This window comes from Kitasatospora sp. NPDC059747 (genome assembly GCF_042732955.1).
Classification (GTDB): domain Bacteria; phylum Actinomycetota; class Actinomycetes; order Streptomycetales; family Streptomycetaceae; genus Kitasatospora.
In genome coordinates, this window is sequence record NZ_JBHWGV010000005.1 from 7,025 (window position 1) to 57,001 (window position 49,977).

40 protein-coding genes are annotated in these 49,977 nt (G+C 75.3%); 20 read left to right on the forward strand and 20 right to left on the reverse strand.

From position 1 onward, the window contains the following. Positions 1-143 precede the first annotated feature (143 nt). Positions 144-1,481 carry a carbohydrate-binding protein gene (locus ACFV4G_RS03525; protein WP_380435999.1) on the reverse strand — a complete coding sequence of 446 codons (1,338 nt, stop codon included), beginning with the start codon at positions 1,479-1,481 and terminating at the stop codon, positions 144-146. 203 nt (positions 1,482-1,684) lie between these two features. On the opposite strand from ACFV4G_RS03525, the gene ACFV4G_RS03530 reads away from it, so the two are divergent. After that, positions 1,685-3,808, forward strand: a complete 2,124-nt coding sequence (locus ACFV4G_RS03530; RefSeq protein ID WP_380436001.1) for an NB-ARC domain-containing protein — start codon at positions 1,685-1,687, stop codon at positions 3,806-3,808. Here the strand turns inward: ACFV4G_RS03530 and ACFV4G_RS03535 are convergent. The 4 genes from ACFV4G_RS03535 to ACFV4G_RS03550 all read right to left on the reverse strand — a co-directional run bounded on the left by ACFV4G_RS03535 (position 3,796) and on the right by ACFV4G_RS03550 (position 9,361). Continuing rightward, complete coding sequence (locus ACFV4G_RS03535; RefSeq protein WP_380436003.1) at positions 3,796-5,484, reverse strand: translation initiation factor 2; 1,689 nt, start codon at positions 5,482-5,484, stop codon at positions 3,796-3,798. The genes ACFV4G_RS03530 and ACFV4G_RS03535 overlap by 13 nt on opposite strands. 209 nt (positions 5,485-5,693) lie before the next feature. Further along, a complete protein-coding gene (locus tag ACFV4G_RS03540; RefSeq protein ID WP_380436005.1) occupies positions 5,694-6,689 on the reverse strand; it encodes an Lrp/AsnC family transcriptional regulator in 996 nt (331 codons plus the stop codon). After that, a complete protein-coding gene (locus ACFV4G_RS03545; RefSeq protein WP_380436007.1) occupies positions 6,679-8,232 on the reverse strand; it encodes an MFS transporter in 1,554 nt (517 codons plus the stop codon). The genes ACFV4G_RS03540 and ACFV4G_RS03545 overlap by 11 nt, the downstream gene beginning before the upstream one ends. 187 nt (positions 8,233-8,419) lie before the next feature. Further along, positions 8,420-9,361 (reverse strand): LysR family transcriptional regulator, encoded by a 942-nt coding sequence (locus ACFV4G_RS03550; RefSeq protein WP_380436009.1) that lies wholly within the window; start codon positions 9,359-9,361, stop codon positions 8,420-8,422. A 163-nt stretch (positions 9,362-9,524) separates the two neighbouring features. Between ACFV4G_RS03550 and ACFV4G_RS03555 the strand changes: the two genes are divergently transcribed. The 7 genes from ACFV4G_RS03555 to ACFV4G_RS03585 all read left to right on the forward strand — a co-directional run bounded on the left by ACFV4G_RS03555 (position 9,525) and on the right by ACFV4G_RS03585 (position 17,218). Then, a complete protein-coding gene (locus ACFV4G_RS03555) occupies positions 9,525-10,472 on the forward strand; it encodes a DMT family transporter (protein ID WP_380436011.1) in 948 nt (315 codons plus the stop codon). A gap of 157 nt (positions 10,473-10,629) precedes the next feature. Next, entirely contained in the window at positions 10,630-11,535 is a 906-nt protein-coding gene (locus tag ACFV4G_RS03560; RefSeq protein WP_380436013.1) for a GNAT family N-acetyltransferase, read from the forward strand. 97 nt (positions 11,536-11,632) lie between these two features. Beyond that, positions 11,633-12,424: an aminotransferase class IV gene (locus tag ACFV4G_RS03565; protein ID WP_380436015.1), complete on the forward strand. Its 792-nt coding sequence runs from the start codon at positions 11,633-11,635 to the stop codon at positions 12,422-12,424. 181 nt (positions 12,425-12,605) lie between these two features. Next, positions 12,606-13,079 (forward strand): hypothetical protein, encoded by a 474-nt coding sequence (locus ACFV4G_RS03570; RefSeq protein ID WP_380436017.1) that lies wholly within the window; start codon positions 12,606-12,608, stop codon positions 13,077-13,079. Beyond that, the gene (locus ACFV4G_RS03575; protein ID WP_380436019.1) at positions 13,076-14,644 is read left to right on the forward strand and encodes a multicopper oxidase family protein; all 1,569 of its coding nucleotides are present in this window, start codon (positions 13,076-13,078) and stop codon (positions 14,642-14,644) included. Before ACFV4G_RS03570 ends, ACFV4G_RS03575 begins: the two co-directional genes overlap by 4 nt. 219 nt (positions 14,645-14,863) lie before the next feature. Continuing rightward, the gene (locus ACFV4G_RS03580; RefSeq protein ID WP_380436021.1) at positions 14,864-16,222 is read left to right on the forward strand and encodes a DUF2252 domain-containing protein; all 1,359 of its coding nucleotides are present in this window, start codon (positions 14,864-14,866) and stop codon (positions 16,220-16,222) included. A 75-nt stretch (positions 16,223-16,297) separates the two neighbouring features. Continuing rightward, positions 16,298-17,218 (forward strand): DUF6891 domain-containing protein, encoded by a 921-nt coding sequence (locus ACFV4G_RS03585; protein WP_380436023.1) that lies wholly within the window; start codon positions 16,298-16,300, stop codon positions 17,216-17,218. 160 nt (positions 17,219-17,378) lie between these two features. On the opposite strand, the gene ACFV4G_RS03590 is transcribed toward ACFV4G_RS03585, so the two are convergent. Next, positions 17,379-18,284, reverse strand: a complete 906-nt coding sequence (locus tag ACFV4G_RS03590; RefSeq protein ID WP_380436025.1) for a diacylglycerol kinase — start codon at positions 18,282-18,284, stop codon at positions 17,379-17,381. Next, positions 18,281-19,903 (reverse strand): FAD-binding oxidoreductase, encoded by a 1,623-nt coding sequence (locus tag ACFV4G_RS03595; RefSeq protein ID WP_380436027.1) that lies wholly within the window; start codon positions 19,901-19,903, stop codon positions 18,281-18,283. Before ACFV4G_RS03595 ends, ACFV4G_RS03590 begins: the two co-directional genes overlap by 4 nt. A gap of 20 nt (positions 19,904-19,923) precedes the next feature. Here ACFV4G_RS03595 and ACFV4G_RS03600 point away from each other — a divergent pair, with 20 nt between their 5' ends. After that, a complete protein-coding gene (locus ACFV4G_RS03600; RefSeq protein ID WP_380436029.1) occupies positions 19,924-20,535 on the forward strand; it encodes a TetR/AcrR family transcriptional regulator in 612 nt (203 codons plus the stop codon). Further along, entirely contained in the window at positions 20,532-22,109 is a 1,578-nt protein-coding gene (locus tag ACFV4G_RS03605) for a glycerol-3-phosphate dehydrogenase/oxidase (protein ID WP_380436031.1), read from the forward strand. Before ACFV4G_RS03600 ends, ACFV4G_RS03605 begins: the two co-directional genes overlap by 4 nt. A 7-nt stretch (positions 22,110-22,116) precedes the next feature. Here ACFV4G_RS03605 and ACFV4G_RS03610 read toward each other — a convergent pair whose 3' ends face one another. From ACFV4G_RS03610 to ACFV4G_RS03620, 3 genes are read right to left on the reverse strand one after another with little or no spacing between them, the layout of a single operon-like run. After that, positions 22,117-22,596, reverse strand: coding sequence for a hypothetical protein (locus tag ACFV4G_RS03610; RefSeq protein WP_380436033.1), 480 nt, complete (start codon positions 22,594-22,596; stop codon positions 22,117-22,119). Next, positions 22,593-23,096 (reverse strand): MarR family winged helix-turn-helix transcriptional regulator, encoded by a 504-nt coding sequence (locus ACFV4G_RS03615; protein WP_380436035.1) that lies wholly within the window; start codon positions 23,094-23,096, stop codon positions 22,593-22,595. Before ACFV4G_RS03615 ends, ACFV4G_RS03610 begins: the two co-directional genes overlap by 4 nt. A 51-nt stretch (positions 23,097-23,147) precedes the next feature. Further along, entirely contained in the window at positions 23,148-23,441 is a 294-nt protein-coding gene (locus ACFV4G_RS03620) for a hypothetical protein (RefSeq protein WP_329930833.1), read from the reverse strand. A 299-nt stretch (positions 23,442-23,740) separates the two neighbouring features. On the opposite strand from ACFV4G_RS03620, the gene ACFV4G_RS03625 reads away from it, so the two are divergent. Continuing rightward, the gene (locus tag ACFV4G_RS03625; RefSeq protein WP_329930832.1) at positions 23,741-24,316 is read left to right on the forward strand and encodes a TerD family protein; all 576 of its coding nucleotides are present in this window, start codon (positions 23,741-23,743) and stop codon (positions 24,314-24,316) included. Positions 24,317-24,396: 80 nt separating this feature from the next. Here the strand turns inward: ACFV4G_RS03625 and ACFV4G_RS03630 are convergent, their stop codons facing one another. Beyond that, a complete protein-coding gene (locus tag ACFV4G_RS03630; protein ID WP_380436037.1) occupies positions 24,397-25,641 on the reverse strand; it encodes a monooxygenase in 1,245 nt (414 codons plus the stop codon). 172 nt (positions 25,642-25,813) lie between these two features. Here ACFV4G_RS03630 and ACFV4G_RS03635 point away from each other — a divergent pair, with 172 nt between their 5' ends. The 3 genes from ACFV4G_RS03635 to ACFV4G_RS03645 all read left to right on the forward strand — a co-directional run bounded on the left by ACFV4G_RS03635 (position 25,814) and on the right by ACFV4G_RS03645 (position 29,416). Next, positions 25,814-28,006, forward strand: coding sequence for an FAD-dependent oxidoreductase (locus ACFV4G_RS03635; RefSeq protein ID WP_380436039.1), 2,193 nt, complete (start codon positions 25,814-25,816; stop codon positions 28,004-28,006). A gap of 27 nt (positions 28,007-28,033) precedes the next feature. Next, complete coding sequence (locus tag ACFV4G_RS03640; RefSeq protein WP_380436041.1) at positions 28,034-28,567, forward strand: PadR family transcriptional regulator; 534 nt, start codon at positions 28,034-28,036, stop codon at positions 28,565-28,567. A 90-nt stretch (positions 28,568-28,657) separates the two neighbouring features. Further along, the gene (locus ACFV4G_RS03645) at positions 28,658-29,416 is read left to right on the forward strand and encodes a hypothetical protein (RefSeq protein WP_380436043.1); all 759 of its coding nucleotides are present in this window, start codon (positions 28,658-28,660) and stop codon (positions 29,414-29,416) included. A gap of 11 nt (positions 29,417-29,427) precedes the next feature. Here the strand turns inward: ACFV4G_RS03645 and ACFV4G_RS03650 are convergent, their stop codons facing one another. Next, on the reverse strand, positions 29,428-29,595 hold the full coding sequence (locus tag ACFV4G_RS03650; protein ID WP_380436045.1) for a hypothetical protein: 168 nt from the start codon (positions 29,593-29,595) through the stop codon (positions 29,428-29,430). A gap of 62 nt (positions 29,596-29,657) precedes the next feature. Continuing rightward, positions 29,658-30,353, reverse strand: a complete 696-nt coding sequence (locus ACFV4G_RS03655; protein ID WP_380436047.1) for a hypothetical protein — start codon at positions 30,351-30,353, stop codon at positions 29,658-29,660. A gap of 291 nt (positions 30,354-30,644) precedes the next feature. On the opposite strand from ACFV4G_RS03655, the gene ACFV4G_RS03660 reads away from it, so the two are divergent. Next, positions 30,645-30,887: a helix-turn-helix domain-containing protein gene (locus tag ACFV4G_RS03660; protein ID WP_380436049.1), complete on the forward strand. Its 243-nt coding sequence runs from the start codon at positions 30,645-30,647 to the stop codon at positions 30,885-30,887. Positions 30,888-30,909: 22 nt separating this feature from the next. On the opposite strand, the gene ACFV4G_RS03665 is transcribed toward ACFV4G_RS03660, so the two are convergent. After that, complete coding sequence (locus ACFV4G_RS03665; protein ID WP_380436051.1) at positions 30,910-34,116, reverse strand: putative bifunctional diguanylate cyclase/phosphodiesterase; 3,207 nt, start codon at positions 34,114-34,116, stop codon at positions 30,910-30,912. Between the two features lie 233 nt (positions 34,117-34,349). On the opposite strand from ACFV4G_RS03665, the gene ACFV4G_RS03670 reads away from it, so the two are divergent. From ACFV4G_RS03670 to ACFV4G_RS03685, 4 genes are all read left to right on the forward strand, one after another. Next, positions 34,350-37,712: an amino acid adenylation domain-containing protein gene (locus tag ACFV4G_RS03670; RefSeq protein ID WP_380436053.1), complete on the forward strand. Its 3,363-nt coding sequence runs from the start codon at positions 34,350-34,352 to the stop codon at positions 37,710-37,712. Then, positions 37,709-38,461, forward strand: coding sequence for a leucyl/phenylalanyl-tRNA--protein transferase (locus tag ACFV4G_RS03675; RefSeq protein WP_380436055.1), 753 nt, complete (start codon positions 37,709-37,711; stop codon positions 38,459-38,461). Before ACFV4G_RS03670 ends, ACFV4G_RS03675 begins: the two co-directional genes overlap by 4 nt. Positions 38,462-38,597: 136 nt before the next feature. After that, entirely contained in the window at positions 38,598-40,145 is a 1,548-nt protein-coding gene (locus tag ACFV4G_RS03680; RefSeq protein WP_380436057.1) for a hypothetical protein, read from the forward strand. 123 nt (positions 40,146-40,268) lie between these two features. Further along, entirely contained in the window at positions 40,269-41,030 is a 762-nt protein-coding gene (locus ACFV4G_RS03685) for a serine hydrolase (protein ID WP_380436059.1), read from the forward strand. A 44-nt stretch (positions 41,031-41,074) separates the two neighbouring features. Here the strand turns inward: ACFV4G_RS03685 and ACFV4G_RS03690 are convergent, their stop codons facing one another. The 6 genes from ACFV4G_RS03690 to ACFV4G_RS03715 all read right to left on the reverse strand — a co-directional run bounded on the left by ACFV4G_RS03690 (position 41,075) and on the right by ACFV4G_RS03715 (position 47,760). Continuing rightward, positions 41,075-42,208: an FAD-dependent monooxygenase gene (locus ACFV4G_RS03690; RefSeq protein ID WP_380436061.1), complete on the reverse strand. Its 1,134-nt coding sequence runs from the start codon at positions 42,206-42,208 to the stop codon at positions 41,075-41,077. Between the two features lie 32 nt (positions 42,209-42,240). Beyond that, positions 42,241-42,822, reverse strand: a complete 582-nt coding sequence (locus tag ACFV4G_RS03695; RefSeq protein ID WP_380436063.1) for an ATP/GTP-binding protein — start codon at positions 42,820-42,822, stop codon at positions 42,241-42,243. Positions 42,823-42,824: 2 nt separating this feature from the next. Continuing rightward, positions 42,825-43,244, reverse strand: a complete 420-nt coding sequence (locus ACFV4G_RS03700; RefSeq protein WP_380436065.1) for a DUF742 domain-containing protein — start codon at positions 43,242-43,244, stop codon at positions 42,825-42,827. Positions 43,245-43,249: 5 nt separating this feature from the next. Then, positions 43,250-43,711, reverse strand: coding sequence for a roadblock/LC7 domain-containing protein (locus ACFV4G_RS03705; protein WP_380436067.1), 462 nt, complete (start codon positions 43,709-43,711; stop codon positions 43,250-43,252). Next, the gene (locus tag ACFV4G_RS03710; protein WP_380436069.1) at positions 43,708-46,644 is read right to left on the reverse strand and encodes a nitrate- and nitrite sensing domain-containing protein; all 2,937 of its coding nucleotides are present in this window, start codon (positions 46,642-46,644) and stop codon (positions 43,708-43,710) included. Before ACFV4G_RS03710 ends, ACFV4G_RS03705 begins: the two co-directional genes overlap by 4 nt. 423 nt (positions 46,645-47,067) lie before the next feature. Beyond that, positions 47,068-47,760, reverse strand: coding sequence for a FadR/GntR family transcriptional regulator (locus ACFV4G_RS03715; protein ID WP_380436227.1), 693 nt, complete (start codon positions 47,758-47,760; stop codon positions 47,068-47,070). 365 nt (positions 47,761-48,125) lie between these two features. Here ACFV4G_RS03715 and ACFV4G_RS03720 point away from each other — a divergent pair, with 365 nt between their 5' ends. Further along, positions 48,126-49,757: a 2-isopropylmalate synthase gene (locus ACFV4G_RS03720; protein ID WP_380436071.1), complete on the forward strand. Its 1,632-nt coding sequence runs from the start codon at positions 48,126-48,128 to the stop codon at positions 49,755-49,757. Positions 49,758-49,977: the final 220 nt, after the last annotated feature.

The window sequence follows — 49,977 nt, forward strand, 5'->3', positions numbered from 1 at the left end:
GGTCGCGCTCCCGCGGGGGGCGTCCTCCCGGCCGCCCGAGCGGGAGGGGTCGGGGCCCGCCCTGGGGTCACCGACGGGGGGGGGGGGGGGCCCGGGGGGCCCCCCCGGGCCCCGCCCCTCACGCGGACCGCCAGTGGGAAGCGTCAGCAGGGGCCGTCGTCGGCCCAGACGCCCCACTGGCCGCTGGCGGTCGGCACCTCGTTCAGCGTCCACCACTTGGCGTGGTAGTCGTGCCCGCTGTACGAGACCTTGTTGCCCGCGGTGTACGTCGTGCTCGCGCTCCACGCGGGGAGGGTGCAGGCCCCCGGGGTCGTGGGCGGAGTCGTCGGGGGAGTGGTCGGCGGCGTGCTCGGGGGAGTGGTGGGCGGCGTCGCGCCGGCGAACTTCACGGTGTACTTGGTGAAGTCCCAGTCGCCCTGCGCCACGCTGGAGCAGGAGCCGGACAGCCCCGGGTCCACCGGGCCCTGGCACTGGCGGTCGCGGTTGACCGACCAGAAGGTGTAGCGGGCCAGGTTGTGCGCGGTCGCGAAGTCCAGCACGGTCTGGAAGTCCGCCTGACGGAAGTACTCGGCGGCGTCGGTGCGGCCGTTCATCATCGACACGCCCTCGTGGGCGTACGCGGTGGCCTCGGACCAGCCGAAGGTGTTCTGCAGGATCTGGTTGAACTTCACCAGCGCGTCGGTCTGGGCGGCGGCGCCGTTGAACCCGCCGTCGAACGGCATGATCGAGAAGTTGTTCGGCGTGAAGCCCTGGGACTTGGCCTCGCCCAGCATCTGGGTGCCGAACCAGCCGGTGCCCGCGTTGGTGCCGGCCGTGGTGATCGACACGTACAGGCCGGGGTTGTTCTGCTGGAGGATGCGGGCGGCGCCGATCTCGTTGTGGATGGCGGCCGTGTTCTCGTACTCCGGCTCCTCCAGGTCGAAGTCGATCGCCTTGAGCTGGTACTTGGTGACGACCTGCTGGTAGCCGGCGGCGGTCGCCTCCGGCGTGCCGCAGACCTGGCCGAGCTTGGTGCCGCCGTAGCCGCCGACCGACACCGAGACGTCCCCGCCCTTGTCGCGGATCGTCCGGATCACCGAGGGCATCGTCGTGTCGGAGTCGATGGCGGAGGTCCCGCCCCAGGCGGGGGCGCAGCTGTTGCCCTGCGCGAGGATGAAGGCCAGCTGGAAGGCCTTCTGCCCGGTGGCGTCCATCACCGCGGCGGCGTCCGGCGGACTGTTGTCCTCGGGCATCAGGTAGGGCGCCGAGGCGTACCAGTTGCTGCCCAAGCCCGTGACGGCGGTGGTGGTGGTGTCGGCGGACGCGGAGCCGGAGGCGGTGACGGCGGCGACGCCGCCCGCGACCAGGCCGAGCACACCGGCGACGGCGACGGCGGCCCGGCGCGAGGCCCAGCGGGTGGTGCGGCCGGCGCGGTGGGTGCGGGGCTCGTGGGCCCCGGGGGCTCTGTGGGGCGCGGCGTGTGGGGGAAGAGCGCGTTCCATCGGAAGCCTTTCCAGGAAACGGCAGGGGGAAGTGGCCCGTCTGCGCCGGACGTGGGGGCGGGCGCGCGGGCCGAACGGTCCGTCGGCACGGGGTCGTCGCCGAGGACTGTCACTGGTATAGACCTGTTCCGGAAGGGTGGTCAACCCCCAAACGGTCAAGTCGAAGCCGCGTGGCCACGCCCCGTCGGCACTAGAGTTGACGAGTGGCCAAGGAGATCTCGAACCGGGTGGACGGGCAGGTGCGCGCGGGCACCGTCGTCCAGGCGCACACCATCGAGCACCTGTGCGTGCACGCGCCGCCGGCCGAGCCGGACTCGCCCGTCCAACTTCCCCCGCCGCCCGTGCACTTCGCGGACCGGACCGTCGAGCAGGACCTCGTCCTGGCCGCCGTCGCCGGTGGTCACGGCGGACCGGCAGCCGACGGACCGGCCGACGGCCCCCTGGTGGTGTGCGTCAGCGGCATGGGCGGCATCGGCAAGACCGAACTCGGCTTCCGCCTCGCCCGCGAACTCCGGCGCCTCGGCCGCTGCCCCGACGGTGTGTTCCACGTCGACCTGAACGACCTGCGGCGGGACGGCGCCGTCGAGGTGGCCGACGCGCTCGGCGGCCTCTGCCGCTCCCTCGGCCGCGGCGACGCCCTGCCGGCCGGCTTCGCCGAGCGGCGCCGCGAGTACTGGGCGGCCACCCAGGACAAGCGGCTGGCTCTCGTGATCGACAACGCCCAGAGCGGCGCGGAGATCCGTCCGCTGCTGCCCTCCTCCGGTGCCGCGGTCGTGATCGTCACCAGCCACGCCCGCCTGGCCGACCTGGACGGCACGCGATCCGTCGACCTGCCGCTGGGCCCGCTCTCCGGCGAGGACGCCACCGGCCTGTTGCGCGCCGCCGTCCAGGACCCCCGGCTCGTGGACGACCCGCAGGCCGCCGCCGAACTGGCCGGGTGCTGCGCGGGCCTGCCCGCCGCGATCCTGGTGGCCGGGCGGCTGCTGCGCAAGCGCCGCAACCGGGATCTGCGGCGACTGATCGACGAACTCACCGCCGGACTCCGCGAGGAGGGCGTCCCCGTGGTCGAAGTGGTCTGGAACGCCGCCTACGCGCGTCTGGGGCCCACCGCGGCCCGGCTGTACCGGGCCCTGCCGCACCACCCCGGCCCGGTGGTCACCGTCCCGGTCGCCGCCGCGCTGCTCGGCTCCGGGCTGGACCGGGCCGAGGACGCGGTCGACGAGCTGGAGGAGGCCGGCCTGCTGCTGCGCCGGCCCGGGGGCCTCGGCATGCACGACCTGCTGCGCGGTCACGCGCTCCGCCGGGCCGACGCGGGCGCGGGCGCCGACGCGGGTGCGGATGCGGGCGCGGGCGTGGACACCCCGGGCGACGTCCGGCGCAGACTGGTGCGCTGGCTGCGCCGCCAGGCGGCCCGGGCGGACCTCCTCGCCGCGGGCAGCCGGCTCACCGTCTCGGGCCCGGCGCCGGAGGAGCCCGGCCTGGCCGACGTCCCGGACCTGGAGTTCACCGACAAGCACGCGGCCATGCACTGGCTGGAGCGCGAGCACCTCTCCCTCTTCGGCTGCGTGCGGATCGCCCACGAGGACGGGCTGGACGACGACGCCGTCGCGCTGTGCGAACCGCTCTGGACGCACTTCCTCGACCACCAGCACTACGCCGACGTCATCGACGCGTTCCGCCACGGTCTGGCCTCCGCCCAGCGGGCGGACTCCACCGCCGGGATCGTCCGGATGCACTGCCAACTCGCCCGTCCGCTCTGGGAACAGGGCCGGTACCCGGAGGCGCGGCAGGAGGTCGAGGCCGCGATCCGGCGCGGCCGGCTGCTCGGGGAGCGGGACGACGAACGGAAGTTGTACGCCTCGGCGATCGAGTTCCGCGGCAAGCTGGCCTCCGTCCAGGGGAACTGGGCCGCCGCCGTGCCCGACTTCGAGGCAGCGCGCGAGGTGCACCGGGCGATCGGCAACGAGTACGGTGCGATGCTCCAGACCTACCTGATCGGCCGTGGGGCCGTGGCGATGGGCGAACTCGACCGCGCCGTGGAGCTGTTGAGCGACGCGCACGAGACCGCGCTGCGGCTCGGCCGGGACCGGATGTCCTCGCGCACCGGTTTCGAACTGGGCGTGGCGCTGCGGCGGACCGGCCGCCGCGAGGAGGCCGCGCGCCTGTACGAGGCCGCCCTCGCCGGGGCCCGGGCGCGCAGGTCGGCGGCGGACGAACTGCGGGTGCTGGAGACGCTGGTGGCCTTCTGCGAGGAGGGCGGCGACGCTGCCCGCGCCGAGGGCTATCGCACAGAGGTGGCGGAGATCGCGGGCCGTCAGGCGGGGTGAGCCAGCTCGGCCTCGGTGGCGGGCGCCAGGTCGACGCGGTAGTCCGTGCCGCCGATCCGGGCGGTGAGCATGCTGGGGAGTGCGAGCGGGTGGGCGCCCAGCCAGGCGTGGACGGCGGAGAGGGCGGCGGCCGGGTCGGTCAGGCGGATCCGGGTGCCGGCCCGGGCGGGACCGATGCGGAGGGTGAACGGCTCCGCGCCGTCGCGTCGGACGAGACAGGCGGCGGGGGAGAGGACGACGGCCGCGGTGCGGCAGCCCGGGTACTCGTCGAGCACCTCCGCCGTCCGGTCGGCGGCCGTCCGGTACTCCTGGTGCCAGTTCGTGTGGTGCTGGTTCGGAGAGGGCTTGTTCGTCCGGGGCTGGTCCGAGGAACCGTTTCCGCATCGCTGGTAGATCAGCGCGGCGCTCTGGAGCTGGCGCACGCCGGCCCGCCCGTACTCGGCGGCGCGGTGGTGGAGCGGCAGGTCGGTCCACGGCGGCAGCCGTTCGACCGTGACGCGCCGCCCCTCGGTGACGGCCCGGACGGCGAACGCGGCCGGGGCGTGCGGCGCCGTACGGGCCGGTCCCGGCACGGGAAGCGGGCGCGACCGGACGGGGTACGGAGAGGGGGAGAGCCCGAGCAATTTGTAGAGCTCCGCGCGGAGCGTCTCCAGGGACTCCCCGGTGAGGGCGAAGGCCTGCTCGGCGAAGCGGCGGGTGCGCGCAGGCTCGGCCGAGGCCAGCGCGACGGCTGCGGTGTCAAGGTCCAAGTGTGGTACGGAGGAGAGCAGTTCGGCCATCGGGCTGCCCGGGATGAGCTCGCTCGCGCCGACGCACCCGGCCACGACGGGCCGGTCCAGGGCGGCCGCGTACAACGCTACCGACCCGTGGTCGGAGACGACGACGTCGCACGCGACCAGCAGTGCCGCCCACTCCTCGTACGGCGCCGCCAGGACCAGGCCGGCGTCCAGGGCGGGCCGCAGCTGCCGGACCAGATCGAAGGCGCCCGTGCGGCTGTACTCGTTGGGGTGCACGATCAGCGCCAGCTGGTAGGCGTCGTGCGGAAGCCGGGCCGCCAACGACGCGGGCAGCCCCGGGCGGCGGGCCAGGAGGGACTCCGGGCCCCAGGTGGACGACAGCACGACCAACCGCCGTGCCCCGGTGCCGAGTGCGGCGCGGATGGCATCGCGGCGGTCCAGCGATTCGAGGATCCGGTCGAGGGTCGGGTCCCCCGCCACGATGGCGTGGCCGCGGGCGGAGGGGAGCTGAGCGGCCAGGCGCTCGACCTGAGAGGGGTGGGCGAGGGCGTGCAACGTCGCGGTCGGCCGGCCGTCGCTGAGCAGGAACGCCGGATCGAGGCCGGACGGCAGCACGGGCGAGCCTTCGTCCGGCAGCGCCTTGTTGAATCCCGCGCCGTGTGGGAGCAGCACCTGGTGGCCGCGCAGGTCGCCGAGTCCGCCCTTGGGGCTGGCCGTCAGGATCAGGTCGTGGTCCGCGGCCCTGGCCTCGGACCACGGGAGGCAGCGGGCTCCGGCGGCGTCGACGGCCGCGAGCGCGTCGGTGTCGAACTCCGAACCGGGAACGAGCGTGAACCGGCAGCGGACCCGGTCGTCACCCTCGAATACGGGCAGTAGATCCAGCAGCCGGTGCAGTGCGGCCGCCGACCGTGCGGCGAACAGCACCTGCGCCGGCCCCACCGCCGAGGCTGGCTGGCTGGCTGGCTGGCTGGCTGGCTGGCTGGCTGGCTGGCTGGCTGGCTGGCTGGCTGGTCGACCGTGCGGTACCACACCGCAGCACCCCCGTCGAGGGTGCCCGGGCACCGGCTCGGTAGGAGAGTGGCGGTCCTGCGGAGGCATAGGGGCGATGGTAGCCGCCCGTGCGGCACGGCGGGCCGTGACCCGGGGCGTCAGTGGGAGGTCCGGGTGGGCGGCGGTGGGATCGGCCCGGAGGACTTGAGGGTCCGCAGGACGGGCGTGGACTCCAGGGCGGTGATCTCGGGGAGCGCCGCGAGGTGACGGGTGAGGTAGCGGTGCAGGTCGGCCGGGTCGGTGCAGAGGACGGTGGCGACGAGGTTGGTCCGGCCCGTCGTCGCGGCGATGAAGGCCAGCTCGCGGTGACCGGTGAGCGCGAGGGCGACTCGGTCCAGGTGTGCGGGGGCGACGGTCATCCACAGGAGCGCGTGCAGGCCGGCGCCGTGCAGGCGGGGGTCCAGCTCGACGTCGAGGAAGACGCTGCCGTCCGCGCGGAGTTCGGCGAGGCGGCGGGCGACCGTCGCCGGGGTGCGGCCGGTGGCGGCCGCGAGCTCGCCGAGGGCGGCGCGGCCGTCGTGGTGGAGCACGGTCAGCAGAGCCCGGTCGGCCGTATCGAGGGACGGCGGAGTGCCTGGGACGGCTTCAGGGGCGGTTCCGGAAACGGGCGGGCGCAGCAGCTCCTGCTGCTCCTCGCTGAGAGTGCAGGCCCCGCCCGGCCAGACGGTGGGGCCGCCGCGGTACGTGTGCAGCAGGCAGTGGGCGGAGACGGCCGTGACGGTGGCCGTGCGCGGGACGTCGCGCAGCAGCAGGGCGTGGCCGTCGTCGCCGGGCGTGGTCTCGACGACGGCGGTGATCTCGGTGCCGCCGGAGGTGAGGTGCACCCAGGCCGTGTCGCCGCGCCGCACCAGGGCCCGGGCGACGCCCTGGGCGGCGTGCGGACCGGCGGTGAGGCGCAGCAACCACTGCGTGCGCCCGGCCCGGTGCGGGTCGGCGAGCCCGACGACCCGCAGGCCGGCCTCGGCGCGCAGCCGCCGGTAGCGGCGGGCGACGGTCTGCGGCGAGACGCCGAGTACCGCGGCGATGCGGCTGAACGGGGCGCGCCCGTCGATCCGCAGGGCGTGGACGAGTGCGCGGTCGAGCTCATCGAGCATGCGTGGGTTCCAGGGGTTCGGCGGCCGGTTCCGGAGCGGCCTCCGATTCTGCCGGGCTCGACCCCGGGCTCGACCCCGGGCTTCGGACCGCGTCCGGCCCGTCGACCGCGTCCGGGCTTCGGACCGCGTCCGGCCCGTCGACCGCCTCCGGACCGCTGACCGCCTCCGGGCCGCGGCCCGTGCGCATCGCCCGCCCGGCCACCGCGACCAGGGCCAGCGCGGCGAGGCCCGCCCAGCAGGCCTGCTGCGCCCCGGCGGTGTCCGCCGACGCGAGGTAGATCCGGCCGAGTGCGGCGACGCCGAGAGTGGTGCCGAGTTGCTGGACGGCGTTGAGGAGTCCGGCGGCGGAGCCGATCTCCTGCGGCCGCAGCGGATGCAGGGCGGCGGTGAAGAACGACGGCGTGAACAGGCCCTGCCCGACGCCGACGACCGCGAGCGCGCACGGCAGCAGCGCCGGGTGGCCGCCCGCGCCGAACGCCCCGGCGGTCATCAGGACGCCCGCCGCCATGACCGCGAGCCCGGCGCTGCGCACCCGCGCCCCGTACCGGCCGACCAGGTACGCGCCGGCGCACCAGGACGCCGCGGCCATCCCGGCCGAGCACGGCAGGAGCGTCAGCCCGGCGGTCAACGCGTCTGCGCCGGAGCCGACTTGCAGCTGGAGCACGACGACGAGCGTGAGCCCGGTGCCGGCCCCGAAGAACAGCGCGGAGCACACCAGCGCGGCCGGGAAACGGGCGGACGCGAAGAGGCTGGTCTCCACGAGCGTGCCGCGCCCGCGCCGCCCGCCACGGCGCTGGTGGGCGGCGAAGACCACTGCGAGCGCGCACCCGCCGGCGAGCGAGGCGAGCGCCGGACCGTCCGTCAGACCGCCGCCGGAGCGCAGCAGCGGGAGCACGAGCAGGGAGGTGGCGGGCACGGCGAGTGCCGTGCCCGCCGGGTCGAGGCCGGGACGCCGGGGCGCGCGGTCCTCTGCGAGCAGCGGGGCGAGCGCGAGGACGGCGAGCGAGAGCGGCACGTTGACCAGGAAGACCGCGCGCCACGAGGACCCGAACAGGTCGGCGTGCGTGAGCACCCCGCCGAGGACCGGGCCGCACACGGCCGCCAGCCCCATCACCGGGCCGATGCTGCCGAGCGCCCTCGCCGTCTCGTCGCCGCGGAACATCGCCTTGATGAGGCCGATGGTCTGCGGCACGATCAGCGCCGCCGCCGCGCCCTGGACGGCCCGGAAGGCGATCAGCGCTCCGAGGGTGGGCGCGGCGGCGCAGGCCAGGGAGGCCAGCAGGAAGCCGGTGACTCCGATGCGGAACACCCGGCGGCGTCCGGCCCGGTCGCCCAGCCGGGCGCCGGTGAGCAGGAGGACGGCGAACGGCAGGGTGTAGGCGGAGGTCAGCCACGGCACGGCGGAGACCCGGCCGCCGAGCTCGGCGCGCATGCGGGGCGCGGCGACCTGGACGATCGTCGCGTCCAGCAGGTTCATCGCCTCGGCCGTGAGCAGCGCGGCGAGTGCCGCCCAACGGCGGTGGTGCGGTGCGGTGGTGGACAACGGGGCTCCCTCGGAGGGCGGACTGCAACGCCCGCCACCCTGCGGCCGGTGTGCCACCGGATCCAGCCGGTCGCCCCTCCATCCGCGAAAAGTTCCACCGAGGACGCCTCGGCCGCAGAAATGTGCCGCGCCCGGCCCGCCGAGCCCATCCTGTCGAGTCCAGCCCACGGAGCCCAGCCCGCCGGGCTCACGCCTCCGAGAGGACCTCCGCCGCCGGCGCTGACGACGCCGGCGCCGAGGACAGCGCAGCCGAGGACACTGCAGCCGAAGACATCACAGCGAGCAGGCCGCTCACGGCGGGGGACCACGGTCGGCCGGCCGGTCCGGTGAGCGTCAGGGTGCGGTGGACGGCGGGCCGGATCGGGACGAGGACGCAGCCCGCCGGGATCATCGTCCGCGCGAGCGCGGGAATCACCGAGACGCCGACGCCCGCGTGGACCATGCCGATGAGCGTGTTGAGGTCACGGATCCGGTGCCGCGGGGTGAAGCGGGTGCCGGCCCGGCGGTACGCCTCGCGGATGTGCCGCTCGCAGCCGCCCTCGGAGAGCAGGAAGTCGTCGTCGTCGAGGTCCGCGACGTGGATGGACTCCTGCTCGGCGAGGGGGTGGTCCTGCCGGAGCAGTGCGTGCATGGAGTCCGCGCCGAGGGAGACCGCGCCGGGCGGGAGCGGTCCGGCGTCTACCAGGACGGCGGCGTCGACCGTGCCCGCCTCCAGCCAGACGGCCAGCTCGGCGTCCTCGCCCTCGAAGATCCGGACCGTCACCTGCGGGTGCGCCGCCGCCCAGTCCCGGAGCAGCCCGGGCAGCAGCACCTGGCAGACGGTGGTGGGCGCGGCCAGCCGGACGGTGCCGGTGAGGCCGCCCGAGTGCCGGGTGGCGATGGCGCGGACGGCGGAGGCCGAGGCGACCGCCGTGCGGGCGTGCGGCAGGATCTGCTCGCCCAGCGGGGTCGGCCGGGCGGGGCTGCCGCGGTGCAGGACGGGCGCGCCGAGGGTGCGCTCCAGGGCGGCGACCGCGTGCGAGACGGCGGACTGGGTGATGCCCAGGTCGTCGGCGGCGGCGCCGAAGCCGCCGGTGTCGGCGACCGCGATCAGCGCCCTGAGCTGGGCGAGGTTGACCTCCGAAGCCATGAGACTTCCTCATCCATCCGGCATCGTCACTTGTTGGACTCATGTTCCCCGGCAGGGCCACCCTCTGTCCAGGACGGACGGTCCGGCGCGGACCGCGCGGACCGTCCTGGCGCGGACTGTTCTGGAGAGGACCGTCCCGGACTGAGGAGCGGGGAGGACGGACGTGGTCGGAGCGCGGCGCTGGTGGCCGGGGTTCGTGGTGCTGTCGGCGATCTGGGGCGCGAGCTTCGCCCTGATCAAGGTCGCGGTGACGGCGGGGGTGCCGCCGGTCTGGGTGGCGCTGTGGCGCAGCCTGCTCGGGGCGGCCACGCTGTGGGCGATCCTCGTGCTGCGGCGCGAGCGGGTGCCGCGCGAGCGCGTGGTCTGGGGCCACTCGGCGGTGGTCGCGGTGCTGCTCAACACCGTGCCGTTCACGCTCTTCTCGTTCGGCGAGACGAAGGTCAGCTCGGTGCTCGCCGGGGTGCTGAACGCGACCACGCCGCTGTTCACGCTGCTGTTCGCGGCGGCCACGGTGGCCGAGGAGCGCCGCCCGGGGGCGCGCCGGCTGAGCGGTCTTGCGCTCGGCTTCGCCGGTGTGCTGACCGTGCTCGGCGTCTGGCGCGGCATCGGCTCGGGCGAGCTCGCGGGTGGGCTGGCCTGCCTGGGCTCGGCGTGCTGCTACGGCGCGGGCTTCGCCTACCTGCGACACTTCCTGAGCGGCCGGCCGCACAGCGTCACGGCGCTGTCGGCCGCTCAGATCACCTGCGCCGCGGCCGAGCTGGCCGTCGTGGCGCCGCTCGGCGCGGGCGCGCCGCACTGGCCCGGCGCGGGCGCCGCGGCCGCGCTGCTCGTGCTGGGCGCGGCCGGCACCGGCTTCGCGTACGTGCTCAACCTGGGCCTCGTCCGGGCGGCGGGCACCGCGGTGGCCTCGGCCGTCACCTACGTGACGCCGGTCTGGTCGATGGTGCTGGGCGCGGCCCTCCTCGCCGAGCCCGTCGGCTGGAACGCCGTCGTGGGCGGCGTGGCCGTGATCGCCGCCGTCGTGCTGACCCGGCCCGCGCGGGCGAAGGCACCGGCGGAGAGCCGAACGGAGGCCCCGGAGAAGGCGGGCGCCGAGGCGGCGCACGGCTGACGGACGGACGGCTGACGGACGCACGGCTGACTGGCGGACGGAAGACATCGGGAACCCCCTTCTCCGGTACGAAGCGGACGGCTGAATTCGTATCCGATCTGACGTTCGGTGTCTACTGAATTACGATCCGTGCCCGCCGCAGGTCTATCGTGGCGGTGTGGTGAGGTCCTGGGATGCAGCGGTGGAACGGGCGCAGGATCGGCTGGCGGCGGGGCCGCGGCTGACGGTGGTGCCCGAGGGGGACGAACGGCGCTTCGCGCTATGGGACTTGGCGTCCCTGGTGGAGGGCGAGCTGGGGGAGCGGGTGGACCCGGACGCCCTCGCGCCGGACGCCGAGCGGCGGTGGCGGGAGCGGCTGGGCGAGAGCGGCCGGGAGTGGCCGGGCGGCGAGCTGTACCGGCGCCGGTACTGGGTGCTGGGCCCGGGCGGCGCGGTCGCCGGGACGGTCGCCGTCGACAACTGGACGCGGGGGCCCGGCCAGCTCGCCGTCTCCTCGCTCTACCTGCGGCCGGAGGCCCGCGGGTGCGGCCTGGCCGCCGGGGTGCTGGCGGACGTGTACGGGGCCGCGGTCGCCGAGGGCCTGCCCGGCTACCGGCTGGAGGCGCACTGGACCTGGCAGCATGCCGTCCGCTACTACCTGCGCCGGGGCCTGTGGGTGGTCGGCTGGAAGCACTCGCTCGCCCTCGCGCGGATGCCCCAACTCCCGCCCTACCGCGTGCGGGAGGAGGACGGGCGGCTGCTCCTGCTGGTGGAGGACGGCGCGCAGGGCTGGGTGCCGCTGCTGGCCGCCGGGCGCGAGGGCCGCTGGCTGCGGCTGGACGAGACGGCCGCCTACCGCGGCACGGACGGCTGGGTGCACGGCTACGCGCGCTCGACGCTCGCGCTGCACCTGGCGCTCGCCGGCCGCCCGCTGGTGCGCGGGCCGCAGTGGTGGGCGGAGGCGTGGCGCTGGGCGGACACCGGCGAGCCGGAGGGGCTCGCGTACAAGATCGAGCACTTCGAGCAGCTGGCCGCGGCGGCGGGCCGGCGGGTCGTCACGCCGTATCGCCCGGTCTGCCCCTAGGGCCGGGGGCCAGAGTCGGGGGTCCAGAGCCGGGGGCCAGGGGTCCGGGACCACGGCACTAGGCGGAATCGCGCCCGGGTCCTGCCAGACTCGGACCATGGCTGAGATCGAGATCGACGGCGCCCCCGCCGACGCGGCGCGGGTGGCGGCGCTGGGGCTGCTGAACTACGGGCACTTCACCACCCTGCGCGTCGGGACCGGCCGGGTCCGGGGCCTCGCGCTGCACCTGGAGCGGCTGGTCCGGGACTGCCGGGCGCTGTTCGGCGCCGAGCTGGACCCGGCCGTCGTGCGCGAGAGGATCCATGCGGTGCTGCCGCCGGACGGCGCGGAGGCGATCGTCCGGGTCACCGTCTACGACCCGGAGCTCGGCCTGGAGCGCCCGTCCGGGCCGGCCGCGCCGAGCCTGCTGGTCACCACCCGCCCGGCCCCGGCCGCCGCGCCCGGCCCGCTGCGGGTGCGCACGGTCGCGTACGTCCGGGAGGCGCCGGAGGTGAAGCACGTCGGGCTGTTCGGCCTGATCCGCCACCGCCGCAGCGCCCAACTCGCAGGGTTCGACGACGCGTTGCTGGTGGACCCGGCGGGCCGGGTGACCGAGGGCGCCACCTGGAACGTCGGCTTCGTCGACGACGGCGGCCGCGTGGTCTGGCCGCAGGGCCCGAGCCTGCCGGGCGTCACCGCCGCGCTGCTCGCCCGCGCGTACGGCGGGCCGCAGGGGCGCGGGCCGGTGGACGCCGTCGAGGTCGACCGGTTCAAGGCCGCGTTCGCGGTGAACGCGGGCGTCGGCGTCCGCCCGGTGGCGGCGATCGACGGCACGCGGTTCGACGCGGACCACCCCGTCCTCGACGAACTCCGCGCCGCCTACCAGGGGGTGGCGGCCGACCCGGTGTGAGCCGGGGGCGAGGGCGCCTCCGCGGCCGTCCCGTCCCCCGACCGGGTGACATCCGGCGGCCCGAACGGGCGCAAAGGGATCACTCGGATGCCCAACCCCCGTTATTGCCCGTGATCGTGATGCCGGATCAGCTACGCTCTCGCCCGCCCCGCCCCACCCGCCGAGCAGAGAGTAGCCCGGAATGACCAGTCCTCCCGCGGCCCCCGCGCCCCGCTGGCCGCTGATCCTCCTGCGCGTCACCTCGACCACGCTGGGCCTGCTGGCCGTCCTCCAGGTCATGCTGGCCGGGAGCTTCCTCAACGGCACCTACGAGTCCCTCAAGGACCACGAGGGCAACGCGATGACGCTGGCCACCGTCGCCGTGCTGCAGCTCGCGGTGGCCGTCCTGGTCCGGTGGCCGGGGCGCGGGCCGCTGTGGCCGCTGTGGAGCACCGCCGTCCTGACGGTGGCCGTCATCGGCCAGATCACCGCCGGCTACGGCCGGGCCCTCGGCGTGCACGTCACGCTCGGCGTCCTGCTGGTCAGCGGCATCCTGTTCGCGCTGGTCGGCGCCTGGCGCGAGCCGCTGCCCGCCCGAGCCGCCGTGGCCGAGCCGGGGCCGGACGGCAGCGGTCGGCTGCCCAGGCCGGGCGGGCCCGTGGAGGTGGCCAAGTGAACCGCCGCCGTTTCCTCGGCATCGGCGCCTCCGTCCTCGGCGCGGGCGCGCTGGCCGCCGTCGCGGCCCCCTCCGCGGCCCGGCTGCTGGCCGAGGGCCGCCCGGGCCGACTGCTGAGCAGCGGGCTCGAACTGCCGCCGGCGTTCCAGGTGCCGCTGCCGGTGCCGCCGGTGCTCAAGCCGGTCGGCGGCGACGACACGGGCGACCGGTACGAGATCGTCCAGCAGGTCGCCAAGCTGGAGATCCTGCCGGGCGTCAGGACCGAGGCCTGGACGTACGGCGGCAGCTTTCCGGGGCCGACGGTGGTCACCCGCTCCGGCCGGGCGGCGGTGGTCAAGCACCGCAACGAGCTGCCGGTGCCGTCCGTCGTCCACCTCCACGGCGGGCACACCCCGGCCGACAGCGACGGCTACCCGGTCGACCTGCTGCTGCCCGTCGGGTCGAGCGGGAGCGCCGGAGCCGACGCCATGGCCGGGATGCCCGGCATGGAGCACCACGCGGCCGGGAAGTCCGTCACCGGCGAGCGCGTCCACACCTATCCGGGTCACCAGCGCGCCGCCACCCTCTGGTACCACGACCACCGGATGGGCTTCACCGGCCCGGGCGTCTGGCGCGGCCTGGCCGGCTTCCACCTCGTCCACGACGACGAGGAGGCCGCCCTGCCGCTACCGCACGGCGACCGCGACCTGCCGCTCATGCTCGCCGACCGCTCCTTCGCCGAGGACGGCTCGTTCCGGTACCCGGCGGTGGGGGCCGACCGGCCCGGGGTCACCGCCGACTACGCGAACGGCGTCCTCGGCGACGTCATCCTCGTCAACGGCGCGCCCTGGCCCCGCCTCGACGTCGACCGGGCGCGCTACCGGCTGCGGTTCCTCAACGCCTCCAACGCCCGCCTCTACCGCCTCGAACTCGACCCCCAGCCGTCCGGCGGCGACGCCCTCGTCCAGATCGGCTCGGACGGCGGCCTGCTGGCGGCGCCCGTCGCCCACGACGCGCTGGAGATCGCCCCCGCCGAGCGCTTCGACGTCGTCGTCGACTTCTCCCGCTACCCGCCCGGTACCGCCGTGCGCCTGCTGAACCGGTTCGGCAGCGGCCGGACCGCCGAGGTCATGCGCTTCGACGTCTCCTCCCGGCAGGTCTCCGACGACGCGACGGTGCCCGAGCGGCTGTCCACGATCGAGGAGCTCGACGCCTCCGCCGCCGCGACCACCCGCGACTTCACCTTCCGGCGCAGCCGCGGCGACGGCTGGACGATCAACGGGGACCCGTACGAGCCGGGCCGCTCCGTCGCGGCCCCGGCCCTCGGCGCCACCGAGATCTGGCGCTTCTCCACCGACCTGCACCACCCCGTCCACGTGCACCTCAACCACTTCCAGGTGCTGTCGCGCAACGGCAAGGAGCCGGGGCCGTACGACGCCGGGTGGAAGGACACCGTCGACCTGCGGCCGGCCGAGGTGATGGAGGTGCTCGTGCGGTTCACCGACTACGCGGGGACGTACATGCTGCACTGCCACAACCTGGAGCACGAGGACATGGCGATGATGGCCGACTTCACCGTGCAGTGACCCACCCTCCGGACTCACCTCCCAAGAACCGTCACCGCTCGGCGACCGGGAGGTGACGTCCGGAAACCGCCCCGGTGAACGGGGACCGGGCATGGCCCCGCCGGAACCGGGGGATCATCCGTTCGGCGCAGCGCCGGAGGGCGCGCGGTGCGCCCTCCGGCGGCCGTCGCCTAGCGTCGCCCGGAGGGGTACCCGCCGAGGCCGACCGAGGAGCCGCGCATGACCACGCCCGCCGAACGCCGCCGCCAGGGCCGGGCCGCCCGCGAGCGGGTCTCCCGCTCCGCCCACGGCCGCTGGATCCCCGCCGCCGACCGGCCCGACCCGGTCGCGGTGCTGGAGCGGCAGGGCGAGGACCGGGTCGCGCGGCTGCTGCCGATCCGCTACGGCCGCATGGCCGCCACCCCCTTCACATTCCTGCGCGGCGCCGCCGCCGTGATGGCCGCCGACCTCGCGGCCGGGCCCGACACCGGCCTGACCGTCCAGCTCTGCGGCGATGCCCACCTGGTCAACTTCGGCCTGTACGCCTCGCCGGAGCGTGCCCTGCTCTTCGACGTCAACGACTTCGACGAGACGTACCCGGGGCCCTTCGAGTGGGACGTCAAGCGCCTCGCCGCCAGCGTCGCCGTCGCCGCCCGCGACAACGGGCACGACGAGGAGCGCGTGCGCCGGGCCGCGCTGAGCGCCGCCCTGGGCTACGCCGCCGCGCTGCGCCGGCTGGCCGGGCTGCGCGAGCTCGACGTCTGGTACAGCCGGATCGACAGCGCCGACCTGCTGCCGCTGGTGCACCGGGGCAAGCAGCGCCGGCGGGTCGAGGCGGACCTCGCCGCCGCCCGGCGCCGCACCAGCCTGCAGGCCTTCGGCAAGCTCACCGAGGAGCGGGACGGACGGCGGCGCATCGTCAGCGCGCCGCCGCTGATCGAGCCGGTGTCGAAGACCGAACTGCGCTCCGTCGGCAAGGTGTACAGCGACTACCGGGCCACCCTCGCCGAGGACCGCCGGGTCCTGCTCGACCGCTTCCGCTTCGTCGACGCGGCGGTGAAGGTGGTCGGCGTGGGCAGCGTCGGCACCCGCTGCTACGTCGTCCTGCTGGAGGGCCGGGACGGGCGCGACCCGCTGTTCCTCCAGCTCAAGGAGGCCGGGCGCTCGGTGCTGGAGGACCACCTGCCGGCGACGCGGGTGGACGCCGAGGTCGCCGCACACCACGGCGGGCGGCGCGTCGTCACCGGCCAGCACCTCATGCAGGCGGCGAGCGACATCTTCCTCGGCTGGACCACGGGCCCGGCCGGGCGGCACTTCTACGCCCGCCAGCTGCGCGACATGAAGGGCACGGCGGACGTCGCGGACATGGCCCCGGCCGGCCTGCGCGCCTACGCCGACCTGTGCGGCCGCACCCTCGCCCGCGCCCACGCCCGCACCGGCGACCGGCTCGCCATCGCGGGCTACCTCGGCGCGGCCGACACCTTCGCGGAGGCGATCGCCGACTTCGCGGTGCTGTACGCGGACCGCACGAAGCTCGACCACGCGGAACTGGTGGCCGCGATCGGAGAGGGGCGCATCAAGGCGACCCGGGGCGTGTGAGCGCCCGGCCGGGGGCAGGCCCCGCGCTGACCGACCGTCAGCGGCGTTGTCGGTGGCGTGTGCCAGGGTGGCCCCATGTTGGCGATCACGGTGCAGGAGAACGACGGGACACGGCACGTCGGGGCGGGTGCGGACGCCCTCGGCGCGCTGGTCGGGCGGCTGGGCGCGGACGGGGACAACTTCGTCGTCGTCCAGCGGGTGCCCGACCTGCCCGACGTCTACATCCAGGTCTGGCACGCCGAGGGCGGCGACTACTCCCTGGAGCACCGGGACGGCTCCGCCGACCGGCACTACGAGGTCACGCTCGACCGGCCGGAGCCGGTCGTCGCCGCCATGCTGGGCTGGGCGCGCCGTGAGCCCGGCTGGGGCGAGGGGCTGGACTGGAAGCCGCTCGGCACGGGCCCGGCGCCCGAGCCCGTGCCCCCGCTCGACCTGCCGGCCGGCGAGCGCCGCGACCTGGAGGAGCGGCTGCGCCTCACCCTGGCCTGCGGCTACACCACCCGCGCCGCGCTGGCCGAGGAGGCCGAGGAGTACCTGCTCTCCCCGGGCAGCCGTCCGGTCTCCCGCGAGCAGGCCGAGCAGCTGGCCGACCGGCTGTGGCTGGAGCGCGTCGGCGAGCAGACCGGCTGGGTCGGCGAGACGGACCCGGAACGCCTCGCCCGCGCCTTCGCCGCCCTGGACGCCGAGGGCATCACGGCCCGCGAGCACTTCACCTGCTGCCGCACCTGCGGCGAGGCCGAGATCGGCGCCGAGGGCGCGTCCGACGCCCGGGGCTACGTCTACTTCCACACCCAGTGCACGGAGTCGGCCGCCCGCGGCCACGGCCTCTCGCTCCTCTACGGCGGCTTCGACGGCTCCCGGCTCACCACGACCGCCGTCGGCCACGAGGTGGTGGCCGCCCTCGCGGACGCCGGCCTGCCGGCCGTGTGGAACGGCGACGCCGCCCGTGCGATCGAGATACGCCCGCTGACCTGGCGCAAACGACTGGTGGGCTGACCGGTGGGCGACGACGCCGAGGCCCCGGCCGATGGGCGGTTCGTCGTGGTGACGGTGACGGTGGCGCGGTCGGCCGGTGGCGCGGTGGTCGAGCGGGTGATGGACCACTGGGCGGCCGCGATCGGCGGGACCGAGTGGTGGGCGGGCAACGAATGGTGCGTTACGGAACCAGCAGGCGCAGGGCGTTCGGGACGGCGGTGACCTCGACCGGCAGCGGGGCGATGAACTCGCCGTCGGCGTAGGACGTGATGCCGGGGGACTCGATCCGCAGGGACGGGGTGCGGTGGGTCTCCACCTCGGGGTGGTGCACGTGGGTGCCCTTGAAGACCGTCGGGAAGAAGCGGGCGATCCGCAGCCGGGGCATCGCGGCGACGAGGGTGACGTCGAGCAGGCCGTCGTCGGGGAGTGCGGCGGGGCAGATGAGCATGCCGCCGCCGTAGCTGCGGGTGTTGCCGACGGCGGCCAGGGTGAGGTCGCGCTCGATGACGGTGCCGTCGGCGAGGGTGATGCGGAAGGGCAGCGGGCGCAGGTTGGCGAACTCGGCGAGGATGGCGAGGTTGTAGCGCATCCGGCCGCGCGGCCAGCGCAGGCGGTTGGTGCGGTCGCTGACCAGGGAGTCGAAGCCGGTGGCGAGGACGGAGCCGAACCAGTGGGCCGTCCCGTCCGGGCCGGTGATCCGGCCGAGGTCGACGGTGCGGGTCCGCCCGGCGGCGATGACGTCGGCGGCGGCCTCGGGGGCGTCGCGCGGCAGGTCGTACTCGCGGGCGTGGTCGTTGCCGGTGCCCGCGGGGACGACCCCGAGCGGGACGGCGGTGCCGGCGACGGCCTGGAGCGCGAGGTTGACCATGCCGTCCCCGCCGACCACGGCGAGCGCGTCGGCCCCGCCCGCGACGGCCTCGCGGGCGAGGCGGGCGGCGTCCTCGGCGTCGCGCCCGGAGTGGCGCTCGACCTCGACGCCGAGCGCCCGCAGCCGGGCGACGGCCCGCTCGGCGGCGGGCGCGGCGTGTCCCGCGCCCGCCGCCGGGTTGGCCAGCAGCGCGACGGTTCTCGGCGCGCGCGCCGTCACGGGATCAGCTTGCCCGGGTTGAGGATGCCCGCCGGGTCGAGCTCGGCCTTGACCGCGCGCAGGATCCGCACGCCCAACTCGCCGATCTCCTCGGTCATCCAGGGCCGGTGGTCGGCGCCGACGGCGTGGTGGTGGGTGATGGTGCCGCCCGCCGCGACGATCGCGTCGCAGGCCGCGTGCTTGGCGGCGCCCCACCGGGTGAGGGGGTCCTCGCCGAGGGCGGCGACGACGGTGAAGTAGAGCGAGGCGCCGGTCGGGTAGACGTGCGAGATGTGGCAGAGCACGAGCGCGCCGGGCAGCGCGGTGGTGAGCGCCTCGGTGACGGCGCTCCGCAGCCGCGGCAGGCGGCTCCAGTTCGTCGCCGTCTCCAGGGTCTCGCAGAGCGCGCCGGCGCCGAGCAGGGAGTCCCGCAGGTAGGGGGCGTTGAAGCGGCCGTGCTCCCAGGCGCGGGCGGGGGCCTCGCCGAGCGAGGTGCCGCCGGCCGCGAGGAGCACCTCGCGGGTGAGCCGGTGCCGGGCGGCGACCTGCTCCGCGGTGCCCTCGAAGACGGTGACGGCGAGGCAGCCGCTGACCGCGGGCGAGCCGCCGATCTGCTCGGTCATGGCCAGGTTGACCATGGTCTCGGCCTCGTCGGAGAGCCGGATGACGGTCGGTCCGGTGCCCTGCTGCTCGACGGCGCGCAGGGCGGCGGCGCCGGTCGCGAAGTCGGGGAAGCTCCAGGCCTCGTAGGCCTTCACGGCGGGCAGCGGGTGCACGCGGACCCGGACGGCGGTGATGATGCCGAGGGCGCCCTCCGAGCCGAGGAAGAGCTCGCGCAGGTCGGGGCCGGCGGCGGAGGCCGGGGCGCGGCCGAGGTCCAGCACGCCGACCGGGGTGACGACGCGCAGCCCGCGGACCATGTCGTCGAAGCGCCCGTGGCCGGCCGAGTCCTGGCCGGAGGAGCGGGTGGCCGCGAAGCCGCCGATGGTCGCGAAGCGGAAACTCTGCGGGTAGTGGCCGAGTTCGTGGCCGCGCTCGGCGAGCAGCGCTTCCGCGGCCGGGCCGGTGAGGCCGGCGCCGAGGAGGGCCTCGCCCGAGGTCTCGTCGAGGTCGAGCAGCTGGTCGAAGCGGCGCAGGTCGAGCGAGACGACGGCGTTCAGCCCGCCGCGCTCGGGGTCGAGGCCGCCGACCACGCTGGTGCCGCCGCCGAACGGCACGACGGCGATGCGGCGTTCGGCGCACAGCGCGAGCAGGGCGGCGATCTCGTCCTCGCTGCCGGGCAGCACGACGGCGTCGGGCGCGTCCTGCGGCTCGCGGCTGCGGCGGCGCAGCAGGTCGGGGGTGGACTTGCCACCGGCGCGGGGGAGGCGGTCGGCGTCGGCGGCGCTCACGTGCGCCTCGCCGACGGCGGCGGCGAGCGCCTTGAGGTCGGCGTCGGTGAGCCGGGAGGGGCGCAGGCGGACCTCGTCGGCGGTGGGGCCGGGCTCGGCGTCGCCGGTGACGCCGAGGGCGGCCGCGAGCAGTCCCTTGATGTCCGCGGACAGCTCCTTGGCGAGGGCCGGGTCGCCCCAGGCGTCCCACTTCATCGGGGGGAGCGGCAGCGCGGCGTCGGCCGGGCCCGCTTGCGTCTCAGGTGCCATGCGTTACAGTTTCACACATCATGTCAAGTAGTAACGCCGGCTCCCCGGCCTCCCAGGACGCCCCGCAGTCGCGCAGCACCGACGACGCGATCCTCGACGCCGCCGCCGAGCTGATCGTCCACCTCGGCGTGCGCCGGACGCAGCTGGCCGAGATCGCCCGCCGCGCCGGGGTCAGCCGGCCGACCGTCTACCGGCGCTGGCCGGACGTGAAGGCGGTGATCGGCGCGCTGCTCACCCGGGAGATCCTGGTGGCCACCCAGGAGGGCGACGTGCTGGACGTGCACGACCGCGAGACCTTCGTCGACCGCGTCGTCGAGGTCGCCGTCCGCCTGCGCGACCACCCGGTGCTCGGGGCCCTGCTGCACTCGGACGACTCCGACCTGCTCCTGGAGTACGTCGTCGAACGGCTCGGCGCCAGCCAGCGCGGCCTCCTGGAGGCGCTGCGCACCGGCATCGAGCAGGGCCAGGCGCACGGCTCGATCCGGGCCGGCGAGCCGCTCGAACTGGCCGCCATGGTGCTCCTGATCGCCCAGTCCACCGTCCAGTCGCACCGCATGGTCGCCTCCCTGCTCCCCGAGGCGGCCTGGCGGCGCGAACTGGCCCGAGCGTTGAACGGATACCTCGCGCCATGACGCCTCCCTCCACTCCCTCCACGCCGGCCGCGGGCCCCTTCGCGGGGTCGAGCCGGCTCAACGGCATCAGGCGGGCGGTGGAGCTGGACGCGCTCGCCGACCGGCCGCAGGTCGACCTGCTGGTGATCGGCGGCGGCGTCACCGGCGCCGGCGTGGCCCTGGACGCCGCCGCGCGCGGCCTGCGCACGGTCCTCGTCGAGTCCCGCGACCTCGCGTTCGGCACCAGCCGCTGGAGCTCCAAGCTGGTGCATGGCGGCCTGCGCTACCTCGCCTCCGGGCGGATCGGCGTGGCCCGCGAGAGCGCCGTCGAGCGCGGGGTGCTGATGACCCGCACCGCGCCGCACCTCATCCGGGCACTGCCCCAGCTCGTGCTGCTGCTCCCGGACCTGCTGCGCCCCGGGCAGGGCGCGCTGATCCGCGCCGGCTTCCACGCCGGCGACGCGCTGCGGCTGAGCGCCGGCACGCCGGGCGCGCTGCTGCCCCGGATGCGCCGGATCGACGCCGAGCGGACCCGCCGCCTGGTGCCGGGCGTCCGGACGGCCGGGCTGCGCGGCGCACTCGTCGCGCACGACGGCCAACTCGTGGACGACGCACGGCTGGTGCTCGCGCTGGCCAGGACGGCCGCGCAGTACGGCGCGACGGTGCTGACCCGGGTCCGCGCCGAGGACGTCACCGGCGGCTCGGCCCGGCTGGTCGACACGGTCGGCGGCCACGAACTGACGATCCGCGCCGGCGCCGTGATCAACGCCACCGGCGTGTGGGCGGGCGAGGTGGACCCGTCGATCCGGCTGCGCCCCAGCCGCGGCACCCACGTCCTGGTCGACGCCGCCGCGCTCGGCCACCCGACGGCCGCGCTCACCGTGCCGGTGCCCGGCTCGACCAGCCGCTTCGTCTTCGCACTGCCGCAGCAGCTCGGGCGGGTCGCGATCGGCCTCACCGACGAGGACGCGCCGGGCCCGATCCCGGACGAGCCGGTGCCGACGGACGGCGAGATCGGCTTCCTCCTCGACACCGTCAACGCGGCCCTGAGTACCGCGCTGACCAGGGCGGACGTCCGCGGCGCCTACGCCGGGCTGCGCCCGCTGATCGACACCGGGGGCGGGAGCACGGCCGACATCTCCCGCGAGCACGCGGTGCTGGAGTCCCCGTCGGGGATGGTCACGGTGGTCGGCGGCAAGCTCACCACCTACCGGCGGATGGCCGAGGACGCGGTGGACGCCGCCGTCCGCCTGCGCGGCCTCCCGGCGCGGGCGTGCTGGACGGCCCGGCTGCCGCTGGTCGGCGCCCCCGGGCACCGCGACAGCCGCCCGCTCCCGGAGCGCGGTGTGCCCGCCTCGCTGCTCGCCCGCCACGGCGGCGCTGCGGCGGAGGTGCTGGAGGCCGGCGAGCTCACGCCGGTCGCCGAGGGGATCGACGTGACGCGCGCGGAGATCGCCTACGCCGTGACCCACGAGGGCGCGCTGGACGTGGCGGACGTGCTCCACCGCCGGACCAGGATCGGCCTGGTGGCGGAGGACGCGGGGCGGGCGGCGAAGGCCGTCGAGGAGATCCTGACGGAGTGCCAGGAAAGCTGACGGAGCGTCAGGAAGGCTGGCGGTCGAAGGGCTTGAGGTCGGGCTCGACCCACTCGGTCCGGGCGCGGTCGTCGGCGAGCGTCCCGGGCCGGTAGTGGCGGGCGAGCAGCCCCTTGTCGAACAGGTCGGGGTGGCGGTCGGCGAAGGCGGTGAAGTCCTCGTCGTCGGTGGCGTGTCGAGCGACCAGCTCGACCCAGGCCCGGGTCATCGTCACGTGGAACTTCTGCGGCGCCCCGGCCCGGGTGGCGGTGGCCCGGATGCCGTCGGCGACCAGGGTGAGCGCCGCGGCGCGGCCGTGCCGCCGGACGGCGAGCCAGGTGAGGTGGACGTGCCGGCGGTGGTCGAAGCGCTCGGCGCCGGCCGTCACCTCCTGCATCAGGGCGGTGAACTCGGCTGGTGCGGCGGCGGGTTCGGGCGCCGCCGCCAGTGTGGACGCCGGTATGGACGCGGGTGCGGCGGGAGTGTGCGGGGTGTCGTGCGGGGTCATGCGGAAGCCTTCGTCAGGGCCAGGAGCACGGCGTGGAAGCCGTCCACCTGTGCGGGGGTGAGGTCGCGGAGCGCGCGGTGCTCCAGGCCGGTCACGGTCCGCCGGACGGTGTCGGCGGCCTGCCGGCCGGAGGCGGTGAGCTCGACCAGGACCGAGCGGCGGTCGCCGGCGCGGGCGCCGCGGGTGATGTGGCCGCGCTGCTCCAGGCGGTCGAGCACCCCGGTCAGGGTGGTCGGCCGGGTGCCGACGGCGGCGCCCAGCTCGGAGGCCGTCCGGGCCCGCCCGTCGGAGAGGTTGGCGAGCGCGTTGATCTCGGAGGCGGTGAGGCCGAGGACGGCCAGTTCGGCGGCCAGCAGCTGGAGCGTGGCGTGGGTGGCCCGCTGGAGCGCGAGCAGCGCGGAGGCGCCGGGAGCGCCGTGGGTGTCAGGAGCGTCGAGGGCGCCGTGAGCGTCGAGGGCGCCGGGCTCGGCGGCCTCGGGGGGTTCGGGATCGGACGTCACGTTTCCGGATATTACGGTTCCGTAGTATCCCGGGCAAGCCGGGCGCGCGGCTCAGCGTCCGACCCGCTCCGGCATCGCCCGCGCCGCCCCGGCCAGTTCCAGCACGCACGTGAGCGGATGCTCCGCGACCCCCGTGCGGTCCAGCCGCACGGCGAGCGGCACCGGCGGTTCCTCGGCGAGCTGTCCGGCCAGCGTCAGCGGGTAGGAGCCGTGCCCGTGCACGCGGTGGAACGCGCACTCCTTGCCGTCCACCAGCAGTTCGGTCTCGGTGATCCAGCCGGAGCGGACGTTGACGGTGACCGAGTGGCCGGCCTGGTCGAGGTGGAAGCTGTGCCGCTGGCGCATCGGATCCTCCCGCGCGGTCGCGGGGCGGGGCGCCCCGCCCGCACGGCCAGTGTAGGTCGGCCGCCCCGGCCGGGCCCGTCCGTGCGGAAGCCGGGCCCGTCCGCGTGGAAACCCGGCCCGTCCGCGTGGAAACCGGGCCGGCCGCTGGAAACCCGGTGGTCGCGGAGCTGCGCGGGCCGCGGCCGGTTCCCGCGCGCGTCCCTGAGAAAAGCCGGGGGTCGGCAGCGACCGCAGGTGGATTCTCGTGATCTCTACAGTGTTGTAGATTCCTCGGCAGGGAGAGATCCGAGGAGGGAATCGTGGGAGTTTCGCTGGCCAAGGGCGGCAACGTCTCGCTGAGCAAGGAGGCGCCCGGTCTGAGCGCCGTGATCATCGGGCTCGGCTGGGACGTCCGGACCACCACCGGTGCGGACTACGACCTGGACGCCAGCGCGCTGCTCTGCAACGCCCTCGGCAAGGTCGTGTCGGACCAGCACTTCGTGTTCTTCAACAACCTGCGCAGCCCGGAGGGTTCGGTCGAGCACAGCGGCGACAACCTGACCGGTGGCGGCGACGGTGACGACGAGCAGATCAAGGTCGACCTGGCCCGGGTGCCCGCCGACGTGGCGAAGGTGGTCTTCCCGGTGTCGATCTACGACGCCGACGCCCGCATGCAGAACTTCGGGCAGGTCCGCAACGCATTCATCCGCGTCGTCAACCAGGCCAACGGGCAGGAGATCGCCCGCTACGACCTGAGCGAGGACGCCTCCACCGAGACCGCGATGGTCTTCGGCGAGCTGTACCGCAACGGCGGCGAGTGGAAGTTCCGCGCGATAGGCCAGGGCTACGCCTCCGGCCTGCGCGGCATCGCGAGCGACTACGGCGTCAACGTCTGACCGTCCGGCCCGTCTTCACGGGCCCAGGCGGTGTGCCGAGCGGGCCGCGCGACATGCGCGGCCCGCTCGTCCGCGTTCGTTCAGGTCCCCGGCCGTGAGCCGAGGGGGCTGCCGCCGAAACCCCCGCTGCCGGTGACCTGTCGGTGCCACCAGTCGGCCATCGCGGGTTCGTCCATGGCCGACCAGTCCGGCGCGTCGACGACCTGCGCCGCGCCGAGCCGGCGGCCCAGGTCCACCAACTCCAGCCCCGCCGTGCCCCGTTCGCGCTCGTAGACGGACAGTGCGGCGGTCCACGAACCGTCGGCGCCGCGCACTGCCTCCTCGAAGGCGTGCGCGTCCTGGAGGGCCTTCACCGCGCCGCTGGTGTTGTGCGGGCGCACGACCGTGGCGGCGTCGCCGGCGAGCAGCAGGCGCCCGGCCGTGCGCCGCGGGGTCGCGAGGTCGTAGATCGGCTGGAGGAAGGTGCGCTCCGGCGGGGTCAGGGTGACCACGGCAGCCCAGTACGGCGGCAGCCGCCGTTCGGCGAGCTCGGCGAGTTCGTCCGCGCGCCCGGCGTCCAGCGCGCCCGCCGGGATGCTGGTCGGGCCGCTCAGGCGCAGCCAGTCGGGGGTGGGTGCGTAGAAGACCCAGTTCACCTGGGTGGTGCCGGGGTCGACGCCCGGGATGCGGTAGAGCACGACCTGGCCGCCCGGGTAGCAGACCGTCGCGCACTCCTCCTCCGGCCAGGCCCGCGCCCCGCCGGGCAGCTGTTCCAGCAGCGTGGCGTCGTAACTGCCGCGCCAGCACACGTACCCGGCGTACTCGGGTCCCACCTGCGGGCAGACGGCCTCGCGGACCGCCGAGCGGTAGCCGTCCGCGCCGATCACCAGGTCGTACGGCTCGCGGCCCCCGTGGCCGTCGGCCACCCAGGCGCCGTCGCCGTCGCCGTCGCCGACCTCCGTGACCGTCGTGCCGAGGCGGAACTCGACGTTGGCGGGCGTCCGTGCGCGCAGGGACTGCCAGAGCACGCCCCAGTGGAACGAGTGGAACTCGAACGGCTGGGTCCACAGCCGCCGTCCGCGCGCGTCGCCGCCCGGCGTGTCGTCGCGGGTGACCCAGCGGCGCAGGGCGAGGCGGTGGCGGCGGACGTCCGCCGGGACGTGCCCGGCGTCGACGAGCTCGGTGAAGCGGGCGTCCTGCATGCAGAGGCCGACGCCGCGGTCCTCCAGCAGGCCCGGACTGCGCTCCAGGACCACGACCTGCTCGGCCCCCTGCCGGGCCGCCGCCCGGGCGAAGGCGCTTCCGGCGATGCTGCCGCCGACCACGGCGATCGAGCCACCCCTCATGTCCGTCCCCTCCTGTGCATCCGATTGCCCGACTGCTTCGAATGATTCGACTGCTCCGGCGTTGCCCGTGCCAGGACGATACCGCCGCGCCATTATGCAACTAGTTGCACATGGCTCCGGGCGTCCCCTACCCTGCGGTAACCAGAGCACCCCCGCCCTCCAGGAGACGTCGATGAGCGCCACGCCCGGCAGCCCCTACCCCCACCTGCTCAGCCCGCTCGACCTCGGCTTCACCACCCTGCCCAACCGCGTGGTGATGGGCTCGATGCACGTCGGCCTGGAGGAGGCCCCCGACGGCTTCGACCGCATGGCCGCCTTCTACGCCGAGCGCGCCCGCGGCGGCGTCGGCCTGATCGTCACCGGCGGCATCGCCCCCAACGAGGCCGGGCGCCCCTGGGAGGGCGGCGCGATGCTCACCACCGAGGAGGAAGCGGACAAGCACCGCGTCGTCACCGACGCCGTGCACGCGGCCGGCGGCAGGATCGCGATGCAGATCCTCCACTTCGGCCGCTACGCCTACCACCGCGACCTCGTCGCCCCCAGCGCGCTCCAGGCGCCGATCAGCCCGTTCGTCCCGAACGCGCTCACCGCCGAGCAGGTCGAGCAGACCGTCGAGGACTTCGTGCGCTGCGCCGAGCTCGCCCGCCGCGCCGGCTACGACGGCGTCGAGATCATGGGCTCCGAGGGCTACCTGATCAACGAGTTCGTCGTCGCGGCCACCAACCGGCGCGAGGACGAGTGGGGCGGGCCGTACGAGCGGCGGATGCGCTTCCCGGTCGAGATCGTCCGCCGGGTCCGCGAGCGGGTCGGCGAGGACTTCATCATCGTCTACCGCCTCTCCATGCTCGACCTCGTGCCCGGCGGCTCCACCCTCGCCGAGGTCGTGCAGCTCGCCCAGGCCGTCGAGGCGGCCGGCGCGAGCATCATCAACACCGGCATCGGCTGGCACGAGGCCCGCATCCCCACCATCGCCACCTCGGTGCCGCGCGGCGGCTTCGCGTGGGTCACCAAGAAGGTGATGGGCTCGGTCGGCATCCCGCTCGTCACCACCAACCGCATCAACACCCCGGAGATGGGGGGGGGGGGGGGGGGGCCGGGGGGCCCCCCCCCGGGGGCGGGGGGGGCGCCCCCCCCGGCGCGCCCCCCCCCCGAACCGCCCCACACACTCTCTCGCCCCCCACGGGACACCCCGCGGGCGCCCGCCCCCCGGCGGGCGCCCCCGGCCCCGGCCGCCCCCCGGCCCCCCCACGGCTACGCCGACCTGGTGTCGATGGCCCGCCCGCTGCTCGCCGACGCCGACTTCGTCGCCAAGGCCGCCGACGGCCGCGCCGACTCCATCAACACCTGCATCGGCTGCAACCAGGCCTGCCTCGACCACACCTTCAACCTCCAGATCACCTCCTGCCTGGTCAACCCGCGCGCCTGCCACGAGACCGAGCTCGTGCTCTCGCCGACCAAGCTCCGCAAGCGCATCGGCGTCGTCGGGGCCGGCCCGGCCGGGCTCGCGTTCACCGTCTCGGCCGCCGAACGCGGCCACGACGTCACGCTGTTCGACGCGGCCGACGCGATCGGCGGGCAGCTGAACATCGCCCGCCGCATCCCCGGCAAGGAGGAGTTCGACGAGACGCTGCGCTACTACCGCACCCGGCTGGCCGAGCTGGGCGTCACCCAGCGCCTCGGCGCCGTCGTCACCGCCGAACAGCTCACCGCCGAGGGCTTCGACGAGATCGTCCTCGCCACCGGCGTCACCCCCCGCACCCCCGCGGACCTCCCCGGCGTCGACCACCCCAGCGTGGTCGGCTACCTCGACGTCCTGCGCGACGGCGCCCACGTCGGCGAGCGCGTCGCGATCCTCGGCGCCGGCGGCATCGGCTTCGACGTCGCCGAGTACCTCACCGACCAGGGCGACGCCGCCAGCCTCAACCCGCCCGCCTTCCAGGCCAAGTGGGGCATCGACGCGGAGTACCGGGAGCGCGGCGGCCTGCGCCGGCCCGAGCAGCCCAAGCCCCCGCGCCAGGTGCACCTGCTCCAGCGCAAGACCACCAAGGTCGGCGCCGGACTCGGCAAGACCACCGGCTGGATCCACCGCACCGAACTCAAGCACCGCGGCGTCAAGATGGTCGCCGGCGTCACCTACGACCTCATCGACGACGCCGGACTGCACGTCACCATCGACGGCGAGCGCCAGCTCCTGCCCGTCGACACCGTCGTGCTCTGCACCGGCCAGGAACCGCGCCGCGACCTCGACGCCGAGCTGCGCGCCCTCGGCCGCACCCCGCACCTGATCGGCGGCGCCGACGTGGCCGCCGAACTCGACGCCAAGCGGGCCATCAAGCAGGGCACCGAGCTGGCGGCGGCGCTGTAGTCGCGAACGGCCCCTAGGATCGACCGCATGTCGCTGCCCCACGCCATCCTCACCGCCCTGCTGGAGAGACCCTCCTCGGGACTGGAGCTGACCAGGCGCTTCGACAAGTCGATCGGTTTCTTCTGGCCCGCGACCCACCAGCAGATCTACCGCGAGCTGGGCCGGCTGGAGGCCTCCGGACACATCCGGGCCCTCCCGCAGGCCGGCCCGGCCCGCGGCCAGAAGAAGGAGTACGAGGTGCTGGCGGCCGGCCGCGCCGAGCTCGAACGCTGGACGGCCGAGGGCTCCGACCCGCGGGCCGTCCGCGAACCGCTGCTGCTGCGGCTGCGCGCCGCGGCCGTCGTCGGCTCCGCCGGTCTCGACGCCGAGCTCCGGCGGCATCTCGCTCTTCACCAGGCGCAGTTGGCCGACTACCTGCGGATCGAGCAGCACGACTTCCCGGCCGAACGCGCCGACGACGAGAACCGGCTCCAGCACGCCGTGCTGCGGGCCGGCATCGGTCTGGAGACGTTCTGGGTGGAGTGGCTCACCGCGACCCTGGACGCGCTGCCGGCCGACTGACCTGCGGCTTTCCGTCCCCGCGCGCTCCCCGCCGACCCCGGTGGGACACTGGTGGCCTGTCCCTGCCCGAACTCTCGACCGGGGGCCCGCATGTCTCACTCCAGGCCGCTCCACGCCCTCACCGCCGCAGCGCTCGTCGCGGCGGTCGTCTTAGGCCCGGCGCACCTGGCCGCCGCGGCGCCGGCGCAGGACCTCCCCACGGCCGACCAGCTCAAGGCGGCGCTGCTCACCGTCGACGACGTCGGCCCCGGCTACACCGAGGTCCCCACCACCAGCAGCCCCGCCCCCGGCGAGAACCCCTCCCCGGCCAGCGGCTGCGACGCCCTCAGCGCGCTCATCAACATGCACGCGGACGCCACCCCGACGCCCGGGAGCCCGCACGTCGAGGCCGAACTCGACGGCGAGGACGGCAACCCGATGGTGACCGAGAACCTCACCGCCGAGGACGCGGGCAAGCTCACCACCGACTTCAACACCGCCACCGACGCGTTCCGCACCTGCCACCAGATCACCTTCAACGCGGGCACCGAGGACTCGGTGAGCTTCACCGTCGCCCCCGTGACTCTCGGCGACCGCCCCGACGCCCCCGCCGTCCGCCTCGACGGCACCCTGGCCGGCGTCCAGCTCAACGCCTACATCGGCATCGAGCGCTTCGGCACGGTCGCGATGGTCTTCGGTTTCTTCCAGCGCCAGGACGCGGGCTCCCAGGAGGCGTCCTTCCAGTACCGCACCGCCGTGGCCAAGGCCGAACGCACCCTCGGTTCCACGGCCGGCAGCACCGCGCCCCCGACCCTGCCCACGACCACCCGGTCCGGCGGCACGTCCGGCACCCAGCCCGCGGCGGTCTGAGCCGGCGGCGCTCAGCCGATGACGACCATTCCGGCCATGGCGACGACGAACCCGGGCAGGGCCCAGCGCCAGTCGCTGCCGCCGGCGGCCGTCTTCGCGCGGGGGACGTTGCGGGAGTGGGCGAGGAGGCCCAGGCCGACGAGGAAGATCGGCCAGCCGATGAGGTGCCGGAGCAGCATGGGCCGAGCCTATCCGGCCACGGCACCGGGGCGTGTCTTTCGGATCGGCCGGGAGCGGACCTCTACCGGTCGGCGTCCTCGGCCAGTTGGAGGCGCAGGTGGGCGGGGCAGGCCGGGTTGGCGGCGACCCGGGCGCGGACGCGCGGGCTGCGGTCGCGGGCGAGCCTGGCCAGGACATCGGGCGGGCAGTGCGGGTTGCCGGCGCCCCACTCGCGTTCGCGCCGGTAGGCGGAGGCCGCGGCGGTGCGGAGGAGGGCGGCGTCCGTGGTGCGGGCGAGGGCCCACCAGCGGACGTACCGGTGGGGGTCGCGGACGGCCGCGTCGACGAGTGCGGGCGGGGCGGCCGGGTTGGTGACGACCGAGATCCGCACCTCCACGTCCGGGTCGCCGCCGAGGCGCTGCAGCGCGGCGGCGGGGGTGTGCGGGTTGCCCGCGGCGGCGTTGCGCACCGGCCGGCTGCCGCGCAGGGCGGCCTGGTACAGGGCGCGTTCGGAGCGGGTGCGGGTCACCGCGTGGACGCGGACGGCCTCGTGGCGGTCGGTGGCGAGCCGGTCGACGACGTCGGCCGGTGCGGTCGCGTACCGGGCGACGGCGAGGCGGACGGCCGACGAGGTGCTCGCCGCCAGGGTGCGCAGCACCTCGTCGGGCAGGCCGTCCCGCAGGGCCGGGCGTTCGCCCTCGTGACACCAGGCGGGCGCGGCGAGCGCCCGCCCGCAGCCGTCGGCGTACGTCTCCCCGCAGAGCAACTCCCCGTCCACAGTGGCCTCCTGAGCGCGCGCAGCCCGTTCTGCCACGGTAAGGGCGCACTGGCGGCGACGGGTACGGCGCCCGGGGGCGCGTCGGCGGCCGGGTGGCGTCGCGCGGTTCCGGGGCCGCCCGTGATCCGCTCGGCGGAAGCGGCGGCCGGGCCGTCAAGTGCCCGAACTCCCAAGCGGCGGTCAAGAATTCTTGACCGCCGCTTCGAACGCCCGGACCCGGCGGTGTGCCACGCTGTGCGCCGAACCGCCGTGCGTGCGCGTGCCGACGACGCGTGCCGACGAGGAGACGCCGTGAGCAAGCCGAGACGCCCGATCGAGGACTTCCCCGCCCACCCGGCCGGCGACCCGGCCGCAGACCTCGCCCACGCGGTCCGCGAGCGCCGCACCGCCCTCGGGATCTCCGTCGAAGACCTGGCGGAGCAAACGAAGTTGACGGCGCGTCAGATCCGTGCGATCGAGGCCGGCCACGCCGCGCCGACCCTGCCGCTCCTGACCGCCCTCGCCGCAGCGCTGCGCACCGCGTTCACCGCCTAGTGCCGTGGCGCTCGGGAGTGTCCTAGCGGGCTCCCGGCTGCGCAGGCTCGTTCGTCGTCGTGCGCACGAGCGCTCGCGCCTGCTCGGAGGTGAGCGGGTGGGCGAAGAGGTAGCCCTGGCCGAGCGGGCAGCCCATGGCGGCGAGCAGGTCGCGCTGTTCGGGGTGCTCGATGCCCTCGGCGATCACCTGGACGCCGAGCGTGTCGGCGATCCGGGCGATGCCCTCGACGAGGGCGTACTGCTGCTGCGAGGAGCCGAGGCCGTCGATGAACGACTTGTCGATCTTCAGGATCGAGATGGGGAACTCGCGCAGGTAGGACAGCGAGGAGTAGCCCGTCCCGAAGTCGTCGATGGCGATGCCGACGCCGAGACCGGAGAGGGTGGTCATGTCGTCGTGGACGCGCTCGTCGCGGCGCATCAGCACCGACTCGGTGAGCTCCAGGACGAGCGTGCGCGGGTCGATCCCGGAGGTCGCGACCGCGTGCCGCACGACGTCGACGAAGCCCGCGTCGCGGAACTGCCGGGCGGAGACGTTGACGTTGACGCGCAGCGGCGGCCGCCCGGTGGCGGCGCGGGCGGCGGAGCTCACCGCGTGCCACGCGGCGGCCTCCTGGGCGGCGCGTTCGAGGACCCACGCGCCGAGCGGGACGATCTGGCCGCTCTCCTCCGCGAGGGCGATGAACTCGTCGGGCAGCACCATGCCGCGCCGGTCGTGCGGCCAGCGGACCAGGGCCTCGAAGGAGACCAGGTCGCCGGTGCGCAGGTCGACGATCGGCTGGTAGTACAGCTTGAACGCGGACTCGGCGATCGCGGTGTCCAGGTTCTCGTTCAGCTCGTGCCGCTCCACCAGCCCGGCCTGGAAGGCCGGCTGGTAGTGGCAGGACTGGCGGCGCCCGGCCGCCTTCGCCGAGTAGAGCGCGAGGTCGGCGTGGGTGAGCAGCTCGGCGGCGTCCACGCTGTCCTCGGTCGTCGCCACGCCGATGCTCGCCGTCACCCGCACCGAGCCCGCGCTCAGCTTGAACGGCTCGGCGAACACCGACAGCACGCCCTCGGCGATCGCGTCGACGTCGTCCGGGCGCAGCACGTCCTCCACCAGCACCGCGAACTCGTCGCCGCCGAGGCGCGCCGCGGTGTCGGAGGAGCGCAGCGCGGTGGAGACCCGCAGTGAGACGGCGACCAGCAGTTCGTCGCCCACCGCGTGGCCCTGGGTGTCGTTGACCACCTTGAAGTCGTCGAGGTCGATGAACAGGACCCCGGTGACGGCGCCGCTGCGCTCGCCGCGCGACAGCGCGTGGCCGACCCGGTCCAGGAACAGGACGCGGTTGGCGAGGCCGGTGAGCGAGTCGTGGAAGGCGCGGTGGGTGAGCTCGCGCTCCATGCGGCGCTGGTCGGTGACGTCACGCAGGGTGAGCACCAGGCCGCCGACGGTCGGGTCGCTGCGGAGGTCGGTGTGGCGGACCTCGGCCTCGATGGGGGTGCGGTCGGTGCGCAGCAGCCGCCAGTGGTGGTCGCGCTGCTGCTCGCGGTGGGCTTCGCGGGGCCGGTCGCCGGCGTGCTCGTGCGTCGCCGCCCGGTCGGCGGGCCCGCGCATGCGGGCCAGCGCCTTGCCGACGGCCCGGCTGTCCTCCGGCGGCACGAGCTCGGTGAACTGGGTGCCCTCCAGGTCCGGGTAGCCGAGGACGCGCTCGGCCGAGGACGAGGCGTAGCGGATGCCGTCGTCGGCGTCGAGGATCAGGATGACGTCGCTCGCGTTCTGCACGAGGGTGCGGAAGTACAGCTCGCTGTTGCGGCGGATGATCTCCCGGCTCAGCATGACGCGCTCGACGGCCAGGGCCGCCTGGGCGGCGAGGATCTCCAGCGAGCCCCACAGGCTGGTGAGCTCCTGCTCGGTGCCGGTGACGATGAGCGCGCCGATCAGCGGGTCGCCGGAGGGGCGTTCGGCGAGGGTGAGCGGGCACAGGAGCGCGGAGGGCATGCCGTCGGGGCGGGTGGCGAGGCCGCTGCCGATGTCCTCGACCGGCAGGAGGCGGGTCTCGCGGTAGGCGGCGAGCGCCAGCACCTCGTCCGGGCCCCCGGGGTGCTCCGCGGCGGTGTGCCGGGCCGCGCCGCGCTCGGCGTGCCGGACGTGCAGGACGCCGCCCTCGGTGACGGCGAGCAGCGCGACGTGCCCGGCCTCGGCGGGCATCAGGGTGGAGGCGGCGGCCTGGACGGCGTCGGCGACCTCCTCGACGGTGACGGCGGCGGTGAGCGAGGCCCCGGCCACGCGCAGTGCGCGCTCGCGGCCGACGGCCTGCCGGCGGGCCACCACGACGACCGCGAGGCGGGCCAGGACCAGGAGGTAGAGCAGGGCGGAGAAGGCGCCGATCACGCCCGCGTTGCTGGTGTTGCCGTTCAGCGACTCGATGATCAGGATCGCCGGGGCGATCAGCGAGGCGAGCGTGAGCAGCGCGAGCCGGCCGCGCCCGAGGTCGGGCTGCTGGGTGGGCACCGGCCGGGTCAGCTCGACCATGGACGGGTGCAGCGCGGCGGCGCCCCACGCGGTGTAGAAGGCGGCCCAGCCGAGTTCGACCGGCCCGCCGATGCGCCAGGTGCCGTGCAGCTGGATCAGCCCGTACAGGACGTCCGAGGTCAGGATGCCGAGGGTGCCGACGGTGAGCAGCTGCAGGGAGCGGCTGTTGCCGCCGCGCGGGGTCAGCAGGCGCAGCAGCAGGGCGAGCACGACGACGTCGCCGAGCGGGTAGGCGATGGAGACGGCCTTCGGGAACCAGTCGAGGTCGGCGTTCCGGGCGTACGGGAGGATCAGGTAGATCCAGGAGAGCAGGGCGAGGCCCATGGTGAGGATCAGGGCGTCCAGCAGGCCCGCGCGGTCCTGATGGGCCGTCCGCCAGCGGATGAAGCCGAGCACGCCGGCCGCGTACAGCACGAACTCGGCGAGGTAGAAGCCGTCGGCCACCGACGGGAACGGGTTGTTCAGGTGCAGGATCTGCAACTGGACGGCCTGGACGACCTCGCCCGCGGTGAAGCTGAGGTTCGCGAGCGCCAGCAGGTACCAGGGCAGCGCGTGGGACGGGCGGTTGAGGCGGACACCGATGACGATGGCGGCCACGCCGCCCAGCCCGATGCCCGTCCACCAGACGATCCGCTGCGAGGGGTCGGAGTAGTAGGCCGAGACGAAGGCCACCATCCACAGCAGGTAACCGACCATCAGGCGTTGTCGCCGGCGTGTCAACGAGGCTACCTCCTCCGCGACTTCACCCCGCCGCTCGGGCGGGAGCGCGTGACGGGGGCGCGCGTGTCGCCGGACGCCCGGTCGCCGGGCGTCCGGTCCTGGGGCGCCCGGTCCCGTCCGGTGCCGGGACTTCCGGCGGATCGCCACCGGACGTTCCCAATGTGCCGTGAGTGCGTATAGTCGGAAATGTCGCACCTCCCAGCATTCTGCCGCCACACCACGAGGTCAAGCCGGTGGACGACGCAGTCGACAGCGCACAGGGCGCACCGAAGGAAGCGGGCCCCGGCCGTCACGCCGTGGTCCGCAATGACAACGGTCAGTATGCGATCTGGCCCGGCGACTTGACGGTTCCGGGCGGCTGGCGGCGCGTCTTCGGGCCGGCCGGGCGGGCCGAGTGCCGTGCGCACGTCGAGCGGGAATGGCGGCCGGACGACCTCGGGTTCGCGGCCTCCGGGCGACCGGGAGGCCATGAGGCCGCCGCCCGGCCGCCCGCCGGCTTCGCGGGCACCGTGCACGGGCTGTTCCGGGCGCGGGCCGCGCACGACCCGGAGGCGGTCGCGGTGATCGCCGACGACACCACGCTGAGTTACCGCGAACTGGACCGGCGCAGCGACCGGCTGGCGGCCGCGCTGCAGGCCCGCGGCGTCGGGGCGGAGCGGGTCGTGCCGGTCTGCCTGCCGCGCGGCGCGGACCTGGTCGTCGCGTGGCTGGGGGTGCTCAAGGCGGGTGGGGCCTTCCTGCCGCTGGACCCGGCCAACCCGGAGCGGCGGCAGGCCCGGCTCGTCGAGGACTGCGGGGCACGGGTGGGGATCGGCGCCGTGCCGGGGGTGGAGACCGTCCCGGTGGACGGCCCGGCGGCGCAGGGCCCCGTACCCGACGCCGCGGCCCCCGACGACCTCGCCTACCTGATCTACACCTCCGGCACCACCGGCACCCCCAAGGGCGTCCCGGTCACGCACCGTTCGCTCGTCTTCACGCTCGACCGCGTCATCCACGCCTACGGCCTCACCCCCGGCGACCGCGTCCTGCAGCTCGCCGCGCTCGGCTTCGACACCGCCCTCGAACAGGTGCTCGCCGCCCTGCTCTCCGGTGCCACCCTCGTCCTCGGCGGCAGCCGCACCTGGGCGCCCTTCGAACTCGTCGCCCGGCTGCGCGAACTCGGCCTCGCCGTCGCCGACCTCACCCCCGCCTACTGGCACCACGTGCTCGCGCTGCTCCCCGCCGGCGGGCCGGGGCCGCGGGCGCTGCGGCTGCTCGTCGTCGGCGGGGACGTCGTGCACGCCGACGACTGCCGCACCTGCCTGGAGCGGCTGCCCGGCGTCCGGCTGGTCAACGCGTACGGCGTCACCGAGGCGGCCGTCACCTCCACGCTGTGCGAGGTGACGCCCGCGGTGCTGGACGGCGGCGCGGCCGCGGCGGCGGCGCCGGTACCGATCGGCCGGCCGCTGCCGGGCGTGCGGGTGCACGTCCTCGACGCCCGGATGAGCCCCGTGCGGCCCGGCGAGAAGGGCGAGATCCACCTCGGCGGGCCCGGCCTCGCCCGCGGCTACTGGCGGGCCCCCGGGCTCACCGCAGAATCGTTCCTGCCCGACCCGTACGCCGCCGTCCCCGGCGAGCGGATGTACCGCACCGGCGACGCCGGACGCTGGCGGGCCGACGGGCAGCTGGAGATCCTCGGCCGCTTCGACGACCAGGTCAAGGTGCACGGCTACCGGGTCGACCCGGCGGAGATCGAGGCCGTCCTGGCCGGCCACCCCGACGTCCGGCAGGCCCGGGTCGCCGCCGACGGCGACCCGGCCGGCGGCCCCCGCCGCCTCACCGCCTACTACACGCTCGTCGAGCACGCCGCCGCCGACGGCGGGCGCCGCGACGGCCTCCGCGCCTACCTGGCCGAGCGGCTGCCCGCGTACATGGTCCCGGCCTCCTTCGTGCCGCTGGACGCCATGCCGCTCACCCCGGCCGGCAAGATCGACCGCCGCCGCCTCCCGCAGGCCGAGCCGCAGGCGCGCGGGGCCGGCCGGAGCTCCACCGCGAGCTCCACCACGAGCTCCGTCACCGGCGGCGCCGTCACGAACTCCACCGCGGGCGCCGTCGCGAGCCCCGGAACGGGCGCCGGGCCGGGCGCCGCCGGCGCGGTCGAGGACGCCGTCGGACACCTGTGGGCCGAACTGCTCGACGTCGAACTCGTCCACCCCGCCGACGACTTCTTCGCCCTCGGCGGCACCTCCCTGCTCGCCATGGAGATGCTCGCCCGCGCCCGCCTCGTCTTCGGCATCGACGTCACCCGCATCCGCGCCCTCACCCGCGCCCTCCTGCGCGACGCCACGCTGCGCGCCTTCGCCACCGCCGTACGGGACGCGCGGGCCGGCGGCACCGGCTCCCGCGAGACCGCCGTCGACTGGGCCGCCGAGGCCGAACTCGGCCACCCCGTCGGCCAGTCCTGGCGCCCCGCGCCCTGCCGCGCCGAACCCGCCGAGATCCTGCTCACCGGCGCCACCGGCTTCTGCGGCGCCCACCTGCTGAACGCCCTGCTCGCCACCACCGGCGCCCGCATCCACTGCCTGGTCCGCGCCCCCGACGAGGAACACGCCCTCGAACGGCTGCGCGCCACCCAGCAGCGCTTCCTGCGCCACGACCTGGCGGACGCCCGGGTCGTGCCGGTGGTCGGCGACCTCGGCGAACCACTTCTCGGCCTGACGCAGCGTCAGTTCGACTGGATGGCGCAGAACCTGGACGCCGTCCACCACCTCGGCGGGCAGGTCAACTTCATCTACCCCTACCACCAGCTGCGCGGCCCCAACGTCGGCGGCACCCGCGAGGTCGTCCGCCTCGCCGGGCTCAGCCGGGGCGTGCCCGTGCACTACCTCTCCACGCTCGCCGTCATCGCCGGGTTCGGCGCGGCCGGCATCCGCGAGGTCACCGAGCGGACGCCGCTCGCGCACCCGGACCGGCTGGGCGTCGGGTACGTGGAGAGCAAGTGGGTGGCCGAACAGCTGCTGCACAACGCCGCCGCGGCCGGACTGCCCGTCACCGTGCTGCGCACCAACGACGTCACCGGGGACCTGGCGACCGGCGTCATGAACCACGGGACGGAGATGTGCGCGCTCATCAAGTACCTGGCGGACAGCGGCACCTGCCCCGACGTGCGGCTCGCGCTCGACTACGTCCCCGCCGACCGCTTCGCCCGCGCGGTCGTCCACATCGCCGCCCACGCGCCCGCCGACGGCGAGGTGTACCACGTGACCTCGCCCCTGCCCGCCGACCTCTCCGACCTCGCCGAACGGCTCCGGGTGCGCGGCTACCCCGTGGCCCCGATACCGTACCGGGACTGGGTGCAGGGCCTCGTCCGGTACGCCGCCGCGCACCCGACCCACCCGATCGCCCCGTTCGTCCCGCTGTTCGTCGACCGGGCCCCGGGAGCGGCGATGTCGATCAGCGAGATGTACTTCCAGCCGACCTTCCCGCGCTTCGACCGGACGCACACCGAGGCGGCGCTGGCGGGCAGCGGCATCCGGCTCCCGGCGGTGGACGCCGAACTGCTCGACCTCTACCTCGGGCAGCTGGAGGCGGACGGGTACCTGGGGGCGGGAGCGTGAACGCCTTCGCCGGGGTGGACCTGCGGGCCGCGCCCGGCGACGGGCCGGTGGCGTTCGGGGCGGGGCTCGGGGCCGAGGAGATCCTCGCCGCCTACCGGTGCGGGCTCTTCCCCCTGCCGGCCGCCGACGAGTTCGCGATCGCTTACAACGAGGCGCGGTTCGAGGAGGCCGTCGAGGCGGGGGAGATCGCCCTGCTCGGCGGCGACGACCCGTACGCCGTCGCCTGGTGGTCGCCCGACCCCCGGCCCGTCATCCGGCCCGGCGGGGTCCGGCTCGGGCAGCGGCTCGCGCGCCGGCTGCGCAACCGGCTCGGGTGGTGGACCAGCGCCGACCTGGCCTTCGGCGAGGTCCTCGCGCGGTGCGCCGAGGGGCGCCAACCGGCCTGGCTGGTCGCAGAGTTGCTCGACGGCCTGGCCGGGCTGCACGCGCTCGGCGCCGCCCACAGCGGCGAGGTGTGGGAGGGGGAGGAGCTGATCGGCGGGGTCTTCGGCGTCGCCGCCGGGCCCGTCCTCAGCCTCGACTCGATGTTCCACCGCCGGCCCGACGCGGCCCGCGTCGCCGTCGCCGACCTCGCCGCCCGCTTCACCGCCGCCGGGGGCCGGCTCCTCGACGCGCAGTGGGACGGCCCGCACGTGCGCAGTCTCGGCGCGGTGCCGCTGCCCCGTGCCGACTACCTGGAGGAACTCGCGGCGCCCGCGGACCTCCGGCCGCTGGACACCGACCGGCTGCCGGCGGCCCGGCTGGGCTGAGGTGGGCCTGGCTGGGCTGAGCCGGGCTGGGCTGGGCTGAGGTGGGCTGGGGCGAGCCGCCCGCCGAACCAGTGGCCCCTTACCCGACTTGGCCTGTCTTCGACAAAATTATTCCCCGTCAGTAACATGGCGCCGCGTGTTCAACAGCTCGATAGGCAGGGCCGTCCGCCCCGCCCTCCTCACCCTCGTCCTGACCGGGGTCGCCGCGTGCGGGCCGACGTCCACCGGTACCCCCCAGGCCGCCACCGAGCCGGCCGCTACCCCCGTCGCCGCCACGGCGACCGACACCGGTCCGGCCGGTGTCGCCCCGACCTCCGGCGCCCCTCGCGCCCGCGCCACCACGGCCGCCGCCGCGCCCACCGGGCGCCCGACGGCGGCCGCGACCGTCGCGGCGGCCCCCGCCGGAGCCCAGCAGGCCGCCATCGGCACGCCGGGCAAGGACGGTGGCGCCGTCACCGCCACCGCGAAGAACCTCCAGCTCACGGCGTACGACCCGGCCGGCGGCACGGCCGTCCTGTCGGCCGCCCCGGGCACGGCTGCCCCGGGCACGGCCGCGCCGACCGCGAGCCCGAGCGCCCCGTCGGCCGCGCCGTCGAAGGCCTCGCCGAGCGCGTCCGCGAGCGCCGCTGCCGCCGTGCAGCCCGGTGCGCTGATCGCCAGCCCGCCGACCGCCGCCGCGCCCCAGGGCGCGCTCGTCGCCGTCACCGGCGTCCAGCCCGGCGCCGGCGACAGCATCAAGCTCGCCACCCGCCCGGCCACGCTCGCCGAACTGCTCGGCGGCACCGAGGCGGACGGCAAGGTCGCCGTCGACCCGCATGGCATCAAGGTGACGCCGCTGGTCAAGGACCTCAAGGCGACCGTCGGCGCCGGCTCCGGCGGCGTGCAGGCCGACGCCTCCGGCACGCTGGAGGTCGACGTCAACGCCCCGATCCCGCTGCCCGAGGGCGCGAGCGTGGCGGCGACCGGCTCCCTCCAGCTGCACCCCGCCGTCCACTTCGCCTACCACGGCGCCGCCGCGGGCAGCCCGCGCACGGCGTCCATCGGCTTCGACCTCGGGGCCAACGCCCACTGGAAGGTCACCGGCGACCTCGCCCGCAGCACCGGCGCGGCGCCCATAAGGCTGCCGTTCGCCAAGCTCCAGGCGAGCCCGGTGCTGACCGTCGCGGGCCTGCCCGTCGTGGTCAACCTCGGCCTCACCTGCTACCTGGAGATCAGCGCCGACGGCCAGGTCCACGTCGAGGCCGAGCAGGAGGCCACCGGCACGTGGTCGGTGCGCGCCGACTACACCGGCGGCAAGGGCTGGGCCCCGATCAGCGACGCCGCCGACACCAAGGTCTCCCCGGTCCACCTGCGGCTGAACGGCAAGGCCGGGGTTCGCGCCGCGCTCGGCGCCGAGGCCAGCGTCGGCCTGTACGACACGGTCGGCGTGGAGACCACCGTCGCGCCCTACCTGAGCGCGAAGGCGGAGGGCTCGCTGAGCGCCGACGTTCCGGGCGGCACCCCGCAGGCGCAGGGCAGCTGGTCGGTGGTCGGCGGCATCGACCTGAACGGCGCGCTCACCGCGCACCTGAAGATCTTCGGCACCCCGATCATCGAGGGCAAGCTCCCGCTGCCGCCCTTCCATCGCGAATGGCCCCTCCTCGCGGGCACGGCCGCCCTCCCGTCCCCGCGCCCGAGTAGCTGACGTACCGACAGCTGACGGGTGACAGATAACAGATAACAGCTGACAGATAACAGAGTTTGAAATCTGTTATCTGTCAGCTGTTTTTTGTTCGCCGCCGGCCGCCCCCGGGCCTACGCTTGCCGGATGTTGTCTGTGGTGGTGGCTCCCTGGGGGAGCGGTGAGCCGGTGTTCGGGCGCGCGGCGGACGTGCGGCACTACGCGGCGAGCACGATGAAGGTCGCCGTGCTCGCGGCGCTGCACCGCAGCGGCGTCGACCTGGACGCCGAGGTGCCCGTGGTGAACCGGTTCGACTCGGCGGTGGGCGGCGAGTTCGCCAACTCCCGTGACGGCGACGGCGATCAGCTGCCCTGGGAGCTCCTCGGCGGCACCGCGCCGCTGCGCACGCTCGCCGAGCGGATGATCACCCACTCCTCCAACCTCGCCACCAACCTGTGCCTCGCCGCCGTCGGCCCCGAGGCGGTGGCCGGGGTCTGGCGGCGGGCCGGGGCGACGCACAGCGCCACCCCGCGCGGGATCGAGGACGCCGCCGCGCGCGAGGCCGGTGTCGACAACCTGGTGACCGCCCGCGACCTCGTCCGGCTCCTGCGCTCCCTGGACGGCGAGCCCGAGCTGCTGGCCCTCCTGGAGCGCAACGCCTACCGGGTGGACCTCGCGGCCGGACTGCCGCCGGGCACCCGGATCGCGTTCAAGAACGGCTGGGTCACCGGCGCCCGGCACAGCGTGGGCGTCGTCTACCCGGACGACTGCCCGCCCTACCTGATCGCCGTCTGCTACACCGGCCCGCTCGCCTCCGGCCACGGCACCGCCGACCCGGCGGCCCGGTTGGTCGCGCGGATCTCGGCGGCGGTCTGGGACCGCCGCCGGGACGTCACCGCCCGACCGTGAACCGGACCGCCGTCAGCGCGGCGGGTCGTCAGTACGGCGGGTCGTCAGTACGGCTTGACGAGTACGTGCGCCGCGCCCGGGATGCCGACCTTCAGCAGCTCGTCCTCCTCCGGCGTCGTGGGCGTTCCGGTCTCCTGCTTGAGGATCGCGCGGGAGAGCGCCTGCACCCAGAGCGCGCGCGGGCGGCGGCGCTCCTCCCAGGCGGTGAGGGCGGCCTCGACGGAGTCGGCGGCGTCGAGGCTCAGCGCGAGCACGAGCGCGTCCTCGACGGCCATGGCCGCGCCCTGGGCGAGGTGCGGGGTGCTGGCGTGGGCGGCGTCGCCGGCGAGGGCGACGCGTCCGATGTGCCAGGGCTCCTCGACGGTCACCTGGGAGATGCGCGAGTAGACCACCGCGGCCGGGTCGGTGACCTGGGCGAGGGCTTCGGCGACGGGGCCGCCGAAGCCGGCCAGGCGCTCGGCGAGCTGCTCGTGGGCGCGCTCCGGGTCCGGCCTGAAGTCCTCGGGCTCGGCGAACACCGATCCCAGGTACATGAGTTCGGTGCTGATCGGGGTGAGCAGCGCCTTGGCCGCCAGGTTCCCGGCGGACATCACGACGCCCCGTACCTCGGGCGAACGCGGCAGCGTGACACGCCAGTTGGCGAAGCCGGTGTACTCGGGCGGGTACTTCTCCCCGTACAGGCGCCTGCGCAGCGGCGAGCCGATGCCGTCGAAGCCGACCACGAGGTCGTAGCGGCCGCCGTGGCCGTCGGTGAGGGTGACGTCCACCCCGTCGGCGTCGTCGGCGAGTTCGGCGATCGTCGTGCCGAAGCGCAGGCGGGCCCCGGCCGCGGTGGCGGCGGCGCCGAGCAGCTCGGCGAGGGCGGGCCGCGGGATGCCGTTGTTGGCGGGGGCGTCGCCCATGCGGGGCTGCGGGATCCGGGCGAGCGTGGCGCCGGCCGGGTCGCAGATGGTCAGCACCTCCCACTCGAAGCCGGCGGCCAGGCAGGCGTCCAGGACGCCGATCTCGCGCATCACGTGCAGGGCGTTGGACGGCTGGATGATGCCGACGCCCAGCGCCTCCAGGCCGTCGCGCAGTTCGGCGACGTCGACGTGGTGGCCGCGCCGGGCGAGGGCGGTGGCGAGGGTGAGGCCGCCGATGCCGCCGCCGTGGATGAGGACGCGCAGGGGAGAGGTCATGCGGGGCTCCAGGGAGTGAAGGGCGAGCCGGATCAGCCGACGGGGGCGGCGGTGCCGGCGAGGTCCATCAGGTGGTCGACGAGGGCGAGCAGGAGGTCCCGTCCGAAGGCCCGTTCGCGGACGTCGCCGATCAGCATCGGCACCTGCGGGTCGAGGTCGAGCGCGGCCCGGATCTCGTCGGGGGTGCGGGTGTTGTGGCCGTGGAAGCAGTTGATCGCGACCACGAACGGGATGCCCCGGCTCTCGAAGAAGTCGATGGAGGCGAAACTGGTGTCCAGCCGCCGGGTGTCGGCGATGACGATGCCGCCGAGGGCGCCGTTGACCAGGTCGTTCCACATGAACCAGAAGCGCTCCTGGCCGGGGGTGCCGAACAGGTAGACGACGAGTTCCGGGCTGACGGTGATCCGCCCGAAGTCGAGCGCGACGGTCGTGGTGTCCTTCTGGTCGACGCCGGCCAGGTCGTCGACGCCGACGCTGGCCTTGGTCAGGTACTCCTCGGTGCGCAGCGGGGCGACCTCGCTGACCGTGCCGACGAGGGTGGTCTTGCCGACGCCGAAGCCGCCCGCGATGAGGATCTTGACGGCGGCGGGGGCCGCGGGGTGGGGTGTTGCCATGGTCACAGTCTCCGGAGTCCTTCGCGTACGGCCGTGAGCAGGCCGAGGTCCGCGCCGCCGGCGGCCCGGGCCACCGAGAGCGGCGCACGGGCCCGCAGCAGGCCCTGGGCGATCAGGTCGCCGAGCAGGATCTTGGTGACCGACACCGGGAGGTCCAGGCCGGCCGCCACCTCGGCGACCGCGGCCGGGCGGCGGCAGCGGTCGAGGATCGCCCGGTGTTCGGGCTGGAGGGCGCGGACGCCGCCGCGGCTGCGCGCGAGGGCCCGGGCGGCCTCCTCCTCGTCGGTGGTGAGCACCGTGATCAGGGTGAGGTCGTCGCGTTCGGGCGCGGTGCGGCCGCGGGTGATGGTGTACGGGCGCACCATCGTCCCGGCGGCGAAGTCGTCGTCCTCGTCGTCGAGTTCGCTCCAGTGCGGGCCCACCCGCGTCAGCCCCGTCCGGTGGCGCCGGGCCGGCGGGCGGCGAAGGCGTCGAACGAGCCGGGGGCGGCCTCGCCGCGGACGGGGGTGCCGAGCTTCTGGCCGACCTGCTGCACCAGGGTGTGCATGGCCACCGACATCACCTCGGCGTCGACCTCCTGGGAGGCGACGACGGCGAGGTGGGTGCCCTGGGCGGCGGCGATGACGAACAGCCAGCACTCGGCGAGCTCGACGATCACCTGGTGGACCGGCCCGCCGTCGAAGAGCTGGCCGACGCCGCGGGCCAGGCTCTGCTGGCCGGTGGCGACGGCGGCCAGGCGCTCGGCGTCGGCGCGCTCGATGCTGCGGGAGTGACTGACGACCAGGCCGTCGTCGGAGAGCAGGACGGCGTTCCTGGTCCCGGGGACCGAGTCGACGAGTCCGTCCAGCAGCCAGTCGATGTCCTGGTGGGTGGCGATCGTGCGGTTCATGACTGGTCATCCGTTCGTGTCGTTCGGGGGTCCGCGGCCGGCAGCGCCCAGGGCGAGGGCTCCGGTGCGTGCGTCGGGGAGCCGGCCGGGGCGGTGGGGGGAACCGGCGGGGTGGCGGTCCGGGGGAGGGGGGTCTCGCCGCTTTCCTGGGAGCCGCCCTGGAGGCCCTGCGCGCGGGCGGCGCGGGACTGGCGCTGGAAGGCGCCGATGGTGGCGCCGGAGCGGCGCACCGGGCGCTGGAACGGGCCGCCGGCGGGCTGCCCGTCCGCCACGGGGGCGGCCGGGGCGGGCCGCTGGGGCTCCGTCTGCTCGCCGGGCGGCGGCGGGACGCGCAGCTCGGCCGCGAGGCTGGCCTGGCGGATGCGCTGCGGCAGCGGCGGCTGGTGGCCGTCGGCGGGGCTGAGCGGCACGGCGGAGGCGTACTCGCGGCGGCGGCGCCGCTCGGCCAGCCGGTAGTGGTCGGCCGGGCGGTACTGCTCGTCGGCGTACGGGGCCTCGGCGTCCGTCACCAGGGCGTAGGCGATGTCCGGGTAGGCGGGGGCGTCGTGGGCCTCGTGGGCGGGCGCGTCGTGCGAGGGCGCCTGGTCGAGGGCCGTGTCCGGGGCCGGGGAGCTGTGCTCGATCGGCTGGTCGGCGTGCTGTGCGCTGCGCCGGCCGGGGTGGTGAGCGCCGTGCGGGTCGGCGTACGGGTCGCCGTGCGGGTCGGCGTACGGGTCGGCGTACGGGTCGGCGTACGGGTCGGGAGACGGGCCGCCCTGCGGCGCGGCGAGTGGTGCGGCGTCCGGCACGACGAGTGGTGCGGCGTGCCGGCCTGCGGGCTCGAACGCCCCGACCGCTGCCCCGGCCGGTGCCCCGGTGGCCGGCTCGGCGTGCCCGGCGTACTCGATGTGCCCGGAGGACCCGGAGGACCCGGAGGACCCGGAGGACCCGGAGGACCCGGAGGACCCGGCGGGTCCGGCCAGGGCGTGGCCCCCGCCGGTCACCCCGAAGGAGTCCGCCGGGGAGAGCGCGTGGACCGGCCGCGCCTCGGGCGCCTCGTTGGACGCCGTCATCAGCGCCTTGCGCGAGCGCCGCACGAGCGGGATCGGCCCGGCGGCCGTGGCCGGCGCGTGGGCGGCGTCGGGCAGCCCGGCGTCGCCGTCGATGACGAGCTCGGACGGCACGAGGACGACCACCCGGGTGCCGCCGAACGCGGAGGGGCGGAACTCGACCTTCAGGCCGGTGTTGGCGGCCAGCCGGGCGACGACGTGGAAGCCGAGGCGGATGTCGTCCCCGCGCTCCAGGACGTCGATGCGGGCGGGCGGGCGGAGCATCAGCGCGTTGGCCGCGTCGTACTGCTCCGGGTCCATGCCGAGGCCGCGGTCCTCGATCTCCACCGCGAGCCCGCGCCCGACCATGGCGGCCCTGACCTCCACCGGCGTCGGCGGCTTGGAGAAGGTGGTGGCGTTCTCCATCAGCTCGGCGAGCACGTGGGCGACCGGCCCGACGGCCCGCTCGGAGAGCCAGGGGTGGCCCTCGACGTCCAGCATGATCCGCCGGTAGTCCTGCACCTCGCCCTGCGCGGCGCGCAGCACGTCCAGCAGCGGGACGGGCTTGCGCCAGCGCCGCTGCGGCTGGCCGCCGGCCATGATGACGAGGTTCTCCTCGTAGCGGCGCAGGCGCGCGGTGAGGTGGTCGAGGTCGAACAGGCCCTCCAGGACCTCCGGGTCCTCGTGCTTGCGCTCCAGCTCGTCCAGGCGCCGCAGCTGGCGGCCGATCAGCAGCTGGGTGCGGCGGGCGATGCGCTGGAGCAGCCGCTCGAAGCCGCGGTGCTGCTCGGCCTGCCGCACGGCGGTCTCCAGGGCGGAGGTGCGGGCGGCGTTGAGCGCCTGGCCGAGGGTGGCGAGTTCGTCGGTGCCGCCGCCGCGCAGGGTGCCGGCGGCGGCCGTGATCGCGCGGCTCTCGGCCTCGACGTCGACCTGTTCGCCGCGCCCGAGGCGCTCCACGACCTCGGGCAGGGTGCGCTCCAGCGCCTCGGCCTGGGTCTGGAGCTCCTTGATCCGGCGGCGCAGCGAGCGGCTGAGGCGCCAGCTCGCGATGCCGATCCCGACGACGGCGACCAGGCCGACGACGGCGGTCAGCACGACGGTGGTCAGGAGCGAGACGATGGAGTCCAGGCCGACCTTGACCACGCCGTCGGTGCGGGTCTCGATCGCCTTGACGAGCTGCGGGTTGACCTGGTCGACGGCCTGGCGCCACTGGTCCTGCATCGGCGGCAGCTTGACCGTGGCGCCGCCCGGCTCGGCGGCCGTCGGCCTGGTCAGCGCCTGCTCGACGGCCGTCTTGGCCTGCCAGGACGGGCTGTTCATCAGGTCGTGCCAGGCCGGGGCCTCCGCGGCGGGGACGTACGGCGCGATCTGGACGGCGAACAGGTGGTCCTGCGCCCCGATCGCCTCCTGCACAAGCTGGTACTCGGCGACGCCGAGCCGCCCGGAGGGCCAGCCGCGGGCCAGGATCGCGTCCTCGCGGGCGAGCATCTCCTTGGCCCAGAAGGCGTTGACGAGGGTCTTGGAGATCCAGGTGATCTCACCGGTGTCGACGTGGCTTAGCGCGGTGAACAGCCGCAGGTCCACGGCGATCAGGTCGGTGTAGTAGGCGTACAGCGACTGCTGGTCGATGGTGGCGCGGTCGACGGCGGCCCGCTGCTCGCCGAGCCGGCCGAGCGCCTGGCGGGCCTCGGCGACGGCGGTGCGCACCTCGGCGGGGGCCTCGTCGGCGGTCTCGCCGGAGAGCGCCTGGAACTGGCGCACCGCGTCGTCCGTCAGTTGCCGCTGCCTGCGTAGCTGGTCGGCGTTGGCGCCGGGCCGGGCGAGCGCCTCGGCGCTGAGCCGGCGCTCCTCCTGGAGGTTGTAGTAGACGATGTTGGACGGCTGGCCGGCCTTCTGGGCGAGCATGCCCTGGGCGGCCTGCCGCTGGAAGGAGGAGAGCGTCTCGCCGCTGGTGACCGCCCAGAGCAGGGCGAGGGCGATGCTGGGGACGACGGCCAGGACGAGCAGCGCCGTCCGCAGGGACAGGCGCGGACGCCTGCGGGGGGCCTTCGGCGTCGGGGGCCGCCGATTCGCACGCGCGCGCAGAGCTGACTCCTTAGGGCGGGCTTTTTGACGAAGCGATACTAGTCATACCGTGTTATTGGAGTGAAAGCCCGTTCGCCGTCTGGACGGTGCTCATGCACCGCTTCGACACAATGTCATCTCCCCGTTGACCGTTCGTCAGCGAACGACACCTGTTCGGAGCCGTGCGGCCCAGTGTCATGGACGTGGCCGCCCGGAAGGTGGCGCCCGCGTGAAGAGTGTGTGACGTCCATCGCGGACATGCCATCAGGTCCTGAGCAGCCGCGCCCGCGTGGCCTCCAGCTCCTCCGCGAGCACCCGTCCGGCCTCCTCGGCGTCCGCGCGGTGCAGCGCCCCGACGAGGCCGGCGTGGGCGTCGTGGCCGTGGTCCGGGTCCCCGGCGCGCAGCCCCAGCAGCCCGACGAGCGCGACCAGGTGCTCCCGCAGGACGGGGACGAACTGGGCGAACAGGTCGTCCAGCACCGGGTTGTGAGCCGCCGCCACGACGGCGGTGTGCAGCGCGATGTCCGCGTCGACGAAGGCCCCGTCGTCCGCCGCGCCGGCCGCGAGTCGTGCCGCGAGCGCGGTGTCGACGGCGGCCAGGTCGGCGTCCGTCCGCCGGGTCGCCGCCAGCCGGGCCGCCTGCACCTCGACCATCGTGCGGACCTCGTAGACGTGCGCGAGCTCCGCCCGGCGCAGCCGGGTCGCCCAGTCCCCGGCCGGCCGGTCCGCGGTCACGAAGACGCCCGCGCCCTGGCGGCTCTGCACGAGGCCGGCCCCCGCCAGCGCGCGCAGCGCCTCGCGGACGGTCGAGCGGCCGACGCCGAGCTCCTTCGCCAGCGCGACCTCGCCGGGCAGCTTGCCGCCGACCGGCCAGTGTCCGGAGGTGATCTGCTCCTCGATCCGCGCGGCGGCCTGTTCGGCCAGGGGGGAGGGGCGCAGGGGGCCGATCGGGGACATCGCGTTCACCTGTCAGGTTGTCTGAGGAGTTGTGGTGTGGCTAGTCTACCGGCCATGCAGCAGCGGCGTCTCCTCCTCGGCGGCCGCAGCGGGGTCTGACCGGACCGGCACCCCGCTGCGGGGCGCCGTCCTGCCGGTCACCGGTACTCACCGAAGGACCCCGCATGCCCGTCCCGACCCCGCGCACGCCCACTTCTCACGCGACGCCGCCTCACGCGACGCCCTCCCATGCAACGCCCCGTCACGCGACGCCCAGCCACGCAACGCCCAGTCATGCAACGCCCCATCACACGACGACCCTGCGCGCTCCGGCCGGTCCCGTCCCGGCCGGCGCCCCCGCCTGGAACCCCCAGCGCGGCGGCACGATGCCCTCCCACCGCTACCGTCCCGCCCACGAGCGGGTCCACGTGCCCGCGTTGCTGCGGCGCTGGCCCGGGCAGCGGATCGAGCGGGCCCCGCTGTGGGTGCCCGTCGACCTGCGCGACGGCAACCAGGCACTCGCCGAGCCGATGGACCCGGCGCGCAAGCAGCGGATGTTCGACCTGTTCCTGGCCATGGGCTTCAAGGAGATCGAGGTCGGCTACCCCTCCGCCAGCCGGGCCGACTTCGACTTCGTGCGCCAACTCGCCACCGTGCCGGGGGCGGTGCCGGAGGACGTCACGATCGTCGTCTTCACCGCCGCCCGCGCCGACCTCATCGACCGCACCTTCGAGGCCGTCGAGGGCCTGCCGCGGGTGGTCGTCCACCTCTACACCGCGACCGCCCCGGTCTGGCGGGACGTCGTCCTCGGCCGGGGCCGGGAGGAGGTGCGCGAGCTGATCGTCGGGGCCGCCGAGCACATGGCCCGGCGGGCCGAGGGGCGCGAGGGCGTGCGCTTCCAGTTCTCGCCCGAGGTGTTCAACCTGACCGAGCCGGACTACGTCCTGGAGGTGTGCAACGGCCTCACCGCGCTGTGGGACGCGAGCCCCGACCGCCCGGTGGTCCACAACCTGCCCGCGACCGTCGAGATCGCCACCCCCAACGTCTACGCCGACCAGATCGAGTACCTGCACCGCCACCTGGAGCGGCGAGAGTCGGTCGTCCTCTCCGTCCACCCGCACAACGACCGCGGCACGGGCGTCGCGTGCGCCGAACTCGCCGTCCTGGCCGGGGCGCAGCGCGTCGAGGGCTGCCTGTTCGGCAACGGCGAGCGCACCGGCAACGTCGACCTGGTGACGCTCGCGCTGAACCTGCACACCCAGGGCGTCGACCCGATGCTCGACCTCTCCGACATCGACGCCGTCCGGCGCACCGTCGAGCACTGCAACCGGCTGCCGGTGCCCGAGCGGCACCCGTACGCCGGGGACCTCGTCCACACCGCCTTCTCCGGCACCCACCAGGACGCCATCAGGAAGGGCCTCGCCCACCACGCCAAGGTGGCCGCCGGGTTGGGCGTGCCGGAGCGGGAGGCGCCGTGGGACGTGCCCTACCTGCCGATCGACCCGGCGGACCTCGGGCGCGACTACGAGGCCGTGATCCGGGTCAACAGCCAGTCCGGCAAGGGCGGGATCGCCTACCTCCTGCAGACCGGGCACGGGCTGGAGCTGCCCCGGCGGCTCCAGATCGAGTTCTCGCGCGTCGTGCAGGAGGCGACGGACGACAGCGGGCGCGAGGTGACGGGGGAGGAGCTGTACGCGCTGTTCCGCACCGAGTACCTGGACGCGGCGCCGCCGTGGGCGTGGACGGTCACCGGCGACCGGGCCGAGGTCGACGGCCGGACGGGCACGGGCTCCGGCCCGCTGGACGCGGTGGCCGACGCGCTGGGCGTGGAGATCCTGCACTTCAGCGAACACGCCGTCGGGTCGGGCCCGGACGCGGTCGCCTACGTGGAGGCCCGGGTGGGCGACGAGGTGCGCTGGGGCGCCGGGCGCGACGCGTCGGTCCTGACGGCGGGCGTGCGGGCGGTGCTCAGCGCCGTCGGCCGCGCGAGGGGTGTGGAGCCGGGCGCGCGCGGCTGATCCTGCGGGGCTGATCGTGCGGGGCTGATCGTGCGGGGATGAGCCCCCATGGATGAGCAGGCAGGGGGACGAGCAGGCAGGGGGATGAGCGCGCGGGGCGATGAGCGTGCGGGAGTGGGGGGGGGGGGCGCGCCCGCCGCCGAACACCACCCCGGCGGCCCCGGCGGGGGTGGGGGGTGGCGCGGGCAGCAAGAGAGCCCCCCCCGCCCACCCCCCGACC

Coding starts and splice junctions, on each gene's coding strand:
- ACFV4G_RS03525 (WP_380435999.1), bottom strand. CDS start 1,481: ATGGAACGCGCTCTTCCCCCACACGCCGCGCCCCACAGAGCCCCCGGG.
- ACFV4G_RS03540 (WP_380436005.1), bottom strand. CDS start 6,689: ATGCTCGATGAGCTCGACCGCGCACTCGTCCACGCCCTGCGGATCGAC.
- ACFV4G_RS03550 (WP_380436009.1), bottom strand. CDS start 9,361: ATGGCTTCGGAGGTCAACCTCGCCCAGCTCAGGGCGCTGATCGCGGTC.
- ACFV4G_RS03565 (WP_380436015.1), top strand. CDS start 11,633: ATGGCTGAGATCGAGATCGACGGCGCCCCCGCCGACGCGGCGCGGGTG.
- ACFV4G_RS03570 (WP_380436017.1), top strand. CDS start 12,606: ATGACCAGTCCTCCCGCGGCCCCCGCGCCCCGCTGGCCGCTGATCCTC.
- ACFV4G_RS03580 (WP_380436021.1), top strand. CDS start 14,864: ATGACCACGCCCGCCGAACGCCGCCGCCAGGGCCGGGCCGCCCGCGAG.
- ACFV4G_RS03585 (WP_380436023.1), top strand. CDS start 16,298: ATGTTGGCGATCACGGTGCAGGAGAACGACGGGACACGGCACGTCGGG.
- ACFV4G_RS03595 (WP_380436027.1), bottom strand. CDS start 19,903: ATGGCACCTGAGACGCAAGCGGGCCCGGCCGACGCCGCGCTGCCGCTC.
- ACFV4G_RS03600 (WP_380436029.1), top strand. CDS start 19,924: ATGTCAAGTAGTAACGCCGGCTCCCCGGCCTCCCAGGACGCCCCGCAG.
- ACFV4G_RS03605 (WP_380436031.1), top strand. CDS start 20,532: ATGACGCCTCCCTCCACTCCCTCCACGCCGGCCGCGGGCCCCTTCGCG.
- ACFV4G_RS03610 (WP_380436033.1), bottom strand. CDS start 22,596: ATGACCCCGCACGACACCCCGCACACTCCCGCCGCACCCGCGTCCATA.
- ACFV4G_RS03620 (WP_329930833.1), bottom strand. CDS start 23,441: ATGCGCCAGCGGCACAGCTTCCACCTCGACCAGGCCGGCCACTCGGTC.
- ACFV4G_RS03630 (WP_380436037.1), bottom strand. CDS start 25,641: ATGAGGGGTGGCTCGATCGCCGTGGTCGGCGGCAGCATCGCCGGAAGC.
- ACFV4G_RS03635 (WP_380436039.1), top strand. CDS start 25,814: ATGAGCGCCACGCCCGGCAGCCCCTACCCCCACCTGCTCAGCCCGCTC.
- ACFV4G_RS03640 (WP_380436041.1), top strand. CDS start 28,034: ATGTCGCTGCCCCACGCCATCCTCACCGCCCTGCTGGAGAGACCCTCC.
- ACFV4G_RS03645 (WP_380436043.1), top strand. CDS start 28,658: ATGTCTCACTCCAGGCCGCTCCACGCCCTCACCGCCGCAGCGCTCGTC.
- ACFV4G_RS03650 (WP_380436045.1), bottom strand. CDS start 29,595: ATGCTGCTCCGGCACCTCATCGGCTGGCCGATCTTCCTCGTCGGCCTG.
- ACFV4G_RS03685 (WP_380436059.1), top strand. CDS start 40,269: ATGTTGTCTGTGGTGGTGGCTCCCTGGGGGAGCGGTGAGCCGGTGTTC.
- ACFV4G_RS03690 (WP_380436061.1), bottom strand. CDS start 42,208: ATGACCTCTCCCCTGCGCGTCCTCATCCACGGCGGCGGCATCGGCGGC.
- ACFV4G_RS03695 (WP_380436063.1), bottom strand. CDS start 42,822: ATGGCAACACCCCACCCCGCGGCCCCCGCCGCCGTCAAGATCCTCATC.
- ACFV4G_RS03705 (WP_380436067.1), bottom strand. CDS start 43,711: ATGAACCGCACGATCGCCACCCACCAGGACATCGACTGGCTGCTGGAC.
- ACFV4G_RS03710 (WP_380436069.1), bottom strand. CDS start 46,644: ATGCTCGCCCAGAAGGCCGGCCAGCCGTCCAACATCGTCTACTACAAC.
- ACFV4G_RS03715 (WP_380436227.1), bottom strand. CDS start 47,760: ATGTCCCCGATCGGCCCCCTGCGCCCCTCCCCCCTGGCCGAACAGGCC.
- ACFV4G_RS03720 (WP_380436071.1), top strand. CDS start 48,126: ATGCCCTCCCACCGCTACCGTCCCGCCCACGAGCGGGTCCACGTGCCC.